The 57,314-nt window shown below is 46.1% G+C and carries 57 protein-coding genes (2 of these 57 cut by a window edge); 30 read left to right on the top strand and 27 right to left on the bottom strand.

The genetic code is table 11. From position 1 onward, the window contains the following. Positions 1–492: the 5' portion of a DUF3592 domain-containing protein gene (locus ACFOEK_RS14760; RefSeq protein ID WP_386722224.1), read on the bottom strand. It extends 21 nt beyond the left edge of the window; only the first 492 of its 513 coding nucleotides appear in the window; the start codon lies at positions 490–492; its stop codon lies off the left edge, out of view. A gap of 160 nt (positions 493–652) precedes the next feature. Here ACFOEK_RS14760 and ACFOEK_RS14755 point away from each other — a divergent pair, with 160 nt between their 5' ends. From ACFOEK_RS14755 to ACFOEK_RS14675, 17 genes are all read left to right on the top strand, one after another. After that, on the top strand, positions 653–1,588 hold the full coding sequence (locus tag ACFOEK_RS14755) for an RluA family pseudouridine synthase (protein WP_386722223.1): 936 nt from the start codon (positions 653–655) through the stop codon (positions 1,586–1,588). Positions 1,589–1,690: 102 nt separating this feature from the next. Continuing rightward, the gene (locus tag ACFOEK_RS14750; RefSeq protein ID WP_386722222.1) at positions 1,691–1,894 is read left to right on the top strand and encodes an addiction module protein; all 204 of its coding nucleotides are present in this window, start codon (positions 1,691–1,693) and stop codon (positions 1,892–1,894) included. Further along, complete coding sequence (locus ACFOEK_RS14745) at positions 1,891–2,187, top strand: type II toxin-antitoxin system RelE/ParE family toxin (protein ID WP_386722221.1); 297 nt, start codon at positions 1,891–1,893, stop codon at positions 2,185–2,187. Before ACFOEK_RS14750 ends, ACFOEK_RS14745 begins: the two co-directional genes overlap by 4 nt. A gap of 289 nt (positions 2,188–2,476) precedes the next feature. Continuing rightward, positions 2,477–3,325 carry a GNAT family N-acetyltransferase gene (locus tag ACFOEK_RS14740; protein WP_386722220.1) on the top strand — a complete coding sequence of 283 codons (849 nt, stop codon included), beginning with the start codon at positions 2,477–2,479 and terminating at the stop codon, positions 3,323–3,325. 37 nt (positions 3,326–3,362) lie between these two features. After that, the gene (locus ACFOEK_RS14735; protein ID WP_386722219.1) at positions 3,363–3,740 is read left to right on the top strand and encodes a hypothetical protein; all 378 of its coding nucleotides are present in this window, start codon (positions 3,363–3,365) and stop codon (positions 3,738–3,740) included. Between the two features lie 31 nt (positions 3,741–3,771). Further along, complete coding sequence (locus tag ACFOEK_RS14730) at positions 3,772–4,206, top strand: acetyltransferase (RefSeq protein ID WP_386722218.1); 435 nt, start codon at positions 3,772–3,774, stop codon at positions 4,204–4,206. Between the two features lie 92 nt (positions 4,207–4,298). Further along, positions 4,299–4,823: an HD domain-containing protein gene (locus ACFOEK_RS14725; RefSeq protein WP_386722217.1), complete on the top strand. Its 525-nt coding sequence runs from the start codon at positions 4,299–4,301 to the stop codon at positions 4,821–4,823. Between the two features lie 24 nt (positions 4,824–4,847). Then, positions 4,848–5,150 carry an antibiotic biosynthesis monooxygenase family protein gene (locus ACFOEK_RS14720; protein ID WP_386722216.1) on the top strand — a complete coding sequence of 101 codons (303 nt, stop codon included), beginning with the start codon at positions 4,848–4,850 and terminating at the stop codon, positions 5,148–5,150. A gap of 134 nt (positions 5,151–5,284) precedes the next feature. Beyond that, complete coding sequence (locus tag ACFOEK_RS14715; protein WP_386722215.1) at positions 5,285–5,575, top strand: putative quinol monooxygenase; 291 nt, start codon at positions 5,285–5,287, stop codon at positions 5,573–5,575. 135 nt (positions 5,576–5,710) lie between these two features. Beyond that, complete coding sequence (locus ACFOEK_RS14710) at positions 5,711–6,184, top strand: DinB family protein (protein ID WP_386722214.1); 474 nt, start codon at positions 5,711–5,713, stop codon at positions 6,182–6,184. A 39-nt stretch (positions 6,185–6,223) separates the two neighbouring features. Next, a complete protein-coding gene (locus tag ACFOEK_RS14705) occupies positions 6,224–6,727 on the top strand; it encodes a protein-tyrosine phosphatase family protein (RefSeq protein ID WP_386722213.1) in 504 nt (167 codons plus the stop codon). Positions 6,728–6,765: 38 nt separating this feature from the next. Continuing rightward, positions 6,766–7,122 (top strand): hypothetical protein, encoded by a 357-nt coding sequence (locus ACFOEK_RS14700; RefSeq protein ID WP_386722212.1) that lies wholly within the window; start codon positions 6,766–6,768, stop codon positions 7,120–7,122. A gap of 23 nt (positions 7,123–7,145) precedes the next feature. Then, positions 7,146–7,658 carry a zinc dependent phospholipase C family protein gene (locus ACFOEK_RS14695; protein ID WP_386722211.1) on the top strand — a complete coding sequence of 171 codons (513 nt, stop codon included), beginning with the start codon at positions 7,146–7,148 and terminating at the stop codon, positions 7,656–7,658. 9 nt (positions 7,659–7,667) lie between these two features. Continuing rightward, positions 7,668–8,363 carry an aspartate/glutamate racemase family protein gene (locus ACFOEK_RS14690; protein WP_386722210.1) on the top strand — a complete coding sequence of 232 codons (696 nt, stop codon included), beginning with the start codon at positions 7,668–7,670 and terminating at the stop codon, positions 8,361–8,363. 37 nt (positions 8,364–8,400) lie between these two features. Beyond that, complete coding sequence (locus ACFOEK_RS14685; RefSeq protein ID WP_386722209.1) at positions 8,401–8,805, top strand: DUF1801 domain-containing protein; 405 nt, start codon at positions 8,401–8,403, stop codon at positions 8,803–8,805. A 48-nt stretch (positions 8,806–8,853) separates the two neighbouring features. Beyond that, positions 8,854–9,135 (top strand): putative quinol monooxygenase, encoded by a 282-nt coding sequence (locus tag ACFOEK_RS14680; RefSeq protein ID WP_386722208.1) that lies wholly within the window; start codon positions 8,854–8,856, stop codon positions 9,133–9,135. A 69-nt stretch (positions 9,136–9,204) separates the two neighbouring features. After that, positions 9,205–9,690, top strand: a complete 486-nt coding sequence (locus ACFOEK_RS14675) for a GNAT family N-acetyltransferase (RefSeq protein WP_386722207.1) — start codon at positions 9,205–9,207, stop codon at positions 9,688–9,690. Between the two features lie 297 nt (positions 9,691–9,987). Here the strand turns inward: ACFOEK_RS14675 and ACFOEK_RS14670 are convergent, their stop codons facing one another. Then, on the bottom strand, positions 9,988–10,482 hold the full coding sequence (locus ACFOEK_RS14670; RefSeq protein ID WP_386722356.1) for a type 1 glutamine amidotransferase domain-containing protein: 495 nt from the start codon (positions 10,480–10,482) through the stop codon (positions 9,988–9,990). 152 nt (positions 10,483–10,634) lie between these two features. Between ACFOEK_RS14670 and ACFOEK_RS14665 the strand changes: the two genes are divergently transcribed. Next, on the top strand, positions 10,635–11,360 hold the full coding sequence (locus tag ACFOEK_RS14665; RefSeq protein ID WP_386722206.1) for an AraC family transcriptional regulator: 726 nt from the start codon (positions 10,635–10,637) through the stop codon (positions 11,358–11,360). A gap of 96 nt (positions 11,361–11,456) precedes the next feature. Here ACFOEK_RS14665 and ACFOEK_RS14660 read toward each other — a convergent pair whose 3' ends face one another. The 3 genes from ACFOEK_RS14660 to ACFOEK_RS14650 all read right to left on the bottom strand — a co-directional run bounded on the left by ACFOEK_RS14660 (position 11,457) and on the right by ACFOEK_RS14650 (position 14,141). Then, positions 11,457–11,879, bottom strand: coding sequence for a hypothetical protein (locus tag ACFOEK_RS14660; RefSeq protein ID WP_386722205.1), 423 nt, complete (start codon positions 11,877–11,879; stop codon positions 11,457–11,459). 9 nt (positions 11,880–11,888) lie between these two features. Further along, entirely contained in the window at positions 11,889–12,464 is a 576-nt protein-coding gene (locus tag ACFOEK_RS14655) for a hypothetical protein (protein ID WP_386722204.1), read from the bottom strand. 903 nt (positions 12,465–13,367) lie between these two features. After that, positions 13,368–14,141: a hypothetical protein gene (locus ACFOEK_RS14650; protein WP_386722203.1), complete on the bottom strand. Its 774-nt coding sequence runs from the start codon at positions 14,139–14,141 to the stop codon at positions 13,368–13,370. 305 nt (positions 14,142–14,446) lie between these two features. On the opposite strand from ACFOEK_RS14650, the gene ACFOEK_RS14645 reads away from it, so the two are divergent. Both ACFOEK_RS14645 and ACFOEK_RS14640 read left to right on the top strand, forming a co-directional pair. Further along, entirely contained in the window at positions 14,447–16,555 is a 2,109-nt protein-coding gene (locus ACFOEK_RS14645; protein ID WP_386722202.1) for a hypothetical protein, read from the top strand. A 150-nt stretch (positions 16,556–16,705) separates the two neighbouring features. Next, entirely contained in the window at positions 16,706–17,314 is a 609-nt protein-coding gene (locus tag ACFOEK_RS14640) for a hypothetical protein (protein ID WP_386722201.1), read from the top strand. A 283-nt stretch (positions 17,315–17,597) separates the two neighbouring features. Here ACFOEK_RS14640 and nadS read toward each other — a convergent pair whose 3' ends face one another. The 7 genes from nadS to ACFOEK_RS14605 form a co-directional block, all read right to left on the bottom strand. Further along, the gene (gene nadS / locus ACFOEK_RS14635; protein ID WP_386722200.1) at positions 17,598–17,888 is read right to left on the bottom strand and encodes a NadS family protein; all 291 of its coding nucleotides are present in this window, start codon (positions 17,886–17,888) and stop codon (positions 17,598–17,600) included. After that, positions 17,888–18,214 (bottom strand): type II toxin-antitoxin system RelE/ParE family toxin, encoded by a 327-nt coding sequence (locus ACFOEK_RS14630; RefSeq protein ID WP_386722199.1) that lies wholly within the window; start codon positions 18,212–18,214, stop codon positions 17,888–17,890. Before ACFOEK_RS14630 ends, nadS begins: the two co-directional genes overlap by 1 nt. Positions 18,215–18,325: 111 nt before the next feature. Continuing rightward, positions 18,326–21,481 carry an efflux RND transporter permease subunit gene (locus ACFOEK_RS14625; protein ID WP_386722198.1) on the bottom strand — a complete coding sequence of 1,052 codons (3,156 nt, stop codon included), beginning with the start codon at positions 21,479–21,481 and terminating at the stop codon, positions 18,326–18,328. A 3-nt stretch (positions 21,482–21,484) separates the two neighbouring features. Next, complete coding sequence (locus ACFOEK_RS14620) at positions 21,485–22,813, bottom strand: efflux RND transporter periplasmic adaptor subunit (protein WP_386722197.1); 1,329 nt, start codon at positions 22,811–22,813, stop codon at positions 21,485–21,487. A 257-nt stretch (positions 22,814–23,070) separates the two neighbouring features. Then, positions 23,071–23,244: a hypothetical protein gene (locus tag ACFOEK_RS14615; RefSeq protein ID WP_386722196.1), complete on the bottom strand. Its 174-nt coding sequence runs from the start codon at positions 23,242–23,244 to the stop codon at positions 23,071–23,073. Between the two features lie 86 nt (positions 23,245–23,330). After that, positions 23,331–23,879 carry a hypothetical protein gene (locus ACFOEK_RS14610; RefSeq protein WP_386722195.1) on the bottom strand — a complete coding sequence of 183 codons (549 nt, stop codon included), beginning with the start codon at positions 23,877–23,879 and terminating at the stop codon, positions 23,331–23,333. 154 nt (positions 23,880–24,033) lie between these two features. Next, on the bottom strand, positions 24,034–24,906 hold the full coding sequence (locus ACFOEK_RS14605; RefSeq protein ID WP_386722194.1) for a DMT family transporter: 873 nt from the start codon (positions 24,904–24,906) through the stop codon (positions 24,034–24,036). 184 nt (positions 24,907–25,090) lie between these two features. Here ACFOEK_RS14605 and ACFOEK_RS14600 point away from each other — a divergent pair, with 184 nt between their 5' ends. The 3 genes from ACFOEK_RS14600 (at position 25,091) to ACFOEK_RS14590 (ending at position 28,729) form a co-directional block, all read left to right on the top strand. Continuing rightward, complete coding sequence (locus tag ACFOEK_RS14600) at positions 25,091–26,029, top strand: LysR family transcriptional regulator (protein WP_386722193.1); 939 nt, start codon at positions 25,091–25,093, stop codon at positions 26,027–26,029. Positions 26,030–26,313: 284 nt separating this feature from the next. Next, the gene (locus ACFOEK_RS14595) at positions 26,314–27,471 is read left to right on the top strand and encodes a hypothetical protein (RefSeq protein WP_386722192.1); all 1,158 of its coding nucleotides are present in this window, start codon (positions 26,314–26,316) and stop codon (positions 27,469–27,471) included. 187 nt (positions 27,472–27,658) lie between these two features. Then, positions 27,659–28,729: a hypothetical protein gene (locus ACFOEK_RS14590; protein ID WP_386722191.1), complete on the top strand. Its 1,071-nt coding sequence runs from the start codon at positions 27,659–27,661 to the stop codon at positions 28,727–28,729. An 84-nt stretch (positions 28,730–28,813) separates the two neighbouring features. Here the strand turns inward: ACFOEK_RS14590 and ACFOEK_RS14585 are convergent, their stop codons facing one another. The 3 genes from ACFOEK_RS14585 to ACFOEK_RS14575 are packed head-to-tail and all read right to left on the bottom strand — an operon-like array spanning position 28,814 to position 30,417. Then, complete coding sequence (locus ACFOEK_RS14585; protein ID WP_386722190.1) at positions 28,814–29,167, bottom strand: hypothetical protein; 354 nt, start codon at positions 29,165–29,167, stop codon at positions 28,814–28,816. 28 nt (positions 29,168–29,195) lie between these two features. Further along, complete coding sequence (locus tag ACFOEK_RS14580) at positions 29,196–29,807, bottom strand: HD domain-containing protein (RefSeq protein WP_386722189.1); 612 nt, start codon at positions 29,805–29,807, stop codon at positions 29,196–29,198. 55 nt (positions 29,808–29,862) lie between these two features. Continuing rightward, on the bottom strand, positions 29,863–30,417 hold the full coding sequence (locus ACFOEK_RS14575; protein ID WP_386722188.1) for a hypothetical protein: 555 nt from the start codon (positions 30,415–30,417) through the stop codon (positions 29,863–29,865). A gap of 391 nt (positions 30,418–30,808) precedes the next feature. Here ACFOEK_RS14575 and ACFOEK_RS14570 point away from each other — a divergent pair, with 391 nt between their 5' ends. Both ACFOEK_RS14570 and ACFOEK_RS14565 read left to right on the top strand, forming a co-directional pair. After that, the gene (locus tag ACFOEK_RS14570) at positions 30,809–31,621 is read left to right on the top strand and encodes an NlpC/P60 family protein (protein ID WP_386722187.1); all 813 of its coding nucleotides are present in this window, start codon (positions 30,809–30,811) and stop codon (positions 31,619–31,621) included. 17 nt (positions 31,622–31,638) lie between these two features. Next, positions 31,639–32,097 carry a hypothetical protein gene (locus ACFOEK_RS14565; protein ID WP_386722186.1) on the top strand — a complete coding sequence of 153 codons (459 nt, stop codon included), beginning with the start codon at positions 31,639–31,641 and terminating at the stop codon, positions 32,095–32,097. A 71-nt stretch (positions 32,098–32,168) separates the two neighbouring features. On the opposite strand, the gene ACFOEK_RS14560 is transcribed toward ACFOEK_RS14565, so the two are convergent. The 3 genes from ACFOEK_RS14560 to ACFOEK_RS14550 form a co-directional block, all read right to left on the bottom strand. Continuing rightward, positions 32,169–33,032 (bottom strand): PhzF family phenazine biosynthesis protein, encoded by an 864-nt coding sequence (locus ACFOEK_RS14560; protein ID WP_386722185.1) that lies wholly within the window; start codon positions 33,030–33,032, stop codon positions 32,169–32,171. 64 nt (positions 33,033–33,096) lie between these two features. Then, entirely contained in the window at positions 33,097–33,441 is a 345-nt protein-coding gene (locus tag ACFOEK_RS14555; RefSeq protein ID WP_386722184.1) for a MerR family transcriptional regulator, read from the bottom strand. Between the two features lie 104 nt (positions 33,442–33,545). Next, positions 33,546–34,586 (bottom strand): GlxA family transcriptional regulator, encoded by a 1,041-nt coding sequence (locus ACFOEK_RS14550; protein WP_386722183.1) that lies wholly within the window; start codon positions 34,584–34,586, stop codon positions 33,546–33,548. Positions 34,587–34,822: 236 nt separating this feature from the next. Here ACFOEK_RS14550 and ACFOEK_RS14545 point away from each other — a divergent pair, with 236 nt between their 5' ends. Then, positions 34,823–35,839 (top strand): alpha/beta hydrolase, encoded by a 1,017-nt coding sequence (locus ACFOEK_RS14545; RefSeq protein WP_386722182.1) that lies wholly within the window; start codon positions 34,823–34,825, stop codon positions 35,837–35,839. A gap of 111 nt (positions 35,840–35,950) precedes the next feature. On the opposite strand, the gene ACFOEK_RS14540 is transcribed toward ACFOEK_RS14545, so the two are convergent. The 7 genes from ACFOEK_RS14540 to ACFOEK_RS14510 all read right to left on the bottom strand — a co-directional run bounded on the left by ACFOEK_RS14540 (position 35,951) and on the right by ACFOEK_RS14510 (position 46,652). After that, positions 35,951–36,910 (bottom strand): sensor domain-containing diguanylate cyclase, encoded by a 960-nt coding sequence (locus ACFOEK_RS14540; RefSeq protein ID WP_386722181.1) that lies wholly within the window; start codon positions 36,908–36,910, stop codon positions 35,951–35,953. Between the two features lie 209 nt (positions 36,911–37,119). Beyond that, entirely contained in the window at positions 37,120–39,936 is a 2,817-nt protein-coding gene (locus ACFOEK_RS14535) for an ExeM/NucH family extracellular endonuclease (protein WP_386722180.1), read from the bottom strand. A 222-nt stretch (positions 39,937–40,158) separates the two neighbouring features. Then, a complete protein-coding gene (gene astB / locus ACFOEK_RS14530; protein WP_386722179.1) occupies positions 40,159–41,499 on the bottom strand; it encodes an N-succinylarginine dihydrolase in 1,341 nt (446 codons plus the stop codon). Positions 41,500–41,597: 98 nt separating this feature from the next. After that, positions 41,598–43,064 carry a succinylglutamate-semialdehyde dehydrogenase gene (gene astD, locus ACFOEK_RS14525; protein ID WP_386722178.1) on the bottom strand — a complete coding sequence of 489 codons (1,467 nt, stop codon included), beginning with the start codon at positions 43,062–43,064 and terminating at the stop codon, positions 41,598–41,600. Position 43,065: 1 nt separating this feature from the next. Then, complete coding sequence (gene astA / locus ACFOEK_RS14520) at positions 43,066–44,190, bottom strand: arginine N-succinyltransferase (RefSeq protein WP_386722177.1); 1,125 nt, start codon at positions 44,188–44,190, stop codon at positions 43,066–43,068. A gap of 11 nt (positions 44,191–44,201) precedes the next feature. Continuing rightward, complete coding sequence (locus ACFOEK_RS14515) at positions 44,202–45,239, bottom strand: arginine N-succinyltransferase (RefSeq protein WP_386722176.1); 1,038 nt, start codon at positions 45,237–45,239, stop codon at positions 44,202–44,204. 189 nt (positions 45,240–45,428) lie between these two features. Then, positions 45,429–46,652, bottom strand: coding sequence for an aspartate aminotransferase family protein (locus ACFOEK_RS14510; protein WP_386722175.1), 1,224 nt, complete (start codon positions 46,650–46,652; stop codon positions 45,429–45,431). Between the two features lie 437 nt (positions 46,653–47,089). Here ACFOEK_RS14510 and ACFOEK_RS14505 point away from each other — a divergent pair, with 437 nt between their 5' ends. Continuing rightward, on the top strand, positions 47,090–47,425 hold the full coding sequence (locus tag ACFOEK_RS14505) for a hypothetical protein (RefSeq protein ID WP_386722174.1): 336 nt from the start codon (positions 47,090–47,092) through the stop codon (positions 47,423–47,425). Between the two features lie 86 nt (positions 47,426–47,511). Here ACFOEK_RS14505 and ACFOEK_RS14500 read toward each other — a convergent pair whose 3' ends face one another. Further along, positions 47,512–48,531, bottom strand: a complete 1,020-nt coding sequence (locus ACFOEK_RS14500) for a GlxA family transcriptional regulator (RefSeq protein ID WP_386722173.1) — start codon at positions 48,529–48,531, stop codon at positions 47,512–47,514. A gap of 55 nt (positions 48,532–48,586) precedes the next feature. Beyond that, entirely contained in the window at positions 48,587–49,753 is a 1,167-nt protein-coding gene (iadA, locus tag ACFOEK_RS14495; protein WP_386722172.1) for a beta-aspartyl-peptidase, read from the bottom strand. 154 nt (positions 49,754–49,907) lie between these two features. On the opposite strand from iadA, the gene ACFOEK_RS14490 reads away from it, so the two are divergent. The 3 genes from ACFOEK_RS14490 to ACFOEK_RS14480 all read left to right on the top strand — a co-directional run. Then, positions 49,908–51,638 (top strand): methyl-accepting chemotaxis protein, encoded by a 1,731-nt coding sequence (locus tag ACFOEK_RS14490; RefSeq protein WP_386722171.1) that lies wholly within the window; start codon positions 49,908–49,910, stop codon positions 51,636–51,638. Between the two features lie 391 nt (positions 51,639–52,029). Further along, entirely contained in the window at positions 52,030–55,701 is a 3,672-nt protein-coding gene (locus ACFOEK_RS14485; RefSeq protein WP_386722169.1) for an Ig-like domain-containing protein, read from the top strand. Between the two features lie 69 nt (positions 55,702–55,770). Next, positions 55,771–57,314, top strand: partial view of a hypothetical protein gene (locus ACFOEK_RS14480; protein ID WP_386722167.1) — the 5' portion only. It continues 481 nt past the right edge of the window; the window shows 1,544 of its 2,025 coding nt (coding positions 1–1,544); it begins with the start codon at positions 55,771–55,773; its stop codon lies beyond the right edge, outside the window.

Genomic DNA, 57,314 nt, shown 5'->3' with positions numbered 1-57,314 from the left:
CCAACCCCCACCCAAGAGAATAAACACAATACTGACGAACACAACCACACCATTAAACGGGTAATCCTTTTCTAAATAACACTCACTGGGCTGATTAACATCATAAGTAACGGTTACAGACTTACCTAACGGATATTTCATCACATAGGCTTGCGCGATACTTTCATCGTTGGTGCTGATCGAATTCGAAAAATAGGTGATTTTACTACTTGTATATTCCTTATCAGATACAGAGAACACATACTCGATATCTGCAGCATAGAACATACTGGTACCGTTCAAATCATTCTTCAGTTTATCCTTCACTCTAGAGCAACTAATCACCCCTTCGCTGGTAGAGAATTCTGTCCTTTGAAATTTGTATTTAAGATAAATCATCCAACCGAGTAACAATGAACCAATCGCTAAAAACAAGCAGGGCGCTAAAAAAGATAGCCCATCGAACAAAACATCCATTGGTGCAACCATGTTTTCAAATTCTTCTTTTTTCATTACATACCTGAACTATAAATTGAATGTCGGCTAAACAAGCGTGTTAAGCTTACTAACTGGCAAGCCCCTCACAAGGCTCAGACCACTACTAATTAGATTCCCAGAAACCGGCTAATCACACATCCAACGAAAGAAGGATTATTTCCAATTCCAGAAAACCATGAACGCTCACTTCTCATTCACTGTTTCAACCAAACAAGCCGATCAACCTCTGCTTGAATGTCTGCTGCCGTGCATCCCCTATTTGACCACTGAACAATGGCAGAGACTTTTAGATCAGAAATTGATAACGGTAGATAATCAAGTCATCACCCAAAACACACGAGTTCATGAAGGTCAACGAATCGCCTACACCGTTCCCGATTACCAAGAAGCTGAAGTGGATACGCGTTGGAAACTGCTTTGGCACAACCATGAAATTGCTGCCATTCATAAGCCTGCGAACCTACCGGTTAACCGCACCACCCGAAACGTCTACAACACACTAATTCAACTGCTTCGCAGGGAAAGCCTCTGGCCCGATGCCCACTTACTTCACAGGTTGGATCTGGAAACCTCTGGCGTAATGTTAATCGCCCAAAACAACGACATCGCCAAGCGTTATCAGTCAAAGTTGGAATCACTGATCAAACGGAAAATCTACCGCGCCGTGGTTTACGGCACGCCTTCTTGGGACAATTTAGAGTTTGAATGCGACCTCAACACAATGGGAGACAGCCCCATTCGAAGCCAAATGCATGTGGTAGCAAACGGGCAAGGCAAACCCAGTAAAACCCATTTTACCTTGCTGAAATCACAAGGTGATTATTCCCTTATTGAATGCGAACTCTTTACTGGCCGAAAGCATCAAATCCGCGCTCAGCTGGCTCACCTCAGCCACCCAATTCTCGGTGACAAAATCTACAGCAATAACGGTGAGTTTTACCTCAAGCGAATCGAGAAAAACCTCACCAAACACGACTTTCAAAAGCTCGGCCCCAGCCATCACTTACTTCATGCTTACGAGCTGCATTTGCATAATCTTTGGGACAATGAAGGTGAGGATATCGTGATCCGGAATGAACTGTTTTCTGAGGAGTTTTTGTTGAAGAAGTAACGAGGCGATAAACGTACACCACTACACTCTATAAGGAACAGCGGTGCCAACAGACTTATGGTACAGTTAGAAGTAACTAAGACAACACAAAGGAAGTAAGGTATGAACATTCAAAACCTTACCATTTCAGAACGTATCATATTAGCCGAAGCACTTTGGGATAGTATCGCTAATCAGGAATCAGAAGTCGTTCTTACTGAAAAACAGAAACTTGAACTGGATGCACGACTGTCCAACTACGAAATTGACCAAGACGCGGGCTCTTCCTGGGCAGCAGTTAAAGAAAGGATCACTTCTAAAAAATGAGTTATCAACTCACTGTTCGCAAGGAAGCCGAACAAGATATCGCTGAATACTTTGACTACTACGAAGAAATCAGAGCTGGTTTAGGTCATGATTTTATTTTGTGTATCGAAGAAGCGTTATCAAAAATCGAAAGAACACCATTAAATTACAGAGTTATACATAATAATGTAAGGCGTATTGCGATTAGACGCTTTCCTCACAGAGTCTTCTACATCTTGAGAGAAAGCAACGTTGTGGTCATTGCGGTTTTTCATGCCCAAAAAGATCCTAGCTCTTGGAATAAGCGCTTGTAAACTCTTAGCAATACCAAAAGTCCAAAGAAACCAACCATTAACAACCACTTCAGAGTTGAACCAAAGCTGATGATGTTATTTTTCTTGGCTCCTCTCTTACTTGGAATTCCAATCATTATTGTCGTGCCAAATATTCAAGATACATCCGACATAGATTCATGTTTAGATAGAGGCAGGAGTTATGATTACTCGATCTGTCCGTGCGACGATGAAACGACTCATCCTAAATAGCTAAAACATCAGTAGCACTAACAAGACAACTCCCCAATTAAGACCAAGGAACGGACACATGCAAAACACCTACACCATCAAAACGATGAACCAACAGGAAGTTGAGCTTGCTGTGGAGTGGGCCGCACAAGAAGGGTGGAACCCTGGCCTTCACGATGCCCAGTGTTATTACGCCGCAGACCCTAACGGTTTTCTTATTGGCTATCTGAAGGATGAACCAATCGCGACCATTTCAGCGGTTAAGTACAGCGACGATTTTGGCTTTATTGGCTTCTACATTGTTAAGCCTGAGTATCGAGTGAAAGGCTTCGGTATTCAGATTTGGAATGCGGCGCTTGAGTATCTGAAAGGGGCAAATGTTGCTCTGGATGGTGTCGTCGCTCAGCAAGAGAATTACAAAAAGTCAGGTTTCAAGCTCGCATACAGTAACATTCGATACGAAGGATTAGGCGGTGGAAATACACTTGAAGATGCCAGTATCGTAAAGCTGGCTTCCCTACCCTTTGATACCATCGAAGCTTATGATCAGCCATTTTTCCCCGCCAGCCGACCAAACTTCTTAAAAGCTTGGATTACTCAGCCAGACAGTCATGCTCTCGGTATCATGAGCAATGGAGTGCTTTCAGGCTATGGTGTGATTCGTGAATGTCGGGAAGGTTATAAGATTGGCCCTCTGCTGGCAGACAGCCCGGAGTTAGCAGAATCACTGTTTCTTGCATTGAAATCAAAACTAAACACATCAGACACTGTCTATCTGGATACGCCAGAAGTTAACCAAGCCGCTGTTAATCTGGCAGAACGCCACGGAATGAAAGTGTCATTTGAGACAGCAAGAATGTATACAGCCGAAACACCAAACATCCCATTGAATCGACTGTTTGGTGTTACCTCATTTGAGATTGGGTAGCCAAGCTTTAACGAGAACAATATGAAATAGGAAGCTCATGCGTAATATCCTCACCATATTTCTATTAATATTTTCAGCCCAAGTTTTAAGCGAAGAGTTAAAGTGCGGTCAGACCAATGTCAGCATTGAAAAGACCGGACAGTGGGAGAATACGAGATACCAAGTAATAGCCCAACTTAAAGACCGAAAAACTGAGCTTTGGCTAAATAGTATTGATCATCTAAGTAGCCAATGTGTGTTAGGCAGCAAGAACAGAGACAAGATTCTTATCAAGGCCCATTGTGGAGGCTCTGGCTGTTCTGAACACACCTATACCATTATTGATGCTCAAACACTTATGGTTGAATTAGTACCAGTGCAAGGTAGATCTAACTTGATTCAGGCTGAAGAGATCATTGGCAGAGCGATTAAATAGTAGCAGGACACAATTTTAAAAAAGGAATTCCATGAACATCCAAGCAGTAACCCAAGACAACTACCAAGAATTAATTGAGGTTTGGGAAGCCTCCGTCAGAGCTACGCACGATTTCCTACCAGAAGAAAACATTTCAGAGCTCAAGCCTCTGATTCTCCAACACTACTTTGATGCTGTAGAGCTACGATGCGTTAAAAACAGCGATGACAAGATTCTGGGTTTTATAGGCGTTAGTGATTCAAACATTGAAATGCTGTTCGTCGATCCGGCTCACATTGGCCAATCTATTGGGCGACAACTTACTGAGTTTGCCATTAAACAGTTACAAGCCCAAAAGGTAGATGTGAACGAACAAAATCCAAAGGCCATTGGTTTCTATAAACGTATGGGCTTTATTGAAACTGGTCGTTCCGAACTGGACGGTCAGGGCAATCCGTTCCCGTTGATACACATGACATTAACGTAAGTTACACCTCGCAAGATGAGGACGGGCATACTCATGATGAAGAGGTTCAAATTGAAACTTTTTATCCCACAGCAAATTTTTTCGAGGATAGCGTGTTAAATTCCATACAAGACGCATACTCACTTTTAGATAAACTTAATGCACCAGAACATTTAAAAATACATGTCCGTCTTGTTGGCGAAGCCGCGGATCTCATCATTGATACGTTACAAGGCTTAGGTTTTTTACTAGATTTTGAATTTATCAGAATAGGAGTTGCTATTCATGATATTGGTAAAATCATTCATACAAACGAAATGATTGGCCCTGGCTCGGAACATGAACCGGAAGGGGAACAAATGCTTCTTGAACTGGGTGTCGATGCCCGTATTGCTCGCTGTTGTCTTTCCCATGCACGTTTCGATTCCATGAATTGCAGCATTGAAGAACTGTTGATCGCACTTTCTGACAAGCTATGGAAAGGTAAAAGAGTCGAAAGCTTAGAGTTAAAAGTCATTGACACATTAGCCCAAATTAAAGGCACAGACAGATGGGATTTGTTCGCTGATTTAGACGCCTGTTTTGAAAACATTGCAGCAGGTGGTCATGATCGATTGCAGCGTAGTATAAATTCTTAAAATCATACTCAACCAGAGGTCACCATGTTTATCGCTATGAACCGTTTCAAAATCAAACCAGGCTGTGAACAAGACTTTATCGAGATTTGGAAAGGCCGGGATTCTTATCTTGAAACCGTACCGGGTTTTAAGGAATTCCATTTGCTGCAAGGCCAAAGCTACGATGAATTCACCCTATTTTCTTCACATGCCGTATGGGAATCGAGGGAAGCCTTTGAGGCCTGGACAAAATCGGAAGCCTTCCGAAAAGCACACGCCAATGCAGGTAGCCGCAAAGATATTTATGCTGGCCCACCACAGCTTGAGTGTTTTGAAAGCGTGTTATAACGACAGCTTTAAACATTAGTGAATTTCTTTCACGTGTAAACTTCCACTCGCGATATGTTTAGCAAAAACAGGCACAAGTAACATAACAGGATGCGTTATCTAAACACCTATCACTGACTAAAGGACTATCATTTATGAGCCTTGTTGCCTGCTTACATTCGAAAGTAAAACCGGAACACACCGATGAACTCATGTCGTTTTTAGAAGAAAAACTTCCTGCTGTCAGAGGTTTTGAAGGATGCAGGAATGTTTCCATTTATCTTAATAAAGAAAATGGCGACATGATATTCAACGAACAATGGGCATCAAAAGAAGCTCATGAACAGTATTTGTTGAGCATCCAAAACAATGGCGTGATGTCTCAGTTACTTAGCTACCTAGCATCGCCGCCTAACGTTTCATACTTTGAGAAGTTGGATATATAAGTTTCGTCTTAATAAACACACCACTCCCCTTCCCAAAAGAACACTCTGCTTGCTTTCACCCAATTTGGGTGGAAGTATAAGCAATCCATCTCAAGGAATTTATGAGATGGAAGTTCATCACTTAGGGAAGACAAAATGGAAAACAAATTCCGCTACAAAGCTTGGGCAAATCAGGAGTTGCTCGAACTCGTCGCACAGATAAATAAAGACACATATCCGGAACAATTGACCACCGCTGTTCGCTTACTCAATCACACCCTTGTGGTGGATAAAATCTTTATTGCTCACCTGCAAGGTCTAGCTCACCCGTTCTCAGCAACCAACACCCCTGAAACACCAACACTCAGTCAACTCAAACAACGCATTGAGGAAACCGATGCCTGGCTGATAAATTATGCTCGTGAACTAAGCCCTGCCTCATTGAAAGAAGACGTCGACTTTACCTTCACCGATGGTGTTTCAGGGCAAATGTCGCGAGCAGAAATTCTGGATCACTTAATCATCCACGGTGCCTATCATCGAGGCAATGTAGGCATGCTATTAACCGACTGTGGATTAAATCGCCCTGCCGATATCTTCACTCGGTTTTTGCATCTTCAAGATCATTAACAATAACGACCTAAGTATTCACACTCATTTGGATAGGTTATGGGACCAGATATTTATCAAGTTGAATTAATAGGCAGTGGCTCTTTATCTGTGATGGCTAAACCTGTCGCAGGAGAGTGGATTGAAGATGAGTTTTCAGGCATCGCTCGTTGGGGCATCGACCGAATCGTTTCTCTGCTTGAATTTACCGAAAGTAAAGAACTTGGACTCGAGACAGAAGAAGAGATCGCTAAGCGGTTTGGAATAGACTTTGTTGCTTACCCAATCAAAGACAGAGGCTTACCTAACTCGATTTCCGAGTATTTAAGATTTACCAAAGAACTTTATCATGATGTCGCTGGAGGCCTAAATACAGTCATTCACTGTCGCGCAGGCATTGGTAGAACCGGAATAGTCGCCGCTGGCGTGTTGCTCCATTGCGGCTTTGAACCTTTAGAGGCGTTCGACCATATCTCCAAGAAGCGCGGAGTGCAGGTTCCCGATACTCAAGAACAAATTGATTGGGTAGTAAAAAGCCATTCGGCTATGAAGACCTCACTCTAGAGCTTCCCAAAAAGGCCTTACCAACTTAAAGGAACTGTATGGACATTACTAAATTAAACGACGAAGAGTTACTCAAGATCGTTAAGCCTATCGCAGAGCACACTGAAAACGCTTGGAACGAAAAAAGCTATGAAGGCTTTTGCAAATACCTTCTCAAAGCTGCACCAGGACAACTGATACCTGAAGAAGTGTTCAACCATCAACTCGAGAATGAATATGATCGTTATGGTCTTCATACGATAGCGGATTTAGTCGCAATTCATCGCAACCCTGACAACGTAGTTGTCATGTGGAAAGTAAATTTCGAAAAGCGCCCCGAGCCCGGTTTGCTAATGTACTGTTTCATACAATACGAAGATGAAGTTCTCATAGACGGGTGTATTTACCAAGCGTAAAAACGAAGACTCTGGAAACCACAATGCCATTTACACCATTCCACATGGGCCCAGGAATCGCCATCAAAGCCCTACTTCAAGGCAGCTTCAGTTTGATGGTATTCGGCTGGACTCAAATCATCATGGACATCCAGCCTTTGATTGTGTTGATCACCGGCGAGGGTCATCTTCATGGCTTTAGCCATACTTATGTTGGGGCCACACTACTGGCGTTGCTGGCTGCGCTTACGGGAAAGTATCTGTCAGAAATCGGGTTATTTGTACTCGGCCTTAATCATGAGTGGAAAGTAAAAATCGCCTGGTGGGTAACCTTTTTATCGGCGTTCATCGGTGCTTACAGCCATGTGTTGATAGATAGCATTATGCACAGTGATCTAGAGCCCTTTTATCCATTCGACACATACAACCCGTTTTTAGGCTTTATTTCGATAGAGGCCTTACACAAGTTTTGCTTATACAGCGGTGCCGTCGGTGGCCTACTCTATTTCACTATTCTAGAAATGCTCAAACATAAAAATAAACGCGCTCAGCGATAGAGGAATCACATGAAAACCATTGGCTTATTGGGCGGTATGAGTTGGGAAAGTACACAAGGGTATTATCGCGCCATCAATGAAGGCATCAGGCATCAATTAGGCGGGTTACATTCTGCCAAAATCGCTATGTACAGTGTCGACGTTGATCCCATTGAAAAGCTTCAACATGCAGGCGACTGGCAAGGTACCGCAAAGATTTTATCAAAAGCCGCGAAACGTATTGAGGCAGCGGGAGCAGACGTTTTGCTAATCTGCACGAACACCATGCACAAGGTTGCACCGGACATCGAACAAGCCATTCAAATTCCGTTACTCCACATTGCAGATGCTACCGCAGAGGTACTGGTGAAAGATGAAATCAAGAAGGTAGGTTTATTAGGTACCGCCTTTACGATGGAGCAAGATTTCTACAAAGGCAGGCTCACCAACAATTACGGGCTTGAGGTTTTAATCCCCTCATCACAAGACAGAGCAATCATCCATCGCGTTATTTATGAAGAGCTCTGTTTAGGGGTCATCAAGCCTAACTCTAAAGCAGAGTACTTACGCATTATTGATGCACTTGCCGATCAAGGTGCGGAAGCGGTCATTCTCGGTTGTACGGAAATAGGCATGCTAGTCCAACAATCGGATACCACGATTAGATTACTGGACACCACAGCCATTCACGCAGAAAAAGCCGTCGAATATGCGATATCCGACTAACTTGCATAATAGATAATCCGGCAAGGAAAGCCTCATCATGAACTCAGACATTCAAGCAATATTTGATCGCTATCCGGCACATGTCCAGCCACGTCTTTTACAACTCAGATCCTTGATTCTCGATATTGCGGAAAGCGTAAATTTGGGCAAAGTTGAAGAAGCGTTAAAGTGGGGGGAACCCAGTTTCCAAGTCAAAAGCGGCAGCCCAATCAGAATGGACTGGAAAGAAAAAACACCGGATCAGTACTACCTGTTTTTTCACTGCCAAACCAAACTGGTCGATACCTTTCGTGAGCTGTATTCCAACTCACTAACCTTTGAAGGCAATCGCGCCATCGTACTTGATGTGAATAAGGATCTTCCCGAAGGCATTATTCGACATTGCTTAACTCTGGCCATGCAATACAAACGGATTAAACACTTACCATTGCTGGGTGCATAAAGAACGACATTTATACCCTCTAAACAATAAAAAATATTAAGGACAATTATGAGCATTACCCGAATCAATGAGTTCCAAGCCGCAGATGGCAAAGCCGCCGATTTATTCACCTTCCTGAAATCGTTGAAAACTTACATTTCTTCGTCGCCTGGATGTGAGTCCTGCGAAGTACTGCAAAGTAACGATAACGACAGTCTGTTTGTAGTGATCGAAGTGTGGGATTCTGCTGACTCGCACAAGGCCTCTTTGGACAATTACCCTCAAGAAGACATGGCTGCCGCTATGCCTTTGATCGGCGCACCACCAAAAGGCGGTTTTTATCACTCATAGCTCCGACAATTACTTATGAATGATCAATCTTCAAGCCGAGCGCATGAGAGACATTAGGGATGAAAATCAATGATCATTGAAGCATATAAAGATGAATATCAAGACGGTATCATTCAACTGATTGTGGGTATTCAACGCTCTGAATTTAATTTAGACATCACCGCCGACGATCAACCCGATTTAATGAACATCCACAATTTCTACGTCACAGGAAAAGGCAATTTTTGGGTGGCAGTAGATAACGACCAAGTCGTTGGCACCATTTCATTGTTGGACATCGGTGATGACACTGTCGCCCTACGAAAGATGTTCGTGGCCGAATCTCATCGAGGTAAAGACAAAGGCGTTGCAAACCAATTACTAACCACCGCGTTTGACTGGGCGGAAGCGAATCAACTTAAAGCCATCTACTTAGGCACCACGTCGAAATTTCTGGCGGCCCATCGTTTTTATGAGAAAAATGGATTCTCAGAAATCATGAAATCAGCCCTTCCTGAGCGCTTTCCGATGATGGCTGTAGATACCAAGTTTTATAAACGGGAGTGTTCTGAATAACCTCTGGTAATCACTCTGACAGCACATTGTAATGCCAGGTAAGCAGTCAACAGGTTCGCTCTTTTAGCATAGCAACTAATTCTCTCGCAAAAGTATGACAATCATCCGGCCACGGGCTGAAAGGTAGTTGCCATCTCGAACAACACATACAGCGCCACCGCCACCTGGCTTGTCACGGTAAGGAAGTATCAGCCCGAGAGTGTAATCACTCTTATGTTGAAGATTGGCTTTGACTTCATCCTCTACAGACACAGAATAGGTGCGATAGTAATCCCCTAGTTTGGATTTCGTGGTGTATCAAGCAAACAACTCCATCCACTTTGGAAGAGCCGTGGCTTTTCGGTTATATAAAACAGATTTGCCTGTTTCCGGATCAATCGAACGAGCAATGAGCAAAACACCATGGCAAACCGCTGCGACAGGAATATCCAGTTTGAACGCATCGGAAATTAAGGTTTGAGCGTGTTGAGATTCGAGCAAGGTTTTCATCCCTTGAGCATGACCGCCAGGTACTAAGATGCCTTCCACATCATTGCGGTTCTCAATACGAACATCACTAATCTTTAAGGGCCGATTAAACGACTCACTTGAAACCATTTGACGGTAAATCACTAAATCTCGTTTTCGAGTCATAAAGAAACTCGATAACACACCAAAGCCCAAATCGGTTAATCGTTTATCGGCATAAGCCACATCGCCAAACGGCGTTGCAAAGCACACCTCGTACCCAGCATCGATCAACGCTTTCCAAGGAACAGCGGATTCTGTTGGGTCATAATCTGAGTCAGGCAGTAATTGTCATTGTCTCCTTACACCGGCTTTTTAGAAACACTAATAGTTAGTGACTTACCTAATTCAAGCTGTCACAACAAACGCTGCAAACTTTGAATTTGGCGCCAATCTTTCTTACTCTGAAACGTCTCTAAAACATTGATATTTTGATCATGTCAAAACAACAATCCGTCATCAGAAACTATGTTCAAACCTTAATTGATACCACCATCAATACAGGCGTGACACTACATGATTTACTTGATGGATTAGCCCTAACAGAAGAAGATCTCAAGCAACCCAATTTTCGTCTTGAGATGGATGTGATGACACAGCTTTGGATGCGGGCTGTCGAGTTAACGGATGATCCATCTCTCAGTTTACATGTCGGTGAGCACATGCAGTTGGGCTCCCTTCATGCCTTTGGCCCCATCGCAATGAACTGTCCTACTCTGGGGACGACCATTAAATACATGATTCAGTACTCCAGAATTGTGAGTGAAGGCGGTTCACTGTCCTGCAACCAGCTAGATCAAAGTTGCCATATCGAATATCAGCCAAACGACGGCTTATACGCTCTAACACGCCATCAAATAGAAGGGGTGCTTTCAACTCTAATAGGTATTGCTCGAATGATTTCAACGAATGACTTGAACCCTCAAGCTGTATTTTCAAGCACGATGTGCCACGCTCAAGTAGCAGAACGACTGAACCTTTCCCTGCGTTCTCTGCAACGTAAATTGAAGACAGAACATAGCAGCTATCAAGACATTTTAGATACATATCGACAAGAACAGTCAATACACTTATTCACCAATACCCATTGGTCCATAGCCACAATTGCGGAACATCTGAGTTATCTCAATCTAAGCAGCTACCATCGAGCTTTTAAACGTTGATATGAAATAACAGAGAGAAATACAATGAATTCCCTCCGCTCTATAGAAGTAAACCTGATCTAATTCATCATAAACCAGGTCGATTAGATGAAATGCTTAAAGCACAGGGAGAGTTGATTTCTTAGCCTCAAAGTCGGCATCTTTCTCCCTAGTCACTCCAATAGCATCAAGACTATCCCTGTCATTTTGAGAATAGGTTTCAGGCTTTATCAGAGGTGCAAGCGACTCCATTTGAGGGCAGTTCCAGTCGTCTCCTGCACCAGACTCTATAGCCACCTGCTGAAACAACGAATACTTCTCTTCAGGCACTGCATACGCAATAGCTTGCCATGCCGCTTTAGCATCTCCATCATTTAGGGAATCCATCTTCTCTATAATGAATAGATGCTTATCATTAGAAGACATCTGTTCTATATCAGGATGCCCCGATAATTCCGTAAAAAACTCGCACGTTTTATCGAAATCATTAGAACAACCAGAGATAACAACAACCAACAGTACTGTTAATAACCTAATCATTACAATCACCTAACAAGATGTACTACAGTAAATAAATTTACCATTTGATGCCCTTTCAAAGGGGTACTTAGGACGCATTACTCGAAGTGCACTTTGTGGTTCAAAATCAATTACAAGACGACCCTTTGCGTCCGTTAAATAAACCCACTGCCCATTTTGTCCTTGCCAAGCTGTCCCACCATTTGAAGCAATCGTCTGAGCGATAATAAATGGAGAACTAGAACCATAGCTCTGCACAGGAAGAATATAAGGTCTGTACTTAGCTAACTGCTGCAATCTAATTGCTTGGACTTTTTGGTTGATATCATCATCAACTATTGCCTTTAAAGTACTAACGGCCATACCAGCAATACCACTAATAAAGCCTGAACCATAAATTCCAACATCAACTGCACTTGGTGTACTACCTTGAGCACCATAATTTAACACCCAGGTAGCTGGAGTGATAAGGTTCCCAACAGAACCCCGTCCAATTTTATCCAAACCTAACGCTGCAATAATTCCACTGGTGTTTTGAATTAAGTTTGTATTATCTCTAACCTGCTGACTAAAGGAGGCACTTTCTTGTCCTTGGGGAGAAGCCATACTCTTTCCTTGTACTATTTTCCAATATCCATGAATTGATGTTGTTAAATTGCTGTGTAGAAGCTAACGGAGTAAATCATAGTGCACTTAGATACGTTGTGATTTACTTCTAGTTCTAGAACCAAACCATGAAACTACTTAGTTTTAGATATAATCACTCCTTTAAATCTAAGACTGTTATCTTATATTCACGGTGAGGTGCTTTATAGAAAGAAAGATGACCTGACTATATTTTTTCATCTCCTGACACAAGGAGAGTGTTCAATGAAACAAATTACCTTACGAAGTTTTAGCATTATAGGTATCCTATTATTCCTACCTCTATTTTCATTCACTGTTTCTGCCCTACAGCTTATTGAGAAATCAACCCAAACCTTTGTGGAATGGAAACTTCAAAACACTGTGAATGCCGTAAAACATGGGAACAACGTATAAAACACTCCATGCAGCTCCAGTTAATCAGCCTAGAGATCATGGAAGAAAAGCTCACTCAATTTAGCCAAGTTAAGTACATGAAAATTGTAGACAAGCTTACATTAGATGTTCGAATCTTTCTGGATGTGAATTCTATGGTATTCACTTTGTAGCAATCATTGGCGCCGTGGTTGCGATGCTCATGGGCATTGCCCTGACCTTCTACCGCTTACATGTACTGGAACAAGATTTTGGTTCGAACTCCATTAAGGCATTGGGCGTGCTGGTGTTTTAGCCTTGTTTAGTCATTTTTGCCGTGTTAACCAATTTTGGCAGTGAGACATTAGCAGCACTTCTAGGAACAGTTGCAGGCTATGTTCTGTCTAATACGGAAAGTAACTTCACCAGAAAAGAAAGTGATGAGTCATAGAATTAAAAAAGCGACCTGTGTCGCTTTTTATACATCAAAATAATGTGAACGAAAGACTACTAACCTTGTTTTAGTTCATCCATCATCGACTGCATCAAACTACGAACTTTCTCCGCTTCTTGAGCGATCATCACTTTACGCTGTTCAATATCGTCCGGCAAATCTGACAAACTGATATCCGGCTGATACAACTTGTACATCACCTTAAGTTCTTTTAAACGCCTCGTTAGTTTTGGAATGTTCAAAAGGCGCGTTTCACGAATACGGTCGTAACTCTTTTTAGGCAGTTTCTTTAAAAGAGGATCTAGCTTGGAAGAAACAGGCAGTGTTTTCCCCCATTGCTCCGACCCTTGATGCACCATGACCAATACCGGCACATTCAAGCGCAATGCGAATTCAATAAAACGCGGGCTCAGGAAAGGTTCAATATCCAAGCCGTTACCGTAGTTACAATTTTCGCCTTCCGGTTTTACCAACAAGTCAGTGAATCCTTCGTTCTCCATCTTGGCTAGAAACTCATCGAAGTTCAGCCCCCGATCCACCTGGGTAATGTATTGAATAGCGTACTTGTACAAAGGAATCTGATAGAACAAGCGCCACATAATGGCGATAGGTTTACGATCGGCACCGCCGTTATCACTATAGAGCTTATTCAAAGCAATGGTCGTCGCCAATGGCCCCAGCATCGGACCGTGATTCAATGCCACAACCAATTGCGGATGCTCAGAAAGAATCTCGCACATGTTATCGGAAGCAGGATGGAAAGAGATTTTCTTGGTCAAAACTTTAGTCAGAGCTTTACCAACAAACGAAAAGTCTTTGAAGCGCTTCATAACGAACTCACTTAATCGTTAAACCGAAGGACGGCCAGTCTGGCCACGAACCGTAATTAAAACGGCCCGCACTGTACTGGAATTGAAGTGCAAATTGAAGGTAATCCCACGACAGTTTTGTAATACGTCTGTGGTTTGATCGTCGTTTTTTCTCTGTTTTCTTTCGTTTTAGTTGTAAATCCTATGTGTGCTCTTATTATGCAATCTATCAGTAAATCTTGACTAAAAAGTCTTGTTTTATGATTTAAGGAATAATCTAGGGATCAAAGACGCATCCTTCACCAACTAAGGAAAGTTACCATTCTATGAATGCATTTATATTTTTCGCGCAATTGGCGATTGCCATTTTAATGTTGATTGCTGCGGCATCGTTTTATTGGGGACGAAACAAAGCAACCAATCGATCAAATTCCCTGCGCTTCACAGAACAACCGGTTCGAAAGATCACCGACGAAGAACGTTCCGCCATCTCACACCTATTCAATGAAGCACTCGATGTCGATGACGTCTACACCATTGAAGGGCAATTTGACTATGTGCACATGGAGTTCAATAACGCAGAGAGTACCTACGCCACCATTGACGGTTATCGAGTCAATCTACCGATTAACGCCATCCCGTTTATTCAAACCGAGAATAACCACGCAGAAGTGGCGTGGACTCACGATGAGCTGTATATCCTTCGTCTTAATGACCAGTATGATGTGGTAGAAAACAGTAAGGATTCTCAAGCTGTATCGGAAGGCTTGGATAAATTGATCTCAGGCGAACGAGGAAACATCGACGCGCTAGGGTTGGAAGTTCTCTACACTCGTCCCGCCACATTGAACGAAGTAAAAGCCATTGAAGGCAGCCAAATCGGGATGCGCTTTTTCTTTTTGATTCCGTTGATGGTACTAGCACTGGTTTTGATCAGTACGTTCTTGGGGCCAACAGCCACAATAATGGCCCTGGTACCCTGCTTACTGATGTTTTATTTCTTGTTTTTCCGATACCCCAAACAAGCAGCAGGAACCCACACCATTGCCAAAGTCCGAGGTCGAATACACGGTTTTCTTACTCAGGAACACCAAAAGGATTTACAGCTTTACTTTAAGGACTACGAGGCCGGTGAACGTATGCTATCCTATACAGTGCCTGAAGCCTGGCTAGAAGATTTCACTATGCACTTCAGAAAAGAGGGTGAGCCCAGCGAACCCATCGACTTCGAGATTTGCGTTGGCCACGATAACATCCTTTCTATCGCCGACGGTCGATCCGTTGAAGCGGATGCACAACAAACACCCCTCTACCGTTATGCTAAGCATGTATCGACCGCGTTATGTTTGGGCGTAGTGCTGTTCATGCTATCAGCCGTGCAGGAAGGCGATAATCCAAACCTTGGTGAAATGGGCGTTTACTATCTATTAAATGATAAGCCCCAGCATCACATGACGACACCGAATCAATTCATCCATAGCAACTTACAGGTTGGCGATAAACTCTCGCTCAACGGTTCACGAGCTTGTTATATCGATACGGATCGTTGGTCTAGCGATCTATTTTGTGAGCGCTTTGGTTTTGTTGAAACACCTTCTTCGCTGACGTTAAGTGACCCTAACAACCAAAGAGTTCTGAGTTACTTCGCAGAAGGCGGCGAAGAAAAAACCTTCCCGCTGATTCATCAAACCGCCTATATGATGGCCAGCATCCAACTCACCATGGCACAAAAGCAAATCGCCCAACGTGAAGATATCTTTAAACTCACCAACGCCAATGCGCAGATGATTGCTCACACCATAGAACCTGTGTGTGATCTCAGTGAACACTGCGAGACGCTTAAATCCGAGTTGGTCGCTTTGTGGAAAGAAAAAATGAACATCACCGACTGCAAAGATAAAGAGTGCTGGACAGCAATGATGACGGCCGACTCGAAAGACAAACGCGCCGAGTATGTGGTCAGATCAGACATTCCTGGCTATCGAAACGCCCTTAACAGTTTCCACAAAGATTTGCGTAAATTGGTCTACACAGACCTGGTCAACACCATCAATCGTGTGGAAGCCAGATGGCTGATTGAACCAGAACGTCGATCAGAAGCACTGCTTGATGCAGGGCATTACATCACAGGCCTAACACGATCTATAAGTCAACGAAGCATTGATCGCGTACTCTCAACCTATCAGGAGTTACAAAGCTTTGAATTAACTGGCCGAGTGACTGACATCGAAGAACTAGAAGGTCAAACCGTCATTCGTGTGGATTCCACTCTCACCGATGACGTCATGGAACACGCCGCGATGTTATGGGTACTGTACCGCATTACCTTAGCTTTATTCATCGCGCACTTGTTGGTTATCGCAGTCAGAATCACCTTGAATATCATCAATAAGAAATCCAGTACATCAGGACGTGACACTCTGACGGTTAGTTAATTAGTTAAAAAAGAGGGAATCCTACTCTGGTTGCTGTTTACTTTGCTCGTACAAACTCATTGGTACTCATATTGCTTTGCACTACTCAGACGAGCAACGAGCAGACGTTAGTTACACACTCAACATCAGCTAAAGAGTAGGATAACCCGCATGATAGAAGGATCTACAGGCCAGATTCACTCAGCAAATGGGTCGAACCTGGTTAAAACACGGTCACAATCAATTCCAAGCAGTGGCAATCTTGTGCCGTCTGCATCTTCCAATCAAACAGCAGACACTGTCCACATCAGTGAAATCGCGAAATCGCAATCTGGCCAAAAAGCAGAACCTGTTAGCACATCTCAAGCAGCAGGAACCTTAATTGACCTAAGCACCCGCGAAGGCAAACTTCAGTTTGGTTTAGCTGCATTAGGACAAAACACGGTCGCGGGTTGGACTGCAAAAGGGCTCGAAGTCTCAGAAGAAGCACTTATAAACGCAGCCGAAGCCATGCAGGCAGGCTTCAAAGAGAACCTTGAACGATATGGACCCGATTCGATGGCAGGAAGCCGAACTGCATTGAACGCACACCAGATTGTAATGAATTCACAAGAAGTGCCTGACTGGTTTGTGCAGGAATACCAACAGAACTTAAATACGATGGACAACCCGGAAATGAAAGCCGCCTTTCAACAAGGAGCCACCTATTTCTCTTCACCATCTTCTGCAATTAGCAACCAAGCCATAGCAAATTACACCAGCATTACACGTTATGAATAAGGCCGACTCAGTTTTCTGATCTATATCAATTACCCAAGTAAAACACTCAAGTATTATTCTCTTCGTCGTCAAACAACAGAGGAAAACACTATGGGTTGCTGCGGTAGCTGTGGTGGCGAAGAACAAAAGCCAGCACAAGATCAAACTGAAGATAAAGCCAAAGACGCAGAGAAAGCATCGAAAAGCTGACTCTGAATTGGTTTCTCTTTAAAGGTTTAGTTAGTGGTTTTGCAGGACGAGGGGTATCTCGCCCTGCTTTTTTGCGTGAAGGAAATAGCCCGTCTTAGCCATGGAGGACTTTCAAAGCATATTGAGGATCTGCTTCGACAAGACGAAGCAATGAGCGTGCAGCGCCTGTAGGATGACGACGCCCCTGCTCCCAGTTTTCCACAGTTCGTTTTGATACACCTAAGAGTAAGGCAAACTTTTCTTGCGGAACTCCTAGTTTCTCTCGAATGGCTTTAACTTCAGGATCAGGAAAATCGAAAGCACGGCTTGCTTTGTCTTTCCCCTGGACAATGTCGTCCATCTGTTGGATGCTGGCCATAAGTTCATCAAACATGTCTTGTTCCATCACTGCCACCTCTCAACAATAACTCTTAATTGTTTCAACTGTTCTTGGGTGAGATCACTTTTCTGGCTTTTCGGGTACACATAGAGCATGCGAAGCTGATCGTTGTCCACAACCCAATAGTAAATAGCCCGAACGCCGCCCTGCTTACCTCGCCCCTCAAGTCGCCACCGAACTTTTCGTAGCCCTCCAGAACCTTGAATAATCTCGCCTAGATCCGGCCTGCAAACTAATGCTTCCTGTAAAGCTTTATATTCATTATCACTCATCAGTTCTTTAATGAGCTTTGTGAAAATAGGTGTTTCAATGATAACCATTAAAAGTGCCATTATATACGCCAATGACGTATGTCGTCTATTTAATTCAAACTAATCAATAGACACTACATAACAGCATCAATAAGGGCTATCCGGCATATTTATGAATCAATAAGTTCATCCTTACTTTGACCCTTCCCCAATCCATCCCAGATCATCCATGATGCAATACAAGCATGGGATCACAAACAGCACCAGCAATGTGGTGGCAAACACACCGCCCACGATAGAGAGAACCAGCGGGATCAAAATCTGCGCCTGTAAACTGGTTTCGAACATCAGCGGCAGCAAACCGGCCATGGTAGTGACTGAGGTCAGGAACACCGCTCGGAAGCGTTCTTTACTGGCCATCACAGCTGCGTGATGAACATCGTAGCCTTCTTCCACATGCCACTTCACATACTGCACCAGCAAGATCGAGTTATTCACCACGATTCCGGCCAGTGAAATGAAGCCCACCATACTCGGCATGGTCAGTTCATAGCCCATCAATAAGTGGCTCCAGAACACACCGATTAAAGCCAGTGGAATCGCTAACATCACCATCACAGGTTCGATGTAACTCTTAAATTGGAAACTAAGAATGATGTACACCGCAAACAGCCCCACCACAAACGCACGCACCATGGATTTAGCCGTTTCTGCACTGTTGGCCGACTGACCTTCCAAAGCGACTTTCAAGCCAGGGAAATCTGCTTCTAATTGATCAAAGTAGTCCGCTTGAGATTCGGCCAAGATCGCAGCAGCGTTAGTAATTTCAGTATCGACATCACCCAATACCGTCACAGTGCGTAGTCCTTCGTAACGATTGATTCGTGCAAAATTACGCTCATAACTGATTTCAGCCACCGTCGCCAACGGGATCTGACTGCCATCCGGCAATACGATTGGGAAGTTATCGAATCGGGTTAATAAACTGCGATCTATCTTGGAGAGACGAACGTCCACTTCCAGTGTTTCATAACCTACTTGTACTTCATCGGCGGTCGAACCTTGGAACGCGGAACGTAATTGTGACGCCACGGTAAAGCTGTCTACTCCGTAGCTGTTGGCTCCCGGTCGAATACGAACATTAATTTCTTCTTTCCCCGGACGAAGATCGTCCATCAAATCATTTACACCATCAAAATGACTTAAATAACTCTGTAACTGCCAAGACGCTTTCGTCAGCACCTCTAAATCATCATGTTTCAGACGAATCTCAATGGCTCGACCCGCCGGACCAATGGTTGGCTGTTTGAACTGCAAGGCAATCACCCCAGGTACTTCACCAACCCCCTCTCGCCAAGCCGAGGTAAACTCATTGATGTTAGTAGTGCGTTCTTCTGCAGACAGTAAATCCAGTTTCACCGTCGCAATGTGCGTGCCTTGCTCAAAAGCATCCGGGTTGTAGTTGTATTGAACCGTAATGTGCTCCACCAACGATTGTTGATCCGGCTGTTCTGGTGTTAACGCTTGATTCATTTTTTCGGCTTGAGCAACGATCTTGGCAACCACCGCTTCGGTATCTCGTAACGGTGTGCCTTGCGGCAGTAACACTCGTGCTTCCACCAAATCACCATCCAAATCGGGAAACGGGGAGAATCGCAACAACCCACCCGCTGGCAGCGCGAAGGTAATGAACAAGAGGCCAATGACACCGCCCACAAAGGCATAACGCCAGTTCACCAAGAATTCCACAACATTGACAAGCGTTGTTTCCCGGAACCTTTCAAAGCGCTCATTAAAGCGATCTTTAAAGGCGAACAGTCCGGAATGCTCTTCCTCTTCAGGGTGCGCTTTCAACGAATGCAATAGATGCCCAGGCAACACGAGGAAAGCTTCAATCAAACTGACCGCCAGGGTCACCAAGAGCACAATCGGAATGAACTTTAAAACCTTACCGATTTCCCCTTCGATAAACGCCAAACCGATAAAGACACTGACGGTAGTTAAGAAGGACGACAAGACCCCCACGCCCACTTTGCCTAAGCCTTCCATGGTGCCATCCACCACCGACTTATCGATGCCTTCTTCCAGCTCGACATCCTCTGTTGACGATGGGTTACGTCGTCGTTGAACGTAGGCGGCGATGCTTTCGGCGATCACGATGGCGTCGTCCATCAGAATACCGATGGCCATCAACAAGGCCACCATGGTGATCATATTGATGCTGATGCCAAACAAAGACATAACGTATAGCGTCGCCAGGAAAGACACCGGCAAGCCCATCGCTACCCAAAAGGCAAAACGGATTCGGAAGAATAAGGCCAACGTTAACGCCACCAAAATGAAGCCCTGCCAGCCATTCTCCACCAGCATGTTCAAGCGATCCGTCACAATCGAAGTACGATCCTGAGTGAGTGTTAGACTCACACCAGATGGCTTACGCTCTTCTTCCAGCGCAAGAAAGCGTTTAATCTCATCCAACACCACCAGCGCATCGTCGGCCTTGGATTTACTGATTTGAAGGATGGTCGCCGGCTGCCCATCGAAATAGATCTTCTCTTCGTCTAACTCAAACTGATCTTTAACCGTAGCAATGTCACCAAGACGAATTTCCGCCCCTTGTTGATTCGACGCCACCACTAACGACATTAACTCTTGTGCCGAAGTCCGTTGTTCGTCGTATCTCAACAACAAGGTTTTATCCGTTGTTTCCAATTGGCCCAAGGGCATTTTGATGTTCTGACGCTCAATTTTCGCGGCAATGTCCGCAAGACTGAGGTTGTATTGACGCATCAGAGGCACCGCCAGCTCCACTCGCAACTGACGCTCGGAGAAACCTTGCATCGTCACTTGTGCCACGCCGTCCAAACGCTGAACCCGGCGTTTTAAGTCTTCCGCATAGCTTTTCAAATGGGTTTGGAAGGTATCCGCCGTCACCGCAATACTGACTACCTGATCGAAACGATTCTGCTGACTGACCACAGGGCGTTCAGTGGCATCGGGAAAATCATCAATGGCGTCTACTTCGGTTTTGATGTCATTGATAAAGCGGTTTTCATCGCCGTCGTCGTCCATCTCAACAATCAAGCGACCATAACCTTCCAAAGCTTCACACTGCTTTTCTTTGAGGAAAGCGATACCAGAAACGGCATCTTCCAAGCGCTGACAGATGGACTCTTCCACATCCCCCGGTGCAGCACCCGGCCAGATGACTTTGGTTTCCACTTTTACCGGACGACTGTCGGGGAAGGTTTCACGTTTAATGTTTGGCAGTGCCATGATGCCTAACATCATAAGCATCAACATGATCAGGTTGGCCGCCGTTGGGTGGGCCGCTAAATAACGCAACATGGCTTACCCCTCCTGCGACGTTTTTAACAGAGCACCTTCAATCACAGGGATTAAATCAGTCAGAATGACCTCGTCTCCCGCTTTAATTGAATGTTCTCCTGACACAGAAGTTATCGCCACCCAGCCGGAATTGGTAAACAACTCACGCACAGGGCGAATGCGTAATCGGCTGTCTTTATCACGAACATAAATCTGCCCGTCATGCACCGCTTTGGCAGGCACCGCCAAGAAAGGCTGCTCGTTGCCCGTGACTCTCACTTCCACAAACATCCCCGCCACCAAAGGCGGACGTTTACGAATTTCCATGTGTTGAAGATCTTGTTCCACTTCAACAATTAAACCTACAGTGCCTCGGGATTGATCCACTTCACCACTGATGCGTGTTAATTGCCCCGGCCAGGAAATTTGTTCACCGGCGGTGTACATCACCACTTCGGCTTGAGGAAATAAGTGGGCTGGATTAGCCGTTTGCAAAGACACTTGAATCTCACTTGGCACGGTTCGCATCGCACGGCGCATATCGTGAACGCCCACTTGAGCTTCCACTTCCATCTCACTCCAGTCGTGCGCAACGACCATCACTTGTTTAGGCGAAATCAATTCGTCTTCATTGATATTTTCTTCAACGATCAACCCGGTAAATGGCATTCTTACAACGGTTTTTTCAAGCAAACGTTCGGCATCAGATACTCGTGCTTGTTGGACTTTCTCACTGGCTTCCAACACCAGTTTACGAGACGGCACCAAGGTTAGTTGGTTTTCCAAATCCTGTACTTTCTGACGCTGTACCAGTAAGTTCCGACGTTCCTGATCGTAGCTCGACTGTGAGGTCAGCTTACGAGACAACAAGCTTTTCTTACGAGTCACTTCCTTCTCAACAATGGTCAGCTGATTACGCTCAATCTCCAACGACAGCTTAAGATTGTTGGCTTCAATATCGAGACGTTCCAGCTCAGACGTAACGGAATCCAAATCCGCCTTGGCTTGCGCTAATTGCAGCTCATAGTGCAGCGGGTCTAACGTCAGCAATACGGTGTCTTTATCAATAAACTTACCGCGCTCCAAGGACGGATTCTTATAGGTAACCCGGCCTTCTACTTCCGAAATGGCCTGCCACATTTTTTGTGGTTTTACATGACCAAAGGCGATAATTTGCGCGCCCATCATGCGTTCGCTTAACGATAGCGTTTCCACCAGCGTGGCTTTCTCACTGACGTCGGTGACCGGTAAAGGCTTCTTGTTTTTTACGACCGTCACAAGAACTAAAAAGCCGATCGCAATGACGACAAAAAAGGACCACTTACGTTTAAGAAGGTTGGGAAGAGCTGCCATATCAAGAGCCTATATACGTTATTATTATCTTGCCGTTGGGCTACGGCCGGAACAGAAAACCGTAATACCTTAGACTCAGTCTAGCTCGACGTTAAGCAGTATAATTGATCGTATTTAATCACTTGATTAATTTTTACAGAAAGAGAATAAAAGAAGAGTTAGAACGTATTTTTTAGTATTGAAATAAAGGTAAATACGGAGACCTAATAAAGCCAATAACAACACAAACTTGAACGATATTTCAAGACACTTATTCTCTAAGAGTCAGAGGCTATATTCTCCAACTCTCGACGAATTTCCTGCTTCTCATTATTCCGACGACGAACATTGCTCGCAGCCTTAATGATCTCGGTTTCATCCCGATGTTCCATATTCGAGTGGCCACGTTTACCGCCGTTGCCACCTTCGGTTGGGCCTTTCAGTGTTGCCATAGGTTTGCCTTATTAATGCTTTGGATTTCATTATTCAATCACCTTATCTTAGGTGCGAATGAAAGAACGCGAACTAATCAAAAATCTTAGTCATTTAAGTTTAAAGATGCTTCCAGATACTCATAAGCTTTTGGTGCTCTTCTTCTGTAAGAACCATTATCAAGTCCAATAAAATGGTTATCGCAATAATTAAGCAAAGAGTATTCAAGACTAACAGAGTGCTCATTTGAATACTTGTTAGCTTGTTTCAGAATTTCGTTAAAAATTTTATTCTTCAATAACTCTATGACCTGTGCACTATCATGTTCTTTTCCTGCTCCCCGAGACCAATACAATTCCACCTTTTCCAAAATAGCTCGTTCTCTTTCTGACCATTGGTGATAGCTATTCTTGTATGCAGGTGCTCTTACTCCAAACATATTTGAACACTCTAATAATATTTTTTTATTAAACTCACTTCTAATCTTAATATACCCAACAGCCTGACTGGGGTTGGCAGCATCAGGGTTGTTTTCAGCTAAATTCTTTGCAAAAGAAACAAAATCAAAATTAGGGTCACGAATTGACTCTGATATTTGAGGTTTACCGCAAGAAACGAGGAATACATAACACATAATAAAAATGAACTTTTTCAAAGCCCCCCCTTATACCTTAATACCAGTAAAACAGTTACGACTTAGTGCTAAGCCCCCTTTTTATAAGCAGAAAACTCTACCACACCCACCGACAAGAAATCATAAAAAATCCCAGCCGAAGCCGGGATCAAAAACATACGATAACTAGAGCTTTCTAAGACGCCGCCAGTTGCCCAAACTGCTTTCTCTTACGTTCGAGATACGCTATCCCCAACAGCGGTAAGATGATCAAGCTACTGCCTACGATCAGCCAAGCGTCCGGTACTTCATCGAAGAATAAGACACCCAACAGAATGGCCCAGACCATGCCGGTGTATTCTGCGCTGGTCACCTGTTGAGGGGACACCCATTTGTAGCTCATAAAGACGGTGGCGTTGTACATGGAGATAAATACTGCTGAGCCTAAGGCGTAGTACAAGGTATCTGTATCAAACGGTGCATCTTCCCACACGGCCAATGCCATTGCGATCGGCACCATCATAATTTGGCTGACCAACATGGAGTGAACCGTCGATTGCCCTTTCGGTAGTTTACGAACAAGCGTGGCACTGATCGCCAAAGAAAAGGCCACTCCGATGGCACTGATGGCCGACCATGAGATTTCCAACGGACGTAAGATCACCAGAATCCCAATGAATCCACTGATGACTGCCAACAAGCTGGCCTTTGATAAGGGCTCACGAAAGAAAAGTACGGACAGCACCACAACCAACAACGGCGCAGCATAGAAAATGGCATTCGCCGTCGCCAATGGTAAGGTGCTTAACGCCACCACCATACAGCAGATGCCCGCATAGCTAATGTGCGCTCTTAGAAATTGAATACGACCGCCTTCCCACAGATTCCCGAAATTCACTTTTTTAATGAAAGGCAATAACAGCAGCAACATGATCACTAAACGTACGGCTACAAATTGAAAAACAGCGACGTTTTCGCCCTGCATCTTCACAATAAGGTCAGACACAATCGCCATACCGTTGCCTAAAATCAGCAATAGAATAGCACTGTTAACGGTTTTTCCAGACATAAACAACTCCCACCCTTTTCACTCGGCTTATCCCTGCGCACTCAGGGACACGAACAAAAAGCGATCACAAACTAAACAGAAGGCGATCAGAATACGTCGGAAGAAACATGATTAAAAATGATATATATTTGCTAGCATTAGTTTTTTAGATACTAAAACAATAGAAAGAAAACGGATCTAAGCCATGAAACTACCACCGCTGAACGCCCTGCCCGCTTTTGAAGCCGTCGCCCGTTTAAACAGTTTTACGAAGGCAGCCGATGAACTGAATGTCAGCCAAAGCGCGGTGAGCCATCAAATTCGCGCTTTAGAGTCGTATCTCGGGGAAGATCTGTTTACTCGCAAGGGCAGAAATCTGTCTTTGACGGAACAAGGCCAAAACTATTGGGAGGCCATCTCCAGCAGTCTTAATCAGATCGAGCGGGCCAGCGAGCAAGTTCAGGGCATTGCCAGTTCAGAAGTACGATTGGCGCTGTTCAGCTCATTTGCGGTGCGTTGGTTGATCCCCAATTTACCCAGTTTGCAGCGTGAGCACCCGGAGGTAGATCTTCAGTTGGATATGAAGAATGAGAGCCCGGTGTTATCCGATCACACTGCCGATTGCTTCATCACCATTCATGGCGAGAGCAAAGGCTACACCATGGATTTGCTCTACACAGAAAAGCTCTTCCCCATTTGCAGCCGCAATTACTGGAACCACATCTGCGATACGCTTTATCAAGCAGGCATTATTGATAGCCTGACACCGACGCACATTCCTGCCGAGAGTCTCTTTCAGTTTCCACTGTTATCCACTATCTCAATTTTTTGTAAGCCAAAACAAGATTGGCTGCTGTGGGCCTATGCTGGCCGATTAAGAGTGCCGGACAGTGTGAAGTTTCAGCAATTCAGCCACATGCTATTAACGCTGGAGGCGGCTCGCCATCATCAAGGCATTGCTCTGACCAATGACTATATGTATGACCCGGAACGAGATTCCGACCTGGTTCGACTGCCTTGTCATGACTTCATCACCGAGGACAAATTTTACTTTGCCTTCAAAACCAGCCGTCGTAATGAACCCAGTATCATGAAGGTTCGGCAGTGGATTAAGAAGACCGCCCGTACTTCTGGGTTGGCTTAAGCCCTTTATTTTCGGGGGCTGTCGATATAATCACCCTTTGGGGTGAGGTTTTTGGTCAAATTTTTATTGAATAACTGTTTAGCAAAAAATCATTACAAAAATAAGATTCCGCCCATTTTGGCGCAATGGTATAAAGATCAAAAAACAAACAACCGTGCATTTTGCACATCTCGCAGGACGCGATGCTTTTGCCAAGCGCCAGAGAACTGAAACCAAGTTTTCCTGCGCTTATCGCAAAGCCCTTTCAGCATTGAAGCTGTCGTTTGAAGGGGTAATTGGCAGAAATGAAGTCGCCAAAAATCATAGCTCTCGGTCTTTTTATGCTCGGCAGTTTACTGCTGATGGGCTTCTCTGCGCTTATTTTCTCAGATAGCACACCAAACGATGTTGATTATGGTGTTGAAGATAATGAACCGACGCCTGATTGCCTAAACAACTGCGAGCCCGTATCTTTCAGTTCATTCAGCAATGCTCCAACCGCAACCAAGGCTCCGACATCAAAAGCCAAACCCGAGCCATTTGCCAACGCCGAGATGAAAGCTCAGCTCAAGCGAGTGGCTGACATGTACGAATATCAAAGCCAATTCCCAAGTTATTCCTACCCGATCAGTGCAACTAACCTTCAGCAGTTTATTCCCAACCGCCATATTCCAACTGCGTTGCCAATGAAGGGATTGGGCTTAGGTGATGACTTAACCCTTCAGTTGGGCTTGAACAAATTCCAATACTTTTGGGGCGAAACCATAGACGCAACCGTCACGGCCAATCTTGGTGAAAACACCGAAGTTACCTTTGCTGAATTCCAACTGGTAACCGCCGACGGTAAGAGTATTTTTACGCAAGGCGGTTCATCCAGTTCGGTATCCCTAAGTAGTAACCAAGCTACAGCCAGCTTAATTCTCTCTGAAGTCAACGTGCCGTCGGAACAAGATTTTTATGTGGTCGCAAGTGTCCGTTATGCCAATCAAAGCGATCGCTTTGAGATTCGAACGCCGCTCAAGATCAGCCACAAAGTAGGTGAAGTTGAAGGCGTTTCAGACAGCTACGTAGAAGGTTCGCATTTGATGATCCCGGTAAAGGTTGATCTCGACGACACGGGGTATTACGTGCTTTCCGCGAATCTTTACAGCGATAACAATGAGCCACTGATGAACCTCAGCGCTAAAGGGAAATTCAGTGCTTACGACGACATCATTGAGTTGAAAGCGCATTACAGTGCTTTATCCGCGAAACAAAGCGAAGGCCCGTATCAGTTAGATGATTTCGAACTAAAAATGCTACCGGCAAAGCCAGGAGCAAAAAGTGGTTATGGACAAGTACCGGACGAAGCGTTCGACGTTCAAGGCTATCCATTTAAAGACTACGACCAAAGCCCTTACGTTGACCCTAACGTCGAGGCCAAAGTGGAATTTTTAAGAACTTTATCGACGTCTCAGGGTTAGAAACCTGACGCATAAAGCGCTTAATCAACGACTTCAGATCACAGTACACCACATGGTTGGTTTAAGGTGATTGAAGAAGGGATGGAAGAACTTAATAAGTTCCCTTCACGGACGAACTACATCGCTCACATCGGCCAATAAAGGTTCGATGTAATTGACTAAAACAAAATAACAATAAGAGAGAGTAATGATGTTTAAGAAATTAGCAGTATCTGCATGCATCATCACAGGGGGAATGCTGGCGGCTTTGCCTGCAAGTGCACAACTGGCAGGGAAAAACGTGATTGCCATTCACGGCTTTCAACCAGGCAATTTGATGTCCGGTGATCAAACCGAACAACAAATCAGCCAAAACGGTGAAAGTTACTGGGCGGACTTCTGGTTGCAACACGCTGATGCGCGTATCGACTGGGATTCCAACGACCGTATTGAAGGCGACACCGCACAACGCATCTACGACAAAATCACTGAGCTTTCACGCGCGGGATTCTGTAACGATGGTTGTGTTTTGGTAACCCATTCAACCGGTGATTTGGTGGCCCGCTACATGCTGGAAAACCAAGCGCACTGGTTAGAGTCACAAGACCTTCAACCACTCAACATTCTGGCAGCGATCGACTTTGCTGGCGCCGGTGGTGGTACTGAATTGGCTGATACAGCCATTCAAGCCGCTAACAACGACGCTTGGTACATGTGGCCGCTGAAAGAAGCTTCTGAAGCCTTCCTTGGTTTCGAACTTCAACCAGACAACATGGGTGTGCTTCATAACCTACAACCAAGCGTTGCGCGTTCAATGGCAACGTCTGTGTCTGACGTACCTCGTCTACGCATGGTAGGTGCAGGTTCTGAATACGGCGGTATTACAAAATCCTTCATTACCGGCTCTGACGACTCGGTTGTGCCTTTGCACTCTGCGTGTGGCGCAGCGGACAACGGTAGCTACGACAGCTGTCTGCCAGACTTGGCAATGAACGGTAAAGTAGAAAGCAAACCAGCGCCAAGTAGCTTCTTCCCGAATCACTTCCCATTAGTGATGGCAGAAGGTGCCGGTCATGGTGCAACCATCAGCAATGCCACAGGCAACGAGATGACTGCATCCACCAGCAACTACAGCGTCAGCGGTTTAAGCATGAACCTAACGCTTGAACAGCGCGAAGAACTGGCTTGGTGGCAGCTTTGGGGTCAAGGTGACAAGTACACCACGATCAAAGGTGCAAAGAACCAGTCCATGTCTGCTGTGGTGTATAACAGCTTTTAGAAATAAACGTTGGATCTAACGACTGTTAGATTTGAGAGCGATATGAACCGGGGTAGAAGACATTCTGCCCCGGTTTTTTATTTGTTAACTGTCAGGCTTTTGATAATGAAGAAAGTCATATTTAACTCTGCCACTTTCTAACTCCATTTCATGAAGGGCTACTTCGCCTTGCCGTTTTAACTCAATCCCTCTGGGCAAAGAAACCCAAAACGCCCCTTTATCTGTCTGAACTTGTAACTTTGTTTTATTACCTTCTTCAGTGAAATGAACTGTAGATCCTATGACATGACCAACTACATCCCGACCTTGTTCGATTTGTTGCTTAGAAACTGCGTAAATACACAAAGCGAAAATACCACTGATAAGAAAAACAGGCAGTGCCTTTAGCAACTTCTGTTTCCGTTCTAGACGATCAAATTTACGTTGAATATCGTTCATTAAAAATTCTTTTTTGTCCAAACCTCAATCAACCCAACCCTTCCAACTCTCGACTAATATTTTGTCGGGCGTTAGCTTCCAGCGCTTCATAAAAAACGTCACATGAGTAAATACGAGGTCTTGCCAAGAAAGACGTCAACAAAGCTCTTCGTTTTCGAGTATAAATAAACTTGGGCACCCAAGCGTATTCCTGTCTCACATCCTGCTGATATTTTGTATAGACTTCTTCTGAACGACCAAGAATCGCCAGATCAATATCGACAATAAGCTTTTGATCTTCGTCGACAGGCACATAGTTATGCTCAGTCGCCATGATGAATTCAACAACCTTATTGATGGTTTCTTCATTCGCTTCATTTTCAGTTAAGAAGGTGCGTGCCCACTGAGCACTTTTAGCCTCATTACCAGAAGACTTAGTTTTATAGATGGCGTCATGGAACCATAACGCCAGTTCGATCAGGTCTTTTTGACTCGTCAATTCCTCAACCTGATCTAAAGATTCTAATACCGCCGCTAAATGCGATAGGTCATGGTAGCGTCGATGTTTTTCGGAGTAAGCGGCGATCAGAGCGTCAAAGGTTGTTTGATTCTCTGATAGCCCTAAGCGTGTCATCAAAGCTTGCCATCGCGCCTGCCACATAATGAAATCCTCGTTACAACATATTCCTTGTCGACAAGAATACCCTGCAAACGCGCTACTCCCAACTCATCACACCGTTATATTCTGTGCAGTTCATAACAACGTTTTCAGCATCCGCAATGTAGACTTGTTGCTTAGCCGAGACGGGATAAGTCAGATACTGAGAGCAAGTCGCACTTTGGCCATTTCCTACCACAACCTTGGTACCAGGTTTGAGCGTGCAGCTCACCATTTTGTCCAGAGGTGACCATTGGTAGCAAATCTCATAATCAGAGCGATACGCAGAAATACTGCCAGCGGGTTCATTAAACGCCCACCACTGACCGTATTGGCTGTTGGGATTGGTGCTGTTCCAAGCGCGGAAGACTTTTACCTGTGCATTTTCTTTACTCTCATACACTTGACCTTGGCACAATTTACCTTGGTCTTTTTCACCTAAGGCATCATTCAACAACGCTGTATCAGTAACCGCACTGAACTGGGTAGACAGCACTTGAGGTAAGTCTGTGCTTCCCACACAGGTTTGTGGAGCAACGTGAGCACTTTCAGTAGGAACAGTAGAACAGCCTTGTACAGCAAATACTAAGGCACTTAATAACATCCGTTTCATAGAGCCATAACCTTTCAATGAGTGAATTACACTCGCTCTAGCCATTTAACAGACGAGAGTAAGCAAGTATTAAAACGTTAGGTTATGACCCCAAGAGATATCCAGCTTCTGCTGATTACAGGTAATTACATATAAATATCTACCACCTAAAACGAGAAGTCGCCAACACCTTTTTTAAGTAAAAACTATACGTATGTCGTATAGCATTTACTTACATTCTCGTCTTAAACAAAGATCTTGAGAAAAATTTCACAATTTTAATAAATCTTATTTTTTATCCACCTGAACTGAAGTAGCGTCTCACATTCTAGGATTTCACTTAATGAGAGAACAAAGAAAAAGCCTCTAAAGTTAAGCCACCTTCCCATTGCCCATTGAAAAGGATTTCAATATGCCAGAGTTAAAAATCGTGATGTCTGTTGGCATTAAAGGAAAAAATCTTCCAAAAGATGTCAAAGCAGTTCAAGAAGCGCTAAACGAACTAATTCACCTCATTTCACCGATTAAAAGACTTACTATTGATGGACAGCTTGGGCCTAAACCGGAAAACTCCAAAACGGTCAAAGCAATAAAAGAGTTTCAAAGAAAAGTGGTGATGTTTAAGCGTCCAGACGGCTTAATCACCGTCAATGGTCGAACACACAAGAAGATCAAAGAAAAACAGTCCTCCACAAAGTTAGCAGCTATCGTTTCTCCCGCAACATTTGTCAGTACCATCCCTTGGATGAAAACAGCCCTAGCAGAAATAGGGCAATCAGAGGTTGCAGGTCCAAAAGCAAATCCTCGAATTTTAGAATACTTTAAAGCCACTAAGTTTTGGGGAACAGATGACTCAGGCGGTAAAAATGCATGGTGTGGATCTTTTGTAGCTTGGGTACTAAAAAAACATGGATTTAAGCCTGTCAAGAGTGGTTACAGAGCAAGAGAATGGGTTAATTTTGGAAAGAAGATTGAAAAACCAATTCACGGAGCTATTGGAGTCAAAACTCGCAAAGGTGGTGGTCATGTTGCCTTTGTAGTAGGTAAGAGCAGTGATGGAAAATATTTATATATGTTAGGCGGGAATCAAAGTAACCAAGTTAAAGTATCAAAATACAAAGCTGAGGTGTGGGATACATTCGTCATTCCTACGAGCTTCGACACAAAACAAAGCTCATTACCCGTTTATACTAAGAAAGCTGCTATTGCAGGAAGCGAAGCTTAATCAAAAGGAACTGACTCATGAAAAGCTTACTCTTACTCTCCCTAACTCTTTTCTTAATTGCATGTAAAACATCTGCGACAGCAAATAACCAGGAATATTCAGAACAAGAATCGTTCCTTATAGAAGCAATTCAAAACACGTCTTATTCTGCGGTCATAAAACACACTCGTGTTGAGGTCATCCCATCAAATGACCAAGACTTCCCAGAACAACACATCTATTACGCAAAGGTAATTGAAACCTTAAACGGAAAAGAGCTCACTACCCTTAGTTACTCTATGTTCGTAGAAGAAGGTGAAGATGCGGTTATAGATCAAAGCCCCATTATTGTAACCCTGTGCAAAAATGGTGAAGGCTTCTACTGGCCAGGAACAGGCGCCCAGTTTGAAAGCACACCAGCTCTTATTAATTTAGCTAAGAAGAATGTAACGCGTGTTAAATCCCATCCAGAACAGGGTTCACATTGCAATTACTAGGGAACCTCTGAACAAGTCCCTATAACAAAGAATTAGCCGCTGACTCAATACAAGTCTGCGGCATCCCTTATCTAAACCTCTACTTCCTCAAAACGCGACGCCATACCTACCCCACCAACAATCAGCGATTGAATTTCGCCGTCATTTGTTGAAAGACGAGCATCAAGACAACTAGGCGATGCCGGTGTCATCGAGTACCCTTGTTCGATCACAAAGTGGTCTTTATCCATATCCAGGTAGTCATGCAGATAGCATACGAGCGGGCCAGCAGCCATGCCGGTGGCAGATTCCTCTTCAATGCCATAACGCGGGGCAAACATCCGGGTTGATGCATCACGACCTTCGACATTGGTTTCGGTGGTGAAGACGTAATAGCCGATTAAGTCGTACTTTTCGGAGATGGCTTCTATCTCCTGCTGATTCGGTTGTATTGCTTCTAACTGTGCAATGCTGTTTACGCCCACAACCAAGAAGCCGTTTCCAGTATTGGCAATCACAGGCTTAGCCATGACGTCTTGTTGTGACAGCCCCAATGAACCAAGAATGCGCTCGTGATCCCCTTCTGGGTCTGAATACTTAGGTGCCAGTTGTTCCATGTAGGCAACGTTGCCTTTGACTTCAATTTGTCGAACACCATCAATGGTTTCTTTGGAGGTATTTGGTGACGGGATCAAGCCTTGCTGCGAGAGGTAGCTGAAGGTGGCAATAGTGGCGTGCCCACAATGCGCAATTTGCTTCTGCGGCGTAAAGAAATCCAGTTTGAAATCCGCCTCGCTAGATTGAGATACAAACGCCGTTTCTGACAAGCCAACTTGCTTGGCAATATTAAGTTTTTGCTCGTTAGATAATGCGTCGGCATTTAGGACAACACCTGCAGGATTCCCCCCACGATGGTCATCGACAAAGGCATTTAAGATCGCCACATTTACTTTCATCACCCGTCTCCTTAGATCATTGTTAAATCGGTATGAAAGCAATGCTAGCAATCTAGACCATGGTCTAGGTCAAGCCTTTTAGTCGAGAAATTTTATTCGCCGTGACATCGACATAATGCTCGATGTTTTTCTGCTGTTCCTTAAGATGTTCAAGATGATCTTCGAGAATACTCAAACAGGTAGTGCTGTCATCATTGTAAAAGGCAACGGAGTATTCTTTGATTCGACTGAGTGGCATTCCCGAGTTTTTCATGCAGGCGATCCAGTTTAATAGATCCACATCTTTGCCATTATAAGCCCGATGACCGCTGGCATCCTTCTTGGGCTGATTGATCAGCCCTTGTTTTTCATAATACCGAATGGTGTGAATACCTAGCCCAGTATTCTCGCTGACGAGTCCGATTTTCATAACACTTTCTCGTTTTAAAGACCTCAACCTAACAAAAAACAATCCTATAAAACACACCGACGTTGCGCTACAAACCGCAGATGTTTTTTCACAGAGACAATCCTTTACTGCAACATCGCCTGTACATTGCCAGAAAGATCTGCCGCTTTATGCAATAAGCCATAACGTTGTCGATACTCGGTCATGGTAATGCCCATGGTTTTCTTAAATAGACGTCGAAATGAACTCACGTCTTCGTAACCCGACTCCCAAATCAAGCTGTTCACCTGCTTATTACTGGTTTCCAAACCGCGTCGAACAAATTCGATACGCAAGCGCTGAAGATAAGCAATCGGCGTTTCACCGGTGGCTTGTTTGAAACGGCGCGTTAATTGGCGTTCGCTGATGGACACTTGCGCCATTAATTCTGGTAACGATTCTACATCCTGAAAATGTTGTTCCAACAAGTCTTGAAGCTGAGACACGTAAGCATCGCCATGGGAACGATTAGGTATAAACATACTGAACGGCGTTTGAAGATCTTGTGCCGGTTCAATCAGCATTAATCGCCCCGCATTCAATGCCAATTCCCGGCTGTGAAATCGCTCAATGATGTAAAGCACCATCTGGGAAATGGCGGACGCACCACCAAAGCTGATCACATCACCGTGATCAATCATCAATTGGTTCACGTCGAATACTTGTTCCGGGAAAAGAAGATGGGCTTTACTGTCCATGATCCAGTGAGTCGTTAATGCTCGATCAGACGCAATACCGGATGCAGCCAAAATAAAGTTGCCATGACAGACACCAACAACCACAGTACCTTGCTGATGCCAGGCTTTAATCAATTCAATGTAGTCTTGGTTATTAACCAGCGCTTGCACCAACCGTTTCTCTCTGGCAGTCGCTTCGACCATTCCCGGCACGATCAGGATATCAGGCCGGTCTGTTGGATCGACAGGTGCTACCGGGGTGATCGGAAAACCATTGTAGGCTCGGTGTTCTTTATTTCGCCCGATCATTTTGAACGGGAAGATATCTTCCTCAATGCCACTACTTTTTCGATGACAGTAGTTTGCCGAAATTAAGGTATCCACCACAGAGAACACACCTGACGCGGGGCAATTGTCCCCAATCAGAATTGATATTGTTTTTTTCTGCATAACGAACCTCTTTTCCCAATCCCTACTCGGGCTCCCGTCTTAATTCACAGTATAAATGCTAATTTAGCCATGCCCGCCAAGCCATATTTGACATTAAGGGTGCGGTTTTAGTCATATCAACTGAGTGACTAATTTAGCACCTTAAGTGCCTTAAAAGACACTCCTTAATAAAAGCAAGGGTACTTATGATTAAAAAATAGACACATGCTCGATACATCATATTTAAGGAGCCAACCATGAATACCACGGTAGACGTCACACACAATCAACCAAATACAACGAAGAATGTACGCCACCATTCACACGATTCAGAACCACGCTATCCGGAACAACGCAGTGCAGAGCCTTCAGTACTGCATCCTACATCACCAGTTACTGAACATCAGTGGTTAGAACACATAGAGAACTTCATTGGAAAGAAAAAGCAACCAGCACCGTTCGTGTGGGCAGGAAAAGCCGTTCGTGCCGTCAATGTTATTTCTACACGAGCAGCCGGGAAAATGGCCTTCAATATCTGGTTTACTCCTCAGAATCGTCCGATCAACGAAACGGATCACGCATGGCTAAGCTCGGCATCACAAGAAACTATGGATTACCAAGGCAACGCAATTCCCATATACCAATGGGGATCAGGACCAACAATTCTTACCGTACATGGCTGGGGTGGTCACAGCGGTCAGTTCCGCCAACTGACACAAGCCTTGGTCAATGCAGGGTATCGAGTCATGGCGTTTGACGCACCAGGGCACGGTCGGGCTGAAGGCAAAACCACCAACGCCGAAGAAATCAGTGAGATCATCCAACAGATTGCGCAGCAAGAAACACTAACCGGTATTATCAGCCATTCCATCGGCGGACTGTCCAGTCACAATGCGTTGAATGCGGGAGCAGAAGCTGGCTTTCATGTGGTACTGAACACACCGATGTGTTTAAGCCATATCGTTCATACCTTCAAACACCAACTGTCTTTGCCGTCAGAAGTGATCGACCAACACAAGGCCTTAATGGAACAGAAGTTTGGTGACAATTTCTGGGGCGACTATGACTTACGAAACCAGAGCTATCACATGCCACAGTTCTACAGCTACGACGACAAAGATCATCAAGTCAGTCTGGAAGTCGGTAAAACGCTGAAAAGCCAAATTCCAACCGCAGAACATCGCTTCACCCAAGCACTTGGGCACAACAAAGCGGTAAGAGATCCAGAGGTCATTGACGCGGTAAAAGCGTTTATTGAGAGGAATGCAGAGTAGTTGAGTGTCAAACGCTGAGAAGCAACCGAGCAATAGCAACCTGTCTTGCCAGTTGAAGGAAAAATGCTGTAATTATTAACCGCCTTACAACTGGCCTTTTTAACCCGACTTTTAACCGGCTTTCCTCGCCCGTTTAGTACGATACATTTCCTGATCGGCCGAATCCAATAACTGATCAAAATCCATCTCCACTTCAGGCACCAAAATACCGCCAATACTGACTTTTAACGGACGGCCAAGCGACAGGAGTTGATGACTGAAGTAGAGGTTCATACGCTGAATCACTGCGGGCAAGGTATCGATCTCTGAGAGCAATACCAAGGCGACAAACTCATCGCCACCGATGCGTGCTGAAATGTCATTATCACGAAGACACTCTTCCATGCCTCGTGCCAATTGGATAATGGCTTCATCCCCCGCCTCATGCCCAATGACATCATTGATCTCTTTTAAATCATCAATGTCGAGATACAACAACCCCATGCTGCAACCAATACGCCGAGCCAGTTTGTGCTGCTGATGGGCCAACGCTTTAAAACCACGGCGATTATAAAGACCGGTCATCTCATCGGTGATGGCTATTTCTTCGAGCTCTTTATTACGCTGGATCAACTCCAGATCACTTTCAACAATGTTCCGGAATTGCTCGACAAGCTTCGGATAAATCGGGTCAAAGTTGGTGGGTTCTTCATTTAAAATGCAGATGGTGCCAAATAAATCACCACAGGGAAGAAAAATTGGCATCCCAAGATAGGATACTAAGCCATCGGCCACTTCTGGGTTATCAGCCCAGAACGTATCCTTTCTAGCATCCCGAACATAGAGCGGATCTTTGGTTTCTACGATCTTCTTACAATAGAGGTTAATGTCGTAGCCAACTACGTCCCCGGTACCGTATTTTATTGCTTGTTTCTCAGAGGCAACCACAGTCATCAATCCATCCGACGAACACTGCACTATGTACCCCGCAGAACAGTGACACGCTTCCGCCATGACATTCACGGTATGCTGCCATTTTTTAAGCCAAGGGCCAAAATGATCGGAGTTAATAACCCACTCTGTCTGAGACATAAGCGATTACCACATCAGGGGAAGACACTGTGAACAAAAGGTTTACTTGATTGGCCTGTCACGCACACTAATATCTATAAAGTTAGTCGGATTTTCTTAAACTGTTAGGGTCAAGTGATGAACGGTTGCAAAGAGACGGTGCAAATCAGCAGACAAAAAACGGGGAAACCAAGAAGGTTTCCCCGTATAAACGTGAGACTAAAGAATCGCTAGCGACCGAAAATCATACCGAATAACCATCTCAAAAAATCAATGAGACGTTGCCAAGGGTTGGGTTGTGGACGGTTATCCACAATATCAAACTCAGCGCTTACCGATTCTCGACCATCAGACACAATCACAGACACCGTAGCCGGTAAATGTTCAAAACTGGCATCCGTCAGCTCAGCGGTAATCACACCTTGGTCGGACACAGCAAAACCGGCTGGCAGCCCTTGTACTTGATAACTTAAGCTGTCGCCATCGGCATCGGTGAAGTAGTCGCTAAGATCCAGCTCTACCTCTTGATCCATACTGGTCAGAGAAAGATCAGATATCTCATCTACTTGCTCTGGTGCCGTGTTTTCGAAGCGCAGCCCCACCACAATCGGATCGTGATCTGAAGATCGATACGCATCTGGCGACGCATAATGATCAATGGAGTCATATGGCTGACCGTTGGTTTCGGTCAGGTAATCCACCATTGAATCTTCAACCGAGTTGATGTGCCAAGCATCGACACTCACCACATGCTCAACCAAAGCATCGCTCGCTAACGCATGATCCAAGCTGCCAAGGAAACCGCTGAATGAATACGAGAATGGCTTTTCTTCAGAGGCCTTATCGGTGTACTTCAGGTTGGTAAAACCATCACCATAGAACACCTGCATTGGGTCTTCCTGACTGTAGGCATTCAAGTCACCCAAGATCATCACTTTATCCGTTTCAACACCGGTTGGCTGAGTCGCTAAGAACTGAGTCAACGCCTGTGCGGCTTTGGTACGAGTGAGGTTACAGTTGCCTTGACCATCCTGACCTTCATTGACTTCATTACACGCCGAACCTTTGGACTTAAGGTGGTTCACAGACAAGGTGAAGGTCTCACCCTGATAATCGAAACTTTGAATCAACGACGGGCGGTTTTTGTCGTCAATAAACAGCGGGTCGCCATTGTCATCCACAGGCGAGTTGTCACTGTTCAGGATTACCGTGTCACCGGTAGGGTTCAACTTAGCCGTGCGATAAAGCAGCCCCACTGAAATCGCATCGGTGCCAATCGCACTCACACCCGGATTAACAAAGCTGTATTCGTTGCCCGGTTGTTGTTGCCTATTCAATGCAACCACCAAATCCTGAATGGCACTGTTGGCATCAAAGCCGTCGTTTTCAATCTCCATCAACGCAACAACATCAGCATTCATCGCCGTCAATGCCGCCACGATCTTATCCGTCTGCACAGTGAACGCATCGTAAGTTGGTGCACCACGAGAAGTTGGGAAACCACCGCCTTGACCATCGCCATTGAAGAAGTTGAGTACGTTCATGCCCACCACAACCAGATCGGCCTCTTCCGAGATCACAGGTTCAAGCGTACGAGGTGCGGTCGGATCAATGGTCAGATTTGAAGGGATCACCGTATAGTTGTTACGCCAGCCGTGCATCACCCCTTCAAGGTCACGGACGCTGTAACCGATACGCATTGGGTTATCCGCAGAGAAGCCTGAGTCGTCCGGGAATGGAATGAAGGATGGATAAGAAGCCGACACGCCATCATCGACCAACAACACATCGAGTGGACGCGCATCCGCTGCCGCTTGCGCTTCAGCAGACCCCGGCAGAGCAATTTCTGTCGGTTGATAGTGCAACTTAGACGACACCACGAACTGACCGTAGTTACCAAAACCATAACCTGTGCCAAACAGATCACTGACAATCAGTTCTTGGTTGGTTTGAACGCGCATCCCTTCAACGGCTTCCAGCGCTTCAAGCGATGCCACAGGTAAGGTTACAGACGCAGCGGTTGGTAAGTCGTTTCCAGAAGAACACACCACCAGTTCATCGACGCTCTTCAACTGAGTGGTGTTATTGAATTCAGCCACCGATGCCATCAAACGAACTTTGTCGCCGACATTCACAGCATTGCGGTAGTCATAGACGAACACACCTTCCGAGGTGTTGTCATTGCCATCACTGTCAGACGCTTCCTCTTGTAACCAGAAACCGCTGTACTGATAAGAAGAGTCGCCGTTGGCCAAAGCACCGCCTTGCAGATCCGCCGTCACAATGGCTTCAACAATCACCTTCTGACCAGACAATGGCGACGCATCGTTTGAAATGTCGATGATATGGCCCTGCACAGCACTGATCAATGCGTAGTTTTCAACCGTTGAATCACCACACTCACCTAAGGTTGGCTCAGGATCAGGGTCAACACCGCCACAGGCATTCACCGCTCCCGGTGTTGGAGTCAATTGTTGATAACCGTCGCTATTACGCGCGATGCCTTCACCACAACGCTGGTTCGAGTGGTTATCTTTATCGCCTGCGCCACCTTCATTAACTTGCGGCTGCCCTGCATTCAACAAAGGCAATAGACCGCTGTCATCACCATCGTTGGTGTCATAAACCAACGCATCAACCAGATTATTGGTTGTGATCGCTGACCCGTTCGGAAACTGGCTGGCCGCCACTTGATACAAGGCAACCGCATCGGCTCCGTTCTGAATCAAGTTGCTGTTTGGCGAGACATCCAAATCACAATTGACCACATATTCGGCATCACCACACACCACGAAATAGCCATTACTGTCAGTAACCTGACCAGATAGATCAATTGTCTTGTAACTACTGTCGTTGCTGCCGTTGAAAAACACTAAGGCGTAGCCATCCAGGGAGGTATTCCCTGCGCCACCATCGTACAGTTCAACGAATTCGGCGGTATCAGTACTCGGGTTGTCGCTGTCTACTTCATTAATGACCGGCGCAGCCATTAGTGACGTAGCTACACTGCTGCTCATAATGGCAGAAGCTAATAATAATTTTCGCATGAGAGCTCCAATTTTTAATCGAATGGTTATAGTTTTGGATTAAAAGGAGCTATTAGACGGAGCAATTGCTACAGGTCGGATAACAAACGATGAAGACTTTGTGCGATTTTGATGAAACCTTATAAATTTGTATGAACGCACACAAAAAACGCACACAAAAAAAGAGGTTCGCAATGAACCTCTTTTTTATTTCTCTCTATTAAAGAGTAATCAGAAAGAAGCTTAGCCTTGCTGGAATGGATAAATGGAACCCAGTTTCAACAATTGAGTTAATTCATCCAACGCCGTACGCGACTCCACCAACAGGCTTGGGTCAGCCAGATCTTCCGGTGACACACGATCACGGTAGTGCTTTCCAACCCATTCAACCAAATCCTTATAGACTTGATCGTTCATCAACACGTTCTGATGCGTGGCCGCCAATTCAGTCTCGTTCAAGGCTACGCGCAAACGTAAACACGCCGGGCCACCGCCGTTTTGCATGCTCTGTTTAAGATCAAACACTTTAACCTGCTTGATCGGCGTATTCATCGTCACCAAGGCATCCAGATAATTGGACACAGACGGCACATCACGACACTCATGCGGCACCACTAAGGTCATGTAACCATCGTCGTGACTCAATAACTGGCTGTTAAACAGATAAGAACGTACCGCGTCTTGTACGCTGAGATCCTGATTGGTCACCATCACTGGCACCAAACGGGTATCCAGCAATTTGCGATCAATTTCTTCGACCACTTGATGAGAGTTCAAAAAGGCTTCTTCGTGATAGAAGAGCACGTTTCGGTTACCCACCGCGATCACATCGTTATGGAAAACACCTGCATCAATGGTTTCAGGTTTTTGCTGAGCATAAACCACACGATCACGAGAGAGTCCGTGTAAACGCGCAATTCCCCGACACGCTTCCAGGGTTTGGCGTGCAGGGTATTTCTTCGGCGCAGGCGCGTTTTCACGGAACGCTTCACGACCATAAACGAAGAACTCAACACCGGCACTACCGTATTCATTACAGAAACGGGTGTGGTTTGCTGCGCCTTCGTCACCAAATTGCGCCACCGCAGGCAACGCCGGGTGGTGGGCAAAGTGATTCTGGTCTTTAAAAATAGTTTCCAGAATGCGGGTGGTAGTTTCATGCTCGATGGAACGATGCACCTTGGCATTCAGGTTAGCGGCAGTAAAGTGTACTTTGCCGTCTTTGGTATCGGCACTTGGCGATACCGTCGCTGCGTTTGCCGTCCACATGCATGAAGCCGAGCTTGCTGCAGCTAAAACCACAGGTTCGTTCACTGCGGCACTGGCCAGTACTTCACTGTCAGAACCGGTGAAACCAAGCGCTCGTAGCGTTTCAATGCTTGGTCGTTCCTGAGGCGGCAAAACGCCTTGCTTGAAGCCCAAATCATGCAGGGCTTTCATTTTCTCAAGCCCTTGCAGCGCTGCTTCCTTCGGATTCGAAGTCTGTTTTACGTTACTTTCAGACGCGACATTCCCATAGGATAAACCGCTGTAGTTATGGGTCGGGCCAACCAACCCATCAAAATTCACTTCATATGCAGTCATGGTATTTCCTTCACTTCTACACTTAGTACCGGACTCATTTTTACCAAGCTGTTACTTATCAAATTAGTCCAAATCAGTCCGGCTACAGGGTTATCCAATTACAGAGTTAAGCCAGGAGACAAGCTGCCTGGGACCGACAGGCTTTCGTCTTCCAGCGACGCCATTGGGTAGGCGCAATAATCCGCCGCATAGTAGGCACTCGCTCTGTGGTTACCACTGGCACCGATACCACCGAACGGCGCGGCACTGCTGGCACCGGTCAATGGCTTGTTCCAGTTCACGATACCGGCCTGAATCTCATCCAGGAACTGCTCATATAACTCAGGATCATCAGCCAATAGCCCCGCCGACAAACCAAATTCTGTGTTATTTGCACCTTTCAACGCTTGCTCAAACGAGTCATAACGAATGATGCTCAACAACGGCCCGAAGTATTCTTCATCTGGCAAGGCCGTCACCGCCGTTACATCAATAATGCCTGGCGATAAAAGCGCAGTACCTTCTTTTAGACGCGTCACTTCAAGTAAAGATTGGCCGCCCAATTGCTGCAAGTTTTCTTGCGCTTTTAGAATACCTTCGGACGCAGGAAGAGAAATCAAAGAGCCCATGAAAGGCTGATCTTCGGCGTTGTATTCGCCCACTTTGATGTTCTTAGTCACTTCAACCAAACGCTCGATGAATCGATCGCCCTGCTCGCCTTTCGGTACGAACAAACGACGTGCACACGTACAACGTTGACCTGCAGATACAAACGCAGAGAACACCGTATGGTGAACCGCTGCCTCGACGTTTTCAGGGTTATGAACAATCAGCGGGTTATTACCGCCCATCTCAAGGGCCAGAATCTTGCCCGGCATACCCGCGTATTGTTTGTGCAACAGATGGCCCGTTGCAGAGCTGCCGGTAAAGAACAAGCCATTGATGTCTGGATGACCCGCCAACGCAATACCAGTTTCTTTAGCGCCTTGTACCAAGTTGATCACGCCATTTGGTAAGCCCGCTTTCAACCAGATTTTTAGAGTTTCTTCGGCCACCATTGGCGTCAGTTCACTTGGTTTGAACACCACGGTATTACCCGCTAACAGCGCAGGTACAATATGACCGTTTGGCAAGTGCCCCGGGAAGTTATATGGGCCAAACACCGCCACGACACCGTGCGGCTTGTGACGAAGAACCGCATGCCCTGCTGCCACATCGCTCTCTTGTTTGCCGGTACGATCTTCATAGGCTTTGATCGAGATTTCGATCTTACCGATCATGGCACCGATTTCAGTGGCTGATTCCCAAAGCGGTTTGCCGGTTTCTTTACCGATGCACTCCGCCAAGTGATCTTTATTTTCGCCTAGCAATTCAGCAAAACGACGAACCAAGGCCATGCGATCTTCTAATGACGTACGACGCCATGCCGGGAAAGCTGTACGTGCTGCATTCACCGCTTGATCCACTTGCTCTGCAGTCGCCGAATGACCGGCCCAAAATACTTCTTGCGACACAGGATTAGCAGACTGAATCACTTCACCTTCACCTGCCAGCCATTGGCCGTTAATTAACAATCGAGGGTCCATATTAATGCTCCTGTGTTCTGAATTCTGTTGGGTCTTGCCCATGTAGTTTCTTAGAAGAACCGGCTTCAGACGGTGTCCGTTCTGAATCGAGACGCGGCTCACGTAACGACACAATACGCACCTGATCTCCGGTGTTTACCTTCAAATATTCTGCTTGTTCTTTGCTGATCAATAACAACTTGCCAACCAATGACGACTTGTTGAACAAGGTAACGCGGAAGTCTTCGTATTGGGTGTTGGACACCAATAACGGATCTCGATCGGAATCATCGAACGGCTTTGCCGTCCCTACTTCCACCGTCACCAAACGGCTTTGACGCACTGCGCGAATGTTCTCTACGAATGCTTCCACCAGCGGGCCGGCATCGAAGATGTCCACCAAGCCATTAAAGTTAAAGCCTTCGCTTTTCAGCATCGCAAGTGCCGGACGGGTGTTATCGTGCGTTTTACCCACGATTTGCTGCGCTTCTTCAGATAAGAACGGCAAATAGATTGGGTACTTCGGCATCAGCTCGGCAATGAACGATTTCTGACCAACACCTGTTAAATAATCGGCGCGGGTAAACTCCAACGAAAAGAACTTGCGACCTAGGGATTCCCAGAACGGCGACACGCCATTTTCATCGGAATAGCCACGCATCTCAGCAAAGACTTTCTGACTGAATAAATGGGCAAATTGCGCTAAGAACAAAAATCGGCACTTGGAGAGCAAACGGCCGTTGTTGCCTTTACGATAATCCGCATCCAAGAACAGCGAGCACAATTCACTGCACCCGGTCATATCGTTGGTCAGATATAAGGTTGGCGTTTGCTTATGAATACCCAATTCGGATGACGCATTAACGGTGGTACTGACGCGGTAGTTGTACCAAACATCACCAAGCCCCACGGCGGCCTCCAAACCACAGACACCAGCGATTTGCCCGGCATCAGTATCTTCCAAGGCAAACATATAGAAACGGTGACGTTCATCTGTTTTTTGACTGAACGACTCTTCAGATGAGGTGATCTTGGCTTTCAACAACTCTTCATTCGCTGGCAGAGTCGTCAAACCTGAGCCCGCGTTTTCCGCCATTCGCATCAAGTCGCCGAGGTCTTTTTGTTCAATCGGTCGAATCACTATCATGGTAAGACCTCCTAGAAAGGTACGACCGCAATGCGATCGTCCTCATGTAATCTCAGCGCCTGAATCTGGCGTTCTTCTAACTCAACGGTTTGCTCGTGCTCATCCAAGCCAGTGAGAACACACCGGAAATCCGACAACGTTGGATTGCACACCATGAATTTGCTGCCTTTCGGGCGCTGTTCTGCCAATTGGAAACGTTTGTAGTGGCAGTTCTTCAAGGTATGAATGTCATCCAAACGCGCAATTAAGGTCGGGCCACCATCAAAGATGTCGAGATGCTTACTGGTGCGGAAACCTTCACGCAACAACAGCTGATAACCCACTGACGCCGCATCGTTCGGCTTGCCCATCACCGCCTGCGCTTGCGCTGACAACAAAGGCACGTAAATCGGATGCGATGGCATCAATTCAGCAATGAAGGTCTTGGTTTTGATGGCCGAGAAATAGTCGGCGGACTTAAAGTCCATATCAAAGAAATGACGCCCCAGGCTGTCCCAGAAAGAAGAGCCATCGTCTTCCGTGTGCTTACCCTGGATTTCAACGATGACTTCACGAGAGAAAAATTCACGGAACAAACCGATAAACAACAAGCGAGAGCGAGACAATAACTCCAACGCATTACCTTGCTTGTACTCGCGACGAATCGACAAGGAGCATAACTGCGTTTTTCCCGTCAACTCATGCGTCATGTACAACACCGGCACACGGTTATGAATGTCCAACTGATGTGAGGAATGGATCAACTCATCCTTTCGATAGTTATAGAAAGGCGCACCGTTGCCTGCGCAAGCGTCAATGCCTGCAACGCCAACAATGTCGCTGTCACAGCTCTTAGCGTCACTCTGCTGACTCAAGTCTTCCATAACGAACAAGAAGCGTTCTTTGCCTGCTACCGACTTCTCACCCGAAAAAGATTGGCGAGACAACTCAATTCGCTGGCTCAGCAAATCCCGTTGATTACTTAAGGTAGTTAAACGCGCTTCACTGGTCGTGACGAGTTTTTCAATCCCTGCCAAATCTGAATGATCCGCAGGACGAACAACCAACATAGGAATCTCCTAATAAGGGTTGATATAGAGATGATGTGTATGAAAATAATTTGAGGTGAGGGTGATACCCAGTGAAGACCCCAGCAGTAAAGACAAGATGCCGTTGCCTTCCACCACTCACCTCGAACCTTTAAGGGCTGATATCCAGATCACCATTGATCTCAATCAGCCTAATACTTTGGCTCTGACTTATGCAGAGACCAACTGATCAACAGCCTTGGCAAAGGCAGCCATACCTTGATCAATCAAGTCATCTTCCACCACCAAAGACGGAGCAAAACGAACGACATTTGGTCCGGCAACAAGCACCATGACACCCTGCTCTAGCGCTGCGTTTAAAAAGTCTTTGGACTTGCCTTTCCATTCGTCGACCAGCTCAGCACCGATCAACAAACCACAGCCACGGATATCTTTGAAAATGCCGTGTTTCACGTTGATGTCTTCCAAATGCTTACGGAAGCGCGCTGCTTTGTCTTCAACGCCTTGTAATACTGCTGGCTGACTTACGATGTCCAACAAGGCCTCACTGACAGCACAGCCCATTGGGTTACCGCCGTAGGTGCTGCCGTGAGTACCGATGGTTAAGCTCTTAGCAATGTCGCCACGGGTAAGCATAGCGCCGATTGGGAAACCACCACCCAACGACTTAGCCGTGGTCAAAATGTCCGGCGTCACACCGTATTTTTGATACGCATACAATGCACCGCTGCGACCGACACCGGTTTGTACTTCGTCGAAAATCAACAACGCATTGTGCTTATCACACAACGCACGCACACCTTCGATGAATTCTTGCGTTGCTGGCTGAATACCGCCTTCACCTTGCACTGGCTCCATCACCACTGCACAGGTTTTGTCGGAAATGATCGCTTCTAACGACGCCAAATCATTGAAATTTGCATGGCGAATGCCGTCTACCGCGGGTTCAAAGCCTTCACGGTATTTCGCTTGGCCACCCACACAGACGGTGAACAAAGTACGACCGTGAAAGCTGCTGTTGAACGAAATAATTTCATTCTTCTCCGGGCCTGAATGCTCCCAGTGATAACGACGCGCCAACTTGAATGCCGCTTCGTTCGCTTCTGCACCGGAGTTCGCGAAGAACACCTTGTCCGCAAAGGTCAGGTCGGTCAGTTTCTTAGCCAAACGCAACATTGGCTCATTCGCCAACACGTTACTGACGTGCCATAGGTTCTGAGCTTGTTCAGTTAAAGCTTCGACCAGTTTTGGATGGGCATGACCCAATGCACTTACTGCAATGCCGCCCGCAAAGTCGATGTACTCATTGCCTTGTTGATCCCAAACACGAGAACCTTCGCCTTTCACAGGAATCATTTTTCCTGGTGCGTAGTTAGGTACCATTACTTCATCAAAAAGCGCTCGTGTTACTGGGGTTTTCGTTTCTGTGGTCATTCGCAATGTCTCCATCGAACGGTCTGAAAGAGAAAATTAGCTCATTCAGACAAAAGCATGTGAAAAGATATGGAGAAATTCTATGTGCAAAGTCAGTGACTCAATTTCATAAATGCGACCTGGACTTATATAACTGCGAACTTTCTGGTTCGTAATAAAGATGCTCTGGAATAAAGAGAATGAGCTGATCATCAACAACCGTTTATCGCCAAAGATCAAAAAACAGACAAAAACACACCCATTGTATTTGCCTAATCACGACTTCTCACCATACTCAAAAAGAATCAAGAGCGCAGAGTTTAAAAGCTGAATTTAAAAGATGTACAAAGCGCCTATAACGATCAGTGATGTCTATCAGTATTCACTATCAACATTAGAGATAAGAACACCATCAGAGCATAAACACGAAACATCAACAGGGAATGGGATGACAACCTATGAACATGGACGAATTGGAATACTCTCTTCTTGAAGAGCTAACGCGTATTGATGCCTTATTGAATCAGCAAGCACTGACTTGGTACGGTATTCGAAAGGCAATTAATATTCTCAACGCGCACAATCAGGAATATTATCCCAACCTATTAGCGCATGTGTTCAACGACATTCGAACCATGTACATCGATCAGACGCCAATAGCGCGACTCTATCCGAGACTGGATCATATTATGGAGTTGGCACTTCAGCTGGATCAACAAATAACCCCAGTTCCTATACTCGACGAACCGACCTTCAAGTTACCAAAAGAAGTGGTATTAGAAATTGCGTGTTAGCCTAGGTATCAACTAACTCCTGAGAACCCACGCGCATTTACTTCTTATTAGAACGGCCTTATTGAAACGGCCTGACTGAAACCGTCTTACTGAAACTGGGCCTTACGACGCCGTTCTTCACTCGGCGTCATTCCGTAATTATTACGATAACTGGTGCTCAAATGTGCGCCCGAGGAATAGCCGCACTGCAGCGCAATTTCCATGATACTGAGATTGGATTGGTGCAATAAACTGCGCGCACGTTCGAGCCGCACTTGTTGATAATATTTGGACGGCACCGAGTCCAGATATTTCTTAAAGAGTCGTTCTAGCTGACGACGAGAAATGCCAATGTGCCCGGCAATATCATCCGCAGATAGAGGCTCTTCGATATTCGCTTCCATCAATTCGATGGCATTCTGCAGCTTGGGTTGCTCTTCACTTTGCTGATTGGTTAATACTCGTCGATGTGTTTTGGTGGTACCACCGATTCGCGCCCGAATAAAGTGTTGCGCTAACGACTCGGCCAGCTCAGGGCCATGATCACGAGCCAACAGAAAGGTCATCATATCCATGGTCGAAGTACCACCGCGACTGGTCGCCCGATGACGATCCACCACAAAACTGTCTTCAACGATGCGTACATTCGGGAAACGATCGTATAAGAAGGCGTCGTTCCACCAGTGAATGGCGGCTCGATGATTCACCAGCAGTCCGGCTTCCGCCATCACGAGACCACCCGTCGCCAAACCGCAGACCAAACCATAGCGGTAACTGTTCGCTTTCACCCAAGCAACCAACTCCGGTTGGCTCTGATAGGACACCGGCGAGCCACCGCAAATAATCAATGCCTGTCCTTTTTCAATGGCCTCAATGGGTTCGACTTCGACAGAGTTTCCTGCTTCCGCCTGAACTTGAGTACAATCAAAACCAGCAAAACGTAACTTATATTGATCCTCACCCAGGATACTGTTAGTTGCCATGATAGGCGCAGTCGCTGATCCTAAAACCAGATTGGAAAATCCTGGTAGCAATAACACCACAAGCTGGCGCAGCTCACCCGGCGCCACAGGAAACTCTGGTTTAGTCGCGTGAATCATGGATGGTGAATTTTTAAACTCTGACATGAATGGGGGGTACCCGATGTATGTATTCTTAAACAAATGTATTCTGAAACGTGACTTATTCGAAAAGGCCTTTTTTCAACAAGACGCCATTGGCCATCATCTTTTGCCCCTTGGCAAACACCGTATCTAATTCAAGCGTAGCAGCATCCAGTAAAAGCACGTCGGCATCCGCCTCTTTCTCGATTCGGCCCTTACGAGGTAACTTTAATATCTCGGCTGGTGTTTGGGTCACCACCGTCAGCGCTTTCTCTAAAGGCACCTCATGGTCGCTAACCGCATCGCGCACTTCATCCAACAAACTGGTTAAAGAGCCTACTTTCAGACCGCGCAATCGTCCTTCGTCATCAAAATCAGGCAAACTGGCAAAGCCGTCTGAACTGAATGTAATTTGCTCGACTGGCACCCCCGCATCTAATAATTGCCATAAGGCTTCTGCACACTTTACTTCACCTGCGGCGAGAATTTCAGGCGTAGTACTGGCGGTTAAATCCAGATAGCCGCCCAAACGAGCAAATTCTTTACCGGCATCCAACAGGGTTTGAGTGCGATTAATGTGCGTGGGGTAAAACTGAGTGATGGGAATATCCGAGTTGCTAACCACATCCAGCAACGGCTGCAAGCAAGTATCTGCATCGCCAACATGCACCGAAACAATTCCGGCTTTACCTGACAACATACCACCGACACGTGTTTGTGCGGCCAGACGTGCCAACTCCTGAGTTGAGGGTTGACTGGATCTATGATCGGAAATGGCCACTTCACCAACACCGATGAATTTATCGATCAAGATAATGTCTTTATCAATGGCATCAAATAAGGTTCTTGCAGGTGTTTGATACGAGCCGGTATGGCAATACAGCGTCAGCCCTTCTTCCTCTAACGCGTGCGCTTTGGCCAATAAGTTGGTCAAAGTACGAGTCACCGAATCCGTCCCTAACACCCCAACCATGGTGGTAACACCGGCTTTGACGGCATCGGACAAATGCATTTCTGGAGTACGCGTGGTAAAGCCACCTTCACCGCCACCACCGATAATATGCACCAGAGAATCCACTAACCCAGGTGCCAACACCTTACCTCGCCCATCGATTACGTCGACATCCACAGAGGTAGACAACTCAATGTTTTTACACACAGATACAATTTGACACCCGGCAATCAACACATCTTGTTGACCCAGATACCTTGGGGAATATACTTCGGCGCCTTTGATTAGATACACAGATACAGCCTTATTCGGTCTACACTCAAATATTAATGGATAAATCTATTATTTATTAAAGTAAGTCAGTGGCCGATAACAGTAAAGAAGTTCTATCTCATCGCCATGTAATACGCTATTTAAAACAAAGCCACTCATAGCAGCAGGAACCCTTATGAGAGTCTCGATTTTTCTAAAGTCACAGCTCACCAACTTGGCCTTTTTAATTATCTTATTTTGTTCTTTTGGTTGGTTAATGATGCAGATGAACGAAGTGGTTTCGAGAATTGAGCACACACAGGAATTCCTGGAAGAACAGAATGTCGCCATTGCCGAGCAGAAATCGTTATTGAATCACCAAAAAGAGAAGATGGATCTTCAAGCGGTCACTCTCAGTGCCTATTCCAACTACTCTCGTTACCTGACCTGGCGCTTAGAATCAGCTATTTCCACCGACAGCCGTTCCATTGAAGAAGCCAATGAAGCGGAACAAAAACTCCGTACCGATCTCAACAAAATCATCGAGCTGGATGAAGAACTGGGTGAAGCAGCGGACGTCGTCGCCATTTACCTTGAAGACTTTAACAGCACCATTCAAGAAGCCATCGAACTGAATAAAAGTGGCGCAGAAGCCCGGTTAATTCGTTCGAAAGTGGGCGAGTCTCAAAGTCACAGCAGCGCCATGAATGCCATGTTCGAAACCATCTTGGAACAGGCGGCACTGTCGGTCAATGAAGCCAGTGAGGGCGTATTCAGTGCCGGTGTAAAAGTAGAAGACTCGATCACCAAAGTGCAAACGGCCAGCCAAAAGAACATCGACGATGGTAATGCCATGGAAACCAAGATGATCTACATCTTTGTGTTGGCCTCCATCATCAGTGTGGTGATTGGCGTCTTGGTGGCCAAATCGGTGACCCGCCCGATTCGACTGCTTACACAACAAGTCAAAGACATTGAGCAAGAGTCGGATTTAACTCGTCGAATCAACATTAACAGTCGCGATGAAATCAGCGACATTGCTTCCGCCGTTAATAGCATGCTGGCAACCTTCCAAACCATTATTCAACAGCTGATGAAAGAGTCGGATCAGCTGGCTACTGCATCACAACAAAGTAAACGATTAAGTGATCAGAACCTGGAAATTGTCGAGCAACTGAAAGCCCAGTCAGAAATGGTTGCCACCGCCAGTAATGAAATGGCGATTACCATTAAGGGCATCAATGATCACACCGAAGAAGCGGTCAACCAATCCGACGACGCCACACGCCACTGTCAGCAAACCGAGAACATCATCCAAGCTACTGCAAATAATATTTCTACTCTCTCCAATCAGGTAGAGGACACCGTACAATCCATCAGTGAAGTGGCTAAAAACAGTCAGGCCATTGGCTCGGTACTGGATGTGATTCGGGGCATTGCCGAACAAACCAACTTATTGGCGCTGAATGCTGCCATTGAGGCTGCCCGAGCGGGTGAGCAAGGTCGAGGCTTTGCCGTAGTTGCTGATGAAGTGCGCGCCTTGGCTCAAAAAACCGGCGATTCTACCAACGAAATTCAAGCCATGATTGAAACCCTGCAAAAAGGGGTGACGGGTGCGGTCTCAGAGATGGAACGCAGTAAAGACCAAGTTCAGACCTCTTTGGAAGAATCCCAGAAAGCTAACGACACCATTCAGGCGACCGTTACCGCTGTTGCCACCATTGCCGAAACCAATCAACAAATTGCCCACTCGACGGAAGAACAAGCCACCGCCGCCGAGAGTATTGATGAAAGCATTACCTCCATTAGTCAGCTGTCCGATGGCGTTGCCTCCTCGGCAGAATCCGCAGCTCATTCCAGTGAAGAGCTCGAGCGCATTGTGGTTCACATGAATCAAATCATTAATAAGTTTAAAGTGAACGGCTAACGTTCTTCCCTCATCTATACACATCCATCTTACGGCCTGCTCTTAGCGGGTCGTCTCTGTGAACGCTTGTTATTCTCTGTTTACGCTTAAAAACGCCCTCAGAAACGTTTCGATAGAGACTTTCGCTTACTTTTTCGTAAGAAATCTCCCTTTATGTAACCAGATATTACGTACATCAGAAAATAACCTTCGCTAAGTGATTGAATTGGTTTGGCTTGAACGTGTTTTTTAAACGCTCATTTAATACCTGACGTTCTGGCTCAAATTTTGACCGTCTATCTGCTCTCTATACTGAAAACTCAGCCCTTGTTTTAAGCAGAGATGCCTCTCAATTTGCGCTTAAAGCAAGAACCATTAGCAGCTATTCCAGGCTATTTAGGGAGTGATAGGAATGCTCAGGAAACCAATATTACCCTTGTTGCTGGCGGCTTCATCCCTCTTCCTTCATGGATGCGATAACGATAAGAGTTCCAGTTCCGTATCCATTGACTCAGGAAGCAGCGGCACTTCAGCAACCACGTTTACGGTATGTGTCGATAACAGTAATGTCACTGGTGCTTGTGACCCCTCGCTGGCCACCACGGCGGCAAGCGTTCAATTTGATCGAGCCTTAAAGAGCTTCCTATTTAATCCGGCCTACGCCGCGGCGGTAACCGGACTCACGGATTTCTTTGTGTTTTACGTAGATGCCAATGGCGCCATTCTTTCTACACCCGCCGCCGCAGCGGCCACCGTTTCAACGACGGGTTTGGCCGACGGCTTCTATCAGATTACCGTTACCGGTGACCCTACAGAAAATATCGCAGACAGTGCTTTTCCAGTAATTGCAGTCGACTTTAATGGCACACTGGATCTCGCCACCATTCAAGCAACGGCAAGTCTGGCAGCATTGAATACGGCTCAAAATGGCACCACCTTTACCACACCGTTCGTACTGTTATCCGATCTCAGCGATGCCGATGGTGATGGTGTCACCCTTGATCAAATCAGTAGTGACACCTCGATAGCCATCATTGCTAATAATCTTCTGGGCACTCAAACTGCCGCAACCCTGGAAACCTTCATTGAAGATGTGGCTGCAGAAGCTTGGGGACAACGAGCCACCAATCCCGATTTTGATCTGACTCAAATCGTGTTAGATAACGAGCCCGATCCTGATCCAACCGTGCAAGTGTACGAAGACATGATTGTCAGCGGCACCGTTTCAGGGGCATCAGCACAAGCCGCAGCCTCCAGTGCTGAAGCGGGTGTCGCCATTGATGAAGCCGCCGTCACTATTTTAGGACTCGACCAGGATGGCAATGAAATTTTTACCGCCGTCACACAAACCGATGAAAACGGTTTCTTTAACGTTAATCTCCCGACGATTGAAAACTCAACAGAAAGTGTACTGACTCGTATCGAAGTCACGATTAGCAAAGATGGCTATGTGGTGGGTGAAAAAGTATTCACCGACGGATTTGAAAGCGGCGCATCTCTCAGTTTACGCGCCTTGTTAGGACAAGAAACGGTCGTGACCCAAAGTCGTGATCAATTAGCCATTACCGCGTCCGGTGAACGTACCTTCCGTTTAGGTCTGGTTAAATACAGCAGCGGCGAAGTGGCTGCGGTTGCCGGTCAACAATTTGCCGACGCCCGCGCGTCTGCCGACAGTGATACCTTACTCGACATGGCCATTCCCGAAGACTGTGTACCGGCTGAAACCACGGCCGTTACCGCGCGTGTGGCCTATTTTGATCCTAACGATCAAACCGATGTGCAGTCTTTCCCTGGCAGCTTCCAAGGAACCGGCGATGACACCGCTGGCGGCGACGGCATTAATTTAGACGCCGGAGCTAATGACGAGACCTATCGCTTAGTGTCCTCTGTTTTCAGCCAAGTGAAGTTGGAAAACCAGGACGGTGACAACCTCAGTATTGACAGCAGTTGTGGTACGTCAGGGGATGCTGCTACAGCGGCCGAAGGCGATGCAGCCGTCATGACATTAAGCGTGCCTACCGACAGTTACGACACCATTACTGAAGACACCGACGCCGATACTGAAGGGGTTCAGGTTCCTATCTATATCTATAGCAACGGTTGGAAGTTTGCAGGTAACGGTACCTTGGCGGTACTCAGTGACACCGCTGGTGTGGATTACGAGCTATACACTGGAGCTGTACCTCCATCAACGACCGACACGCCGGATCTGTTTGTTCAAATTACCGTTACCGAAGGGAATGAGTGGATCAAATGGATCAACCTCGATTGGCCAATTCGTCCTGAAATTGACGCACAAACCTTATGTCTCGCAGGCACCATTGAGTTTGATGGCGCCGATAGCAGCGATCTTGAACCCTACAATGGCAGTCTGGAAATTGAATCTAACACCGGTTGGGAGTGGGCCTACATAGATCAGGGTAACCTTGACTTCACTACCCTCCTTTCAGGCAATGCCGATCCCGAGACCTTCACCTATCAAGTATGGAACTGGCGTACTGCCAGCTATGAAACACTGACACCGACCAGTGTGGTTCCTGACGATGACGAAGATTGCGATATCAAACTCTCTTTCGAGGCAACCTTAGAGAATCCATTGCAATGTAAAGTCTCAGGTACCATTACCAAAGCCGATGGTAATCCTGCGTCCTTCTTCTGGTTCGAGTTCAATGCATCTAATCAGTTCTTTAACTGGGGCAGCTCGAAACAGAACGGCAGTTATTCCTTTGGTGCACCGTGTGATCAAAACGGCACTATTTATGTGGCGGGTCAGGAGTTTACGGTGAACTCAGCCGATTTCGAAGACGATGTCCAAACCATCGATATTCAGCTGGAAAACGCGGCGCCTGAAGTCTGGGCCTGGGCACCATGGCGCATCGTCAATGGCGATACGGTCGATGTTGACGTCTTCGCTTGGGACTTTGATGGCACCATCGCCAGCATCACGGCCACCACCTGTGAAGGCGGTACCTGTACTGCGCCAACAACGGCAGGACAACCTTTCTCTTACACCGCAGACACAGAAGGTGAGCACACCTTATCCTTCACTGCAACGGATGATCAAGGGGCCACAGGCTCCAGCAGTATCACCATTGTGGTTGATCCTGTGGGCAATAAACCACCGAGATTCAATAACTTCCGAGTTGATGGCGCCTTCGGCGGCTTGCTTGACGGCATCATCGTGGGACGAGGTGGGTTCATTGATGTCCGTAGCGGTGACACAGTATCCATCAGAGCCCAAGCCTTTGATCCGGATGCCGACCCACTCACCTATCAGTGGACAGGCTGTGATACTGACACAACCACTAATACGTGTGTGGTCACCACGACTTCCTCTGGAGAGTTGGCAATTTCGGTCACTATCACCGACACACCAACCACGGGAGATCCGGTTTCCAAATCGGCATCCATGACACTCAACGTTCTGGATGACTTACCACCGGTTATCGGCACTATTTTCTCTAAACCAGCGGCGGCCATTGATGGAGGAAACGGCAATGTCAAAAACTTACAGTTTAAAGCCTTTGTCGACGATGACTTCACCGCGCCACAGAATCTGACCTTTGAGTGGAACCTGGAAGCCAGCGATGGTTCAGGCACGCCAATCACAGGTACAGACCCAGAACTCTCAGTGGCTTCTGGCACCTTGGTGGCAGGTGAATACGATGTCACAGTGACAGTCACCGACGGCAACGCCAATGAATCCTCAAGAACGCGAAGCTATCTGGTGAAAGAGCACAAAGCTCCGGTCATTCAAGTTCCTGCCAGTAAAAATGTGTTGGCAAATGAGAATGGCACAAACGCAGAAGCGGTGACCGTAATAGCCGTCGCTACGGATGATCTGACACCTGTCGCAGAGCTCACTTTTGAATGGGAAGTAACGGGTGCGAACTTGACCACTCCGATCACTCAAACCGGCGCAACCTTAAGCATTGCAGCGGGAACCCTTGCTCAAGGCAGCTACTCCGCCGTGGTCACGGTCAGCGATGGTCCAGAAGGTGGTGACGCAACCAAGTCATCAGAAGCCACTGTCACCATAGGCGTCTTCACCACACCAAGTGAGACCACAGTGATCGTTCAATAACCCTTAACACAGAAAACGTTTGCCAATTTTTATAGACGCCGCAAGGCGGCGTCTTAAAGGAGAAAAACCATGAAAATCAAATTACTTGCTTCATGCATCGCATCCGCTTGGCTGGTTACGGGCTGCGGCGGTGGTTCAGGCTCAGGATCTGACCCAATCAGTTCATCTGCAGGATCAGCCACTGAAGGCATCGCGGAAACGGCCAGTGTCAATATCTCAGCCTCCTTTCCCGAGTCAGCACAAGCAGCGGCCATTGATGGGAACGCTGAAGCCATTACCGTTGCCTTCTATCCATCGGAAGCAGGCAGCATTGAAGAGGCCATCGAAGTCGTTCAGTTATCCGCTCAGTGCCTAAAAGAAAGCACCGTCTCCTTCGATTGGGAGTGCTTGCCTGAAGATGCCCCATCCCTAGGTGATCCGGCATTACTTACCGCGGGTTCTCCTTCGGTGTCTCTTGATCTGGTTCCAGGTAAATACCGTGTTGAAGCCCACCAATTTGACACCTCTACTCCAGATTTTGAAACACCACCGATTTCATCGACCTCCTCCTTTGTGACCTTAACGGAGGGAGAACACAGTATCGAACTCAATCTGATCCATGCCACATGGACGGCGGGTACTCCGATCACGCTACAACTGCTCAACAATGTGCTTCAGGATGAAAATGACGAAGACATTGATCTCGACCCGGAAGTCGAAGGCACTCAGACGCTGGCGGATTTAATGGAGTTAACCGATCAGCCCATCATAGGTATGCACCTCGTTGGAATGCCAACCTTTATCGAAGAAACTAAATCTCTCTTTGATGGCGAAGGCGATGAAGGTGCTACCGCAGCCTTTGATGACTTCCCGGTGGATTCAGAAGGTGATCTGGAAGAAATAGCCATGGAAATCCTCGATTATTGGATGGGCGAGTCCAACCACATGCCAGTTCTAAGACAATCGGACGGCGGCACCGGCGAAACCGTTGTTTGGTGGTGGGATGAGTTTGATGGAGAAGAAAATGATTGCTTCTTTGATGGACCAATGTCTCCAGGAGATGGTAGCGAAGAGCCCCCCACAGAAACACCGACTGAAACGACAGAAGTCTGTATTGAACGTTTCATGAGTCCATCCACCTTACTGCAAGGCTATCAACCTACCGTTGGCAACACCAACATACTGAATCTTGGTGAGTTGGTTGCCGAATACGAAGAGTGGTCTCCGGACGGCCCAGACTTTGGTGTGGAAGGCGGCTTGGCAACGGTGCCTTTCCAACTTGCCGACCCAACCATTACGGTAGCTAATGGCACCGTCACCCTCGACTGGGGCGACGGTCAGAACTTTGCACACGTTCATGCAGAAGAAATTCAAACACCAGAAGGCTCCGAAGAAGCCGTATTCCTCGACTTTGAAACCGAAACAGGCAGCACCACCTTCCCTGACGATGACAACCGTTTGGATCAAGTAGATGGCCCAACCATTACTGGTGGCACTACCATCACAGGCACACTGATTGAGTTCTTAATTCAATTTGATGAAGAGCATGTGGCAGGTACTGTGCCAACGGTACCAGATAACATCACACCAGACCTGCTAGGTTCCGATCCGATGGATACCATTATGGCGTCTCA

Source organism: Litoribrevibacter euphylliae, assembly GCF_042646085.1.
GTDB lineage: Bacteria > Pseudomonadota > Gammaproteobacteria > Pseudomonadales > Litoribrevibacteraceae > Litoribrevibacter > Litoribrevibacter euphylliae.
This window is presented reverse-complemented; position numbering and strand designations above follow the sequence as displayed.

What these genes read in the sequence shown, in the direction of transcription:
- ACFOEK_RS14730 (WP_386722218.1), top strand. Translation starts at nt 3,772, where the DNA reads ATGAACATCCAAGCAGTAACCCAAGACAACTACCAAGAATTAATTGAG.
- ACFOEK_RS14505 (WP_386722174.1), top strand. Translation starts at nt 47,090, where the DNA reads ATGAACATGGACGAATTGGAATACTCTCTTCTTGAAGAGCTAACGCGT.
- ACFOEK_RS14740 (WP_386722220.1), top strand. Translation starts at nt 2,477, where the DNA reads ATGCAAAACACCTACACCATCAAAACGATGAACCAACAGGAAGTTGAG.
- ACFOEK_RS14565 (WP_386722186.1), top strand. Translation starts at nt 31,639, where the DNA reads ATGAAAAGCTTACTCTTACTCTCCCTAACTCTTTTCTTAATTGCATGT.
- astB (WP_386722179.1), bottom strand. Translation starts at nt 41,499, where the DNA reads ATGACTGCATATGAAGTGAATTTTGATGGGTTGGTTGGCCCGACCCAT.
- ACFOEK_RS14675 (WP_386722207.1), top strand. Translation starts at nt 9,205, where the DNA reads ATGATCATTGAAGCATATAAAGATGAATATCAAGACGGTATCATTCAA.
- ACFOEK_RS14490 (WP_386722171.1), top strand. Translation starts at nt 49,908, where the DNA reads ATGAGAGTCTCGATTTTTCTAAAGTCACAGCTCACCAACTTGGCCTTT.
- ACFOEK_RS14685 (WP_386722209.1), top strand. Translation starts at nt 8,401, where the DNA reads ATGAACTCAGACATTCAAGCAATATTTGATCGCTATCCGGCACATGTC.
- nadS (WP_386722200.1), bottom strand. Translation starts at nt 17,888, where the DNA reads ATGGAACAAGACATGTTTGATGAACTTATGGCCAGCATCCAACAGATG.
- ACFOEK_RS14650 (WP_386722203.1), bottom strand. Translation starts at nt 14,141, where the DNA reads ATGAAGCGCTTCAAAGACTTTTCGTTTGTTGGTAAAGCTCTGACTAAA.
- ACFOEK_RS14585 (WP_386722190.1), bottom strand. Translation starts at nt 29,167, where the DNA reads ATGAACGATATTCAACGTAAATTTGATCGTCTAGAACGGAAACAGAAG.
- ACFOEK_RS14550 (WP_386722183.1), bottom strand. Translation starts at nt 34,586, where the DNA reads ATGCAGAAAAAAACAATATCAATTCTGATTGGGGACAATTGCCCCGCG.
- ACFOEK_RS14540 (WP_386722181.1), bottom strand. Translation starts at nt 36,910, where the DNA reads ATGTCTCAGACAGAGTGGGTTATTAACTCCGATCATTTTGGCCCTTGG.
- ACFOEK_RS14645 (WP_386722202.1), top strand. Translation starts at nt 14,447, where the DNA reads ATGAATGCATTTATATTTTTCGCGCAATTGGCGATTGCCATTTTAATG.
- ACFOEK_RS14715 (WP_386722215.1), top strand. Translation starts at nt 5,285, where the DNA reads ATGAGCCTTGTTGCCTGCTTACATTCGAAAGTAAAACCGGAACACACC.
- ACFOEK_RS14705 (WP_386722213.1), top strand. Translation starts at nt 6,224, where the DNA reads ATGGGACCAGATATTTATCAAGTTGAATTAATAGGCAGTGGCTCTTTA.
- ACFOEK_RS14510 (WP_386722175.1), bottom strand. Translation starts at nt 46,652, where the DNA reads ATGACCACAGAAACGAAAACCCCAGTAACACGAGCGCTTTTTGATGAA.
- ACFOEK_RS14720 (WP_386722216.1), top strand. Translation starts at nt 4,848, where the DNA reads ATGTTTATCGCTATGAACCGTTTCAAAATCAAACCAGGCTGTGAACAA.
- astD (WP_386722178.1), bottom strand. Translation starts at nt 43,064, where the DNA reads ATGGACCCTCGATTGTTAATTAACGGCCAATGGCTGGCAGGTGAAGGT.
- ACFOEK_RS14545 (WP_386722182.1), top strand. Translation starts at nt 34,823, where the DNA reads ATGAATACCACGGTAGACGTCACACACAATCAACCAAATACAACGAAG.
- ACFOEK_RS14570 (WP_386722187.1), top strand. Translation starts at nt 30,809, where the DNA reads ATGCCAGAGTTAAAAATCGTGATGTCTGTTGGCATTAAAGGAAAAAAT.
- ACFOEK_RS14600 (WP_386722193.1), top strand. Translation starts at nt 25,091, where the DNA reads ATGAAACTACCACCGCTGAACGCCCTGCCCGCTTTTGAAGCCGTCGCC.
- ACFOEK_RS14745 (WP_386722221.1), top strand. Translation starts at nt 1,891, where the DNA reads ATGAGTTATCAACTCACTGTTCGCAAGGAAGCCGAACAAGATATCGCT.
- ACFOEK_RS14625 (WP_386722198.1), bottom strand. Translation starts at nt 21,481, where the DNA reads ATGTTGCGTTATTTAGCGGCCCACCCAACGGCGGCCAACCTGATCATG.
- ACFOEK_RS14695 (WP_386722211.1), top strand. Translation starts at nt 7,146, where the DNA reads ATGCCATTTACACCATTCCACATGGGCCCAGGAATCGCCATCAAAGCC.
- ACFOEK_RS14580 (WP_386722189.1), bottom strand. Translation starts at nt 29,807, where the DNA reads ATGTGGCAGGCGCGATGGCAAGCTTTGATGACACGCTTAGGGCTATCA.
- ACFOEK_RS14605 (WP_386722194.1), bottom strand. Translation starts at nt 24,906, where the DNA reads ATGTCTGGAAAAACCGTTAACAGTGCTATTCTATTGCTGATTTTAGGC.
- ACFOEK_RS14710 (WP_386722214.1), top strand. Translation starts at nt 5,711, where the DNA reads ATGGAAAACAAATTCCGCTACAAAGCTTGGGCAAATCAGGAGTTGCTC.
- ACFOEK_RS14640 (WP_386722201.1), top strand. Translation starts at nt 16,706, where the DNA reads ATGATAGAAGGATCTACAGGCCAGATTCACTCAGCAAATGGGTCGAAC.
- ACFOEK_RS14560 (WP_386722185.1), bottom strand. Translation starts at nt 33,032, where the DNA reads ATGAAAGTAAATGTGGCGATCTTAAATGCCTTTGTCGATGACCATCGT.
- ACFOEK_RS14515 (WP_386722176.1), bottom strand. Translation starts at nt 45,239, where the DNA reads ATGTTGGTTGTTCGTCCTGCGGATCATTCAGATTTGGCAGGGATTGAA.
- ACFOEK_RS14590 (WP_386722191.1), top strand. Translation starts at nt 27,659, where the DNA reads ATGATGTTTAAGAAATTAGCAGTATCTGCATGCATCATCACAGGGGGA.
- ACFOEK_RS14690 (WP_386722210.1), top strand. Translation starts at nt 7,668, where the DNA reads ATGAAAACCATTGGCTTATTGGGCGGTATGAGTTGGGAAAGTACACAA.
- astA (WP_386722177.1), bottom strand. Translation starts at nt 44,190, where the DNA reads ATGATAGTGATTCGACCGATTGAACAAAAAGACCTCGGCGACTTGATG.
- ACFOEK_RS14660 (WP_386722205.1), bottom strand. Translation starts at nt 11,879, where the DNA reads ATGATTAGGTTATTAACAGTACTGTTGGTTGTTGTTATCTCTGGTTGT.
- ACFOEK_RS14500 (WP_386722173.1), bottom strand. Translation starts at nt 48,531, where the DNA reads ATGTCAGAGTTTAAAAATTCACCATCCATGATTCACGCGACTAAACCA.
- ACFOEK_RS14755 (WP_386722223.1), top strand. Translation starts at nt 653, where the DNA reads ATGAACGCTCACTTCTCATTCACTGTTTCAACCAAACAAGCCGATCAA.
- ACFOEK_RS14535 (WP_386722180.1), bottom strand. Translation starts at nt 39,936, where the DNA reads ATGCGAAAATTATTATTAGCTTCTGCCATTATGAGCAGCAGTGTAGCT.
- ACFOEK_RS14655 (WP_386722204.1), bottom strand. Translation starts at nt 12,464, where the DNA reads ATGGCTTCTCCCCAAGGACAAGAAAGTGCCTCCTTTAGTCAGCAGGTT.
- ACFOEK_RS14630 (WP_386722199.1), bottom strand. Translation starts at nt 18,214, where the DNA reads ATGGCACTTTTAATGGTTATCATTGAAACACCTATTTTCACAAAGCTC.
- ACFOEK_RS14620 (WP_386722197.1), bottom strand. Translation starts at nt 22,813, where the DNA reads ATGGCAGCTCTTCCCAACCTTCTTAAACGTAAGTGGTCCTTTTTTGTC.
- ACFOEK_RS14735 (WP_386722219.1), top strand. Translation starts at nt 3,363, where the DNA reads ATGCGTAATATCCTCACCATATTTCTATTAATATTTTCAGCCCAAGTT.
- ACFOEK_RS14700 (WP_386722212.1), top strand. Translation starts at nt 6,766, where the DNA reads ATGGACATTACTAAATTAAACGACGAAGAGTTACTCAAGATCGTTAAG.
- ACFOEK_RS14595 (WP_386722192.1), top strand. Translation starts at nt 26,314, where the DNA reads ATGAAGTCGCCAAAAATCATAGCTCTCGGTCTTTTTATGCTCGGCAGT.
- ACFOEK_RS14615 (WP_386722196.1), bottom strand. Translation starts at nt 23,244, where the DNA reads ATGGCAACACTGAAAGGCCCAACCGAAGGTGGCAACGGCGGTAAACGT.
- ACFOEK_RS14750 (WP_386722222.1), top strand. Translation starts at nt 1,691, where the DNA reads ATGAACATTCAAAACCTTACCATTTCAGAACGTATCATATTAGCCGAA.
- ACFOEK_RS14680 (WP_386722208.1), top strand. Translation starts at nt 8,854, where the DNA reads ATGAGCATTACCCGAATCAATGAGTTCCAAGCCGCAGATGGCAAAGCC.
- ACFOEK_RS14575 (WP_386722188.1), bottom strand. Translation starts at nt 30,417, where the DNA reads ATGAAACGGATGTTATTAAGTGCCTTAGTATTTGCTGTACAAGGCTGT.
- ACFOEK_RS14665 (WP_386722206.1), top strand. Translation starts at nt 10,635, where the DNA reads ATGTCAAAACAACAATCCGTCATCAGAAACTATGTTCAAACCTTAATT.
- ACFOEK_RS14485 (WP_386722169.1), top strand. Translation starts at nt 52,030, where the DNA reads ATGCTCAGGAAACCAATATTACCCTTGTTGCTGGCGGCTTCATCCCTC.
- ACFOEK_RS14555 (WP_386722184.1), bottom strand. Translation starts at nt 33,441, where the DNA reads ATGAAAATCGGACTCGTCAGCGAGAATACTGGGCTAGGTATTCACACC.